Source organism: Microcystis sp. M169S2, from assembly GCF_020245865.1.
GTDB lineage: Bacteria > Cyanobacteriota > Cyanobacteriia > Cyanobacteriales > Microcystaceae > Microcystis > Microcystis ichthyoblabe_A.
This window is the reverse complement of the sequence record NZ_JADBUB010000141.1, coordinates 1-41,721: the sequence shown is the minus strand read 5'-3', so window position 1 is coordinate 41,721 and position 41,721 is coordinate 1. Positions and strand designations below refer to the sequence as shown.

The 41,721-nt window shown below is 44.7% G+C and carries 37 protein-coding genes, 1 other RNA gene and 3 pseudogenes; 18 read left to right on the top strand and 23 right to left on the bottom strand.

Features of this window, described 5'->3' with window-relative positions:
• Positions 1–176 precede the first annotated feature (176 nt).
• Genes IM485_RS14760 through IM485_RS14750 form a run of 3 tightly spaced genes read right to left on the bottom strand, consistent with a single transcriptional unit; the run spans position 177 to position 2,948 of the window.
• Positions 177–857, bottom strand: a complete 681-nt coding sequence (locus tag IM485_RS14760; protein ID WP_045359245.1) for a response regulator transcription factor — start codon at positions 855–857, stop codon at positions 177–179.
• Positions 854–2,308, bottom strand: a complete 1,455-nt coding sequence (locus tag IM485_RS14755) for a sensor histidine kinase (RefSeq protein ID WP_287744033.1) — start codon at positions 2,306–2,308, stop codon at positions 854–856. Before IM485_RS14755 ends, IM485_RS14760 begins: the two co-directional genes overlap by 4 nt.
• 28 nt (positions 2,309–2,336) lie before the next feature.
• Positions 2,337–2,948, bottom strand: coding sequence for a cysteine dioxygenase family protein (locus IM485_RS14750; RefSeq protein WP_104395777.1), 612 nt, complete (start codon positions 2,946–2,948; stop codon positions 2,337–2,339).
• 364 nt (positions 2,949–3,312) lie between these two features.
• Between IM485_RS14750 and IM485_RS14745 the strand changes: the two genes are divergently transcribed.
• Together IM485_RS14745 and IM485_RS14740 are read left to right on the top strand one after the other, a co-directional pair.
• Positions 3,313–3,894, top strand: a complete 582-nt coding sequence (locus IM485_RS14745; RefSeq protein ID WP_104395778.1) for a TlpA family protein disulfide reductase — start codon at positions 3,313–3,315, stop codon at positions 3,892–3,894.
• Between the two features lie 87 nt (positions 3,895–3,981).
• Positions 3,982–4,833, top strand: a complete 852-nt coding sequence (locus IM485_RS14740) for a cytochrome c biogenesis CcdA family protein (protein WP_287744029.1) — start codon at positions 3,982–3,984, stop codon at positions 4,831–4,833.
• A gap of 47 nt (positions 4,834–4,880) precedes the next feature.
• Here IM485_RS14740 and IM485_RS14735 read toward each other — a convergent pair whose 3' ends face one another.
• Complete coding sequence (locus IM485_RS14735) at positions 4,881–5,687, bottom strand: DUF8623 domain-containing protein (protein ID WP_104395780.1); 807 nt, start codon at positions 5,685–5,687, stop codon at positions 4,881–4,883.
• Between the two features lie 81 nt (positions 5,688–5,768).
• Here IM485_RS14735 and murG point away from each other — a divergent pair, with 81 nt between their 5' ends.
• Positions 5,769–6,842 (top strand): undecaprenyldiphospho-muramoylpentapeptide beta-N-acetylglucosaminyltransferase, encoded by a 1,074-nt coding sequence (murG, locus tag IM485_RS14730; protein ID WP_104395781.1) that lies wholly within the window; start codon positions 5,769–5,771, stop codon positions 6,840–6,842.
• Here murG and IM485_RS14725 read toward each other — a convergent pair.
• The 3 genes and pseudogenes from IM485_RS14725 to IM485_RS14715 all read right to left on the bottom strand — a co-directional run.
• Positions 6,824–7,024, bottom strand: a pseudogene (locus IM485_RS14725) (Uma2 family endonuclease); the annotation flags it as partial. The gene murG and the pseudogene IM485_RS14725 overlap by 19 nt on opposite strands.
• Before the next feature lie 21 nt (positions 7,025–7,045).
• Positions 7,046–7,906 carry a fructosamine kinase family protein gene (locus IM485_RS14720; RefSeq protein WP_104395782.1) on the bottom strand — a complete coding sequence of 287 codons (861 nt, stop codon included), beginning with the start codon at positions 7,904–7,906 and terminating at the stop codon, positions 7,046–7,048.
• A 278-nt stretch (positions 7,907–8,184) separates the two neighbouring features.
• Positions 8,185–9,474 carry a M16 family metallopeptidase gene (locus tag IM485_RS14715; RefSeq protein ID WP_287744023.1) on the bottom strand — a complete coding sequence of 430 codons (1,290 nt, stop codon included), beginning with the start codon at positions 9,472–9,474 and terminating at the stop codon, positions 8,185–8,187.
• A gap of 264 nt (positions 9,475–9,738) precedes the next feature.
• Here IM485_RS14715 and ssrS point away from each other — a divergent pair.
• The 3 genes from ssrS (at position 9,739) to IM485_RS14700 (ending at position 11,812) form a co-directional block, all read left to right on the top strand.
• Positions 9,739–9,926, top strand: a non-coding RNA gene (gene ssrS, locus IM485_RS14710) — 6S RNA.
• 199 nt (positions 9,927–10,125) lie between these two features.
• Entirely contained in the window at positions 10,126–11,505 is a 1,380-nt protein-coding gene (locus IM485_RS14705; RefSeq protein ID WP_287744020.1) for an NAD(P)/FAD-dependent oxidoreductase, read from the top strand.
• A gap of 52 nt (positions 11,506–11,557) precedes the next feature.
• Entirely contained in the window at positions 11,558–11,812 is a 255-nt protein-coding gene (locus IM485_RS14700; protein WP_079208353.1) for a hypothetical protein, read from the top strand.
• A 323-nt stretch (positions 11,813–12,135) separates the two neighbouring features.
• Here the strand turns inward: IM485_RS14700 and ccmP are convergent, their stop codons facing one another.
• The gene (gene ccmP, locus IM485_RS14695) at positions 12,136–12,777 is read right to left on the bottom strand and encodes a beta-carboxysome protein CcmP (protein WP_002802816.1); all 642 of its coding nucleotides are present in this window, start codon (positions 12,775–12,777) and stop codon (positions 12,136–12,138) included.
• Positions 12,778–12,967: 190 nt separating this feature from the next.
• On the opposite strand from ccmP, the gene IM485_RS14690 reads away from it, so the two are divergent.
• The gene (locus IM485_RS14690; protein ID WP_104395785.1) at positions 12,968–14,014 is read left to right on the top strand and encodes a glucokinase; all 1,047 of its coding nucleotides are present in this window, start codon (positions 12,968–12,970) and stop codon (positions 14,012–14,014) included.
• Positions 14,015–14,450: 436 nt separating this feature from the next.
• Here IM485_RS14690 and IM485_RS14685 read toward each other — a convergent pair whose 3' ends face one another.
• From IM485_RS14685 to IM485_RS14665, 5 genes are read right to left on the bottom strand one after another with little or no spacing between them, the layout of a single operon-like run.
• Positions 14,451–15,221, bottom strand: a complete 771-nt coding sequence (locus tag IM485_RS14685; RefSeq protein WP_104395787.1) for an ABC transporter permease — start codon at positions 15,219–15,221, stop codon at positions 14,451–14,453.
• 12 nt (positions 15,222–15,233) lie between these two features.
• Positions 15,234–16,442, bottom strand: coding sequence for an ABC transporter substrate-binding protein (locus IM485_RS14680; RefSeq protein ID WP_287744015.1), 1,209 nt, complete (start codon positions 16,440–16,442; stop codon positions 15,234–15,236).
• Between the two features lie 4 nt (positions 16,443–16,446).
• Entirely contained in the window at positions 16,447–17,229 is a 783-nt protein-coding gene (locus tag IM485_RS14675) for an ABC transporter ATP-binding protein (protein ID WP_287744013.1), read from the bottom strand.
• Entirely contained in the window at positions 17,226–18,341 is a 1,116-nt protein-coding gene (locus IM485_RS14670; RefSeq protein ID WP_287744011.1) for an acyl-CoA dehydrogenase family protein, read from the bottom strand. Before IM485_RS14670 ends, IM485_RS14675 begins: the two co-directional genes overlap by 4 nt.
• 12 nt (positions 18,342–18,353) lie before the next feature.
• Positions 18,354–18,884: a DUF4242 domain-containing protein gene (locus IM485_RS14665; protein ID WP_104395791.1), complete on the bottom strand. Its 531-nt coding sequence runs from the start codon at positions 18,882–18,884 to the stop codon at positions 18,354–18,356.
• Positions 18,885–19,472: 588 nt separating this feature from the next.
• On the opposite strand from IM485_RS14665, the gene IM485_RS14660 reads away from it, so the two are divergent.
• On the top strand, positions 19,473–19,658 hold the full coding sequence (locus tag IM485_RS14660) for a hypothetical protein (RefSeq protein ID WP_002731861.1): 186 nt from the start codon (positions 19,473–19,475) through the stop codon (positions 19,656–19,658).
• 399 nt (positions 19,659–20,057) lie between these two features.
• Here IM485_RS14660 and IM485_RS14655 read toward each other — a convergent pair.
• Positions 20,058–20,243 (bottom strand): annotated as a pseudogene (locus IM485_RS14655) (transposase); the annotation flags it as partial.
• A gap of 376 nt (positions 20,244–20,619) precedes the next feature.
• Here IM485_RS14655 and IM485_RS14650 point away from each other — a divergent pair.
• Positions 20,620–21,903, top strand: coding sequence for a protein kinase domain-containing protein (locus IM485_RS14650; protein ID WP_287744008.1), 1,284 nt, complete (start codon positions 20,620–20,622; stop codon positions 21,901–21,903).
• 43 nt (positions 21,904–21,946) lie between these two features.
• Here IM485_RS14650 and dps read toward each other — a convergent pair whose 3' ends face one another.
• Both dps and IM485_RS14640 read right to left on the bottom strand, forming a co-directional pair.
• Positions 21,947–22,480, bottom strand: coding sequence for a DNA starvation/stationary phase protection protein Dps (gene dps, locus IM485_RS14645; RefSeq protein WP_104395793.1), 534 nt, complete (start codon positions 22,478–22,480; stop codon positions 21,947–21,949).
• Between the two features lie 182 nt (positions 22,481–22,662).
• Positions 22,663–23,394, bottom strand: coding sequence for a glutathione peroxidase (locus tag IM485_RS14640; RefSeq protein WP_024970384.1), 732 nt, complete (start codon positions 23,392–23,394; stop codon positions 22,663–22,665).
• Between the two features lie 264 nt (positions 23,395–23,658).
• On the opposite strand from IM485_RS14640, the gene IM485_RS14635 reads away from it, so the two are divergent.
• Positions 23,659–24,609, top strand: a complete 951-nt coding sequence (locus tag IM485_RS14635; RefSeq protein WP_287744004.1) for an undecaprenyl-diphosphate phosphatase — start codon at positions 23,659–23,661, stop codon at positions 24,607–24,609.
• A gap of 12 nt (positions 24,610–24,621) precedes the next feature.
• On the opposite strand, the pseudogene IM485_RS14630 reads toward IM485_RS14635, so the two are convergent.
• A pseudogene (locus IM485_RS14630) lies at positions 24,622–24,987 on the bottom strand (alpha/beta fold hydrolase); the annotation flags it as partial.
• A gap of 442 nt (positions 24,988–25,429) precedes the next feature.
• On the opposite strand from IM485_RS14630, the gene IM485_RS14625 reads away from it, so the two are divergent.
• The 3 genes from IM485_RS14625 to IM485_RS14615 all read left to right on the top strand — a co-directional run bounded on the left by IM485_RS14625 (position 25,430) and on the right by IM485_RS14615 (position 28,275).
• Entirely contained in the window at positions 25,430–26,599 is a 1,170-nt protein-coding gene (locus IM485_RS14625; protein WP_287744002.1) for a phosphotransferase, read from the top strand.
• Positions 26,600–26,623: 24 nt separating this feature from the next.
• A complete protein-coding gene (locus IM485_RS14620; protein WP_104395796.1) occupies positions 26,624–27,727 on the top strand; it encodes a T3SS effector HopA1 family protein in 1,104 nt (367 codons plus the stop codon).
• Positions 27,728–28,104: 377 nt separating this feature from the next.
• Entirely contained in the window at positions 28,105–28,275 is a 171-nt protein-coding gene (locus IM485_RS14615) for a hypothetical protein (protein WP_287744000.1), read from the top strand.
• Positions 28,276–28,579: 304 nt separating this feature from the next.
• Here the strand turns inward: IM485_RS14615 and IM485_RS14610 are convergent, their stop codons facing one another.
• The 6 genes from IM485_RS14610 to tig form a co-directional block, all read right to left on the bottom strand.
• On the bottom strand, positions 28,580–28,768 hold the full coding sequence (locus IM485_RS14610) for a peptidylprolyl isomerase (RefSeq protein ID WP_104395797.1): 189 nt from the start codon (positions 28,766–28,768) through the stop codon (positions 28,580–28,582).
• 15 nt (positions 28,769–28,783) lie between these two features.
• On the bottom strand, positions 28,784–29,641 hold the full coding sequence (locus IM485_RS14605; protein WP_104395798.1) for an alpha/beta fold hydrolase: 858 nt from the start codon (positions 29,639–29,641) through the stop codon (positions 28,784–28,786).
• Entirely contained in the window at positions 29,619–29,828 is a 210-nt protein-coding gene (locus IM485_RS14600; protein ID WP_104395799.1) for a hypothetical protein, read from the bottom strand. Before IM485_RS14600 ends, IM485_RS14605 begins: the two co-directional genes overlap by 23 nt.
• A 21-nt stretch (positions 29,829–29,849) precedes the next feature.
• Positions 29,850–31,184 (bottom strand): ATP-dependent protease ATP-binding subunit ClpX, encoded by a 1,335-nt coding sequence (gene clpX / locus IM485_RS14595; RefSeq protein ID WP_002803685.1) that lies wholly within the window; start codon positions 31,182–31,184, stop codon positions 29,850–29,852.
• A 10-nt stretch (positions 31,185–31,194) separates the two neighbouring features.
• Entirely contained in the window at positions 31,195–31,896 is a 702-nt protein-coding gene (gene clpP / locus IM485_RS14590) for an ATP-dependent Clp endopeptidase proteolytic subunit ClpP (protein ID WP_002736918.1), read from the bottom strand.
• 461 nt (positions 31,897–32,357) lie between these two features.
• A complete protein-coding gene (gene tig / locus IM485_RS14585) occupies positions 32,358–33,755 on the bottom strand; it encodes a trigger factor (protein WP_287743998.1) in 1,398 nt (465 codons plus the stop codon).
• 321 nt (positions 33,756–34,076) lie between these two features.
• On the opposite strand from tig, the gene IM485_RS14580 reads away from it, so the two are divergent.
• From IM485_RS14580 to dxs, 5 genes are all read left to right on the top strand, one after another.
• Positions 34,077–35,114: an aspartate-semialdehyde dehydrogenase gene (locus tag IM485_RS14580; RefSeq protein WP_104395801.1), complete on the top strand. Its 1,038-nt coding sequence runs from the start codon at positions 34,077–34,079 to the stop codon at positions 35,112–35,114.
• A gap of 463 nt (positions 35,115–35,577) precedes the next feature.
• Positions 35,578–36,468, top strand: coding sequence for a 4-hydroxy-tetrahydrodipicolinate synthase (gene dapA, locus IM485_RS14575; protein WP_104395802.1), 891 nt, complete (start codon positions 35,578–35,580; stop codon positions 36,466–36,468).
• A 242-nt stretch (positions 36,469–36,710) separates the two neighbouring features.
• The gene (locus IM485_RS14570; RefSeq protein WP_287743994.1) at positions 36,711–38,459 is read left to right on the top strand and encodes a ribonuclease J; all 1,749 of its coding nucleotides are present in this window, start codon (positions 36,711–36,713) and stop codon (positions 38,457–38,459) included.
• Positions 38,460–38,737: 278 nt separating this feature from the next.
• Positions 38,738–39,508, top strand: coding sequence for a nickel pincer cofactor biosynthesis protein LarB (gene larB, locus IM485_RS14565; protein WP_287743992.1), 771 nt, complete (start codon positions 38,738–38,740; stop codon positions 39,506–39,508).
• 73 nt (positions 39,509–39,581) lie between these two features.
• Positions 39,582–41,492 (top strand): 1-deoxy-D-xylulose-5-phosphate synthase, encoded by a 1,911-nt coding sequence (dxs, locus tag IM485_RS14560; protein ID WP_287743991.1) that lies wholly within the window; start codon positions 39,582–39,584, stop codon positions 41,490–41,492.
• Positions 41,493–41,721: the final 229 nt, after the last annotated feature.

Here is a 41,721-nt window from a genome sequence, read left to right as displayed (position 1 = left end):
CTTCGCCCCTACAGGACACGGGCCGATGAAGACGCAAGGTTTTGAACGAAGATTCTCTCAAAATCTTGCACCTGTGAGAGCAAAACAGAACCCTAAAACCCTTACCTCGTCTATATTTCACATTTATTCAGCAAGCCCTAAATAATTCCTCCCTCGGTTCCTCTAATAAATCACAATTAAGCATAATCTCTTAAAACGTAGCCCACTCCTCGCACTGTATGGATCAAACGTTTAGGATTAGCGGACTCCAACTTAACCCGTAAGGCACGAATATACACCTCAATAATATTAGAATCACCCATAAAATCGTAACCCCAAACGGTTTCGAGAATTTGCTCGCGAGTGAGTACCTGCCGGGGATGACGTAAGATAAACTCTAATAAGTCAAACTCTTTAGCCGTTAATTCAATCAATTGACTATCTCGATACACTTCCCGGGCGAGACAATTCAAGGTCAAATCTTCAAAAGTAAATATATTTAAATCTTGGGCATGGGTGCGACGTAAACGAGCTTTAACCCTAGCTAAGAGTTCTTCCATGCTAAAAGGTTTAGTAACATAATCATCGGCTCCGGCATTTAAGCCCGTCACTCGATCGGGGATTTCATCTTTAGCTGTTAAAATAATAATCGGTGCTTCCATCCCGGTTTTTCGCAGTCGTAAACATAAATCTAATCCAGAAATAACCGGCAGCATCCAATCTAAAATTAACAAATCTGGTGAAGAATCCCTAGCGATTTTCAGTCCATCCATGCCATTAGAAGCAATAGTAACTTGATAGCCTTCCAAATGAAGTTCTGTGGCGATAAATTCGGCGAGTTTAGGATCATCTTCCACAAGAAGAATATGGTCGTTCATAACTGCGGTTGCCAGAGAGGTAGAATGATAGTAAAGGTACTGCCTTGACCGGGTTGAGAGCGGAGAGTGATGCGACCCTCCATTCCTTCAATTAGACTTTTAGCGATCGCCAAACCCAAACCCGTGCCGTCTCGCGAGCGAGTCATCGACTCATCAACCCGATAAAACCGTTCAAAAATGCGATTTTGATGGGAGAGAGAGATACCGATTCCCCGATCGCGTACATGGATGAGAGCGGAACTAGGCTGCTTTTCTAAGATCAGATCGACGGTTTGCCCGGGAGCAGAATACTTGATCGCATTATCGAGCAAATTGATTAAAACTTGCTGTAATCGATCTTGGTCGCCACAAATTACCACATCTTCATTGGTTAATAATAAAGTCATCTTGCGATCGCTAACTTTTTGACTCATCGCCGCCACTTCTGTCAGCAAAGTGTTGAGAATAATAGGGTGGGAGCGAAAATGGAGATGACCGCTATCGGCACGAGCGAGATCGAGCAAATCTTGTAACATCCGGATAATTCTCTCGGTTTCTGCCGTGGCTGTTTCCAGAGCTTGCTGTTGGTAGGGATTTAAATTAGTGCTGCGTCGCTGGAGACTTTGTAAGTAACCGATCACGACTGTTAAAGGGGTACGCAGTTCATGGGAAACATTGCCGACAAACTGACGTTGCTGTTCCCAAGCTCCCGATAATCGCCATAACATCTGATTAAAAGCGGTAGCTAGTCCTAAAATTTCATCTGGCGCTTGTTCGAGTTGCAATTTCGCCCCACTTAAATCATCGGCAGAAACGGCACTAGCAATTTGACTCATGCGAGTCAGCGGCAACATAGCCTGACGGATCCGTTGGGAAATTAAGACAATTAAGCTCAATAGGACGAGAATACTCAGCCAAAATAAGCCCCATAACCCCGCCTGATATTTCTGGTGATCGGCCGTGATATCTTGGGATAGATACAATTTCCCCGACAGTTGACCCTTGATAGTCAGAGGAGTGCCACATAAAACAATATCGCGTCCATCAAAGTGAATAATTTGGGGTGCATCGGGTACTCTGGTTAGGGATGCCGCCGCACGCATCTCGGTGACATTGCCATCGACTCCAGGAGACTGTCCCAACAGTTGTCCATCGGAGTTTTTAACCCAGATGACTAACCCCGCAGTGGAGACTCGATCAATGGTTTTTTCTAATCCCGTAGTCAGGGTTCCCATCTGAGCGTACATTTCCAACTGTTCAGGAAAACGCCTAGCGATGTATTCTAGAGTTTGTTTATGGGCGGCGACTAAATTCTGCTCCATTTGCCAAGCAGCCCAAATGGCTACGCTACCAAGTCCGATAATCGAGATGGTCAATAGTTCTAAGGTTAAACGAAACTGAAGCGAGCTAGTAGAAACGGGTTTACTGGGCAAAAATTGCCCAAAAATGCCGACAAGGCGAGGTAGCTTCATGGGTGTATGGTTAGTGATATAGGGAGATTTAAAAATTTTTCGCCGTACCTTGTCCTGGATCGAACTCGAAACGCTGACTATAGTTAGTTTCACCGTACAGGTTAAAGCTCAGGGTTGGCTCATCTCCGATCGCTTCTATATGGTGAATAGCAGCCGGCATTAAACAGAGAATATCACCTGGGACGAGTAGGCGATCGCCGACTTTTCTGATCTGATCGGGTAATCCGGGGGTGGGGAAACGTTGCCAGAAGCTGTTTTTTTCCTGTCCCTTTAACAAAGCTACTACCCCCCAACAACCATGATTATGAATCGGGGAAGTGCTACCCACAGACCAAGCGACCAGTTGTACTGTCAGGGGAAAAAATGGCTCATCGTAGAGGGTTAATACCTCCCAACCGGTTTCGGGATTGGGTTCTAGACTAAGAATATCTAACCAGGGTGAATTGTTTAAGAGTTGGCGAACTAGAATCCGAATTGCTTCTAATCGTGAGCGATCGTCGCTAATCTGGGTTAAGGTATCTTCTAGATCGGATAAAAAGCGATAGAGCCAGTAGGGATGGGATAATTCGGAGTTTGCGGGGGTTATTTCGTAGGCCGAGCATTGCCCATGATTATCCACCAACCAGTCTTTTCCTGTCATAGTTGCGAAATAATGGTTTAAATTAGCATATTAGGGCGAAAAGTTGTCTTTTAGCCGCAATTAATCGGGTTTCTTCTTGATTTTATCAGCAAGATTTCGGGAAAAGATGATCCCTTTGTGATCGGTAGATGAATTTTTGCTGAAAAGATGGAAGGACGATTCTCCTGGATGGATGAGGGCAATTGCCAGTTAAAGTCAGATTTTTTATCTATTATCTATCTGGTCTTCATCTGAGACTCAGGTTTCTAGAATTTAATCTTAACTGTCAGCTACACTGGTTTCCTCCGGTGGCAAGCTGGATTCTTCTGGGGTAATACCCTTGACTTACCAAAAAATCTCTAATCTTAATTGGGAAATTTAACTCATGCGTAAACCATCAGCGTTATTATGGCTCGGTCTTTGTCTTAGTAGTTTAGCGGTTACGGTTTCCCTTGTGGCTGGAACATCGGCGAAAACCTTGACTAATTCTGATTCAGTGGTCAGTAAAGGTACTTTTAGTATTGCCCAAGCTAATCCCTGTGCCTCGAAAAATCCCTGCGCTGGCACTGATCCCTGTGCCTCGAAAAATCCCTGCGCTGCTAAACAGGGTAATGTGGGCGGTCCCTTAGCGCGACAATTGCAAGGAAAACCCGTGGTTGTCGATATCTATGCTAGTTGGTGTCCTGCCTGTAAAAATGTTGCCCCCACTCTTTCCCAACTTAAAAAAGATTACGCGGGTAAAGCTAATTTTATCGTCTTCGATGTCAGCGATCGCTCGAAAGCGACCCAATCGGCCCGCAAAGCCCAAGAATTGGGTCTAGGTCGTTTTTTTGAGGCGAATAAGTCCCAAACTGGCATGATTGCGATTATCGATCCCGCTACGGGCAATATTTTGGCACAATACCGGAATAATGCCGATAAATCCGCCTATTCCTCCGTACTGAACTCGGCTATTAATAAAAAATAGTCGAAGATTGCCCAGCTTGGGGAGTACCAGCGATCGCCAAGGACTCCCAGGGCAATTTTATTTTTTGGATCATCTCAGGAGAATTTTATGCGACGAGTATCGGAATCAGTCAAGGGTTTGAAACCCGCCAAAAAAGCGAAAATATCAAAAAAATTATTATTTTATCTGGTTTTAGGGCTTCTAGCTCTTATTTTAGTCCTTACTATCGGACCAATTATCGGCCATCCTCTGGAAAAAGCGATCTCGATCGTCGAAAATAGCTATCAGCAATGGTTAGATCGACAAGATACAAACAATCCTCTAGTTTTACTGCCCCTAGCTTTTTTGGGTGGCGTAATTGCCAGCATATCTCCCTGTATTTTGGCACTATTACCAGTTAACCTCAGCTATATCGGCACCCTGAAAATAGAATCTCGTTGGGATGCCTTCAGCAAAGCAGGTTTATTTGTCCTAGGAGCGGTGACAATTTTAAGTCTTTTTGGTTTAGTTTCTTCCTTTGCCGGGACGGTAATGGTGGAGTACCGAGGTTATATTAATATTGTTGTCGGTTTGATTATGGCGGTCATGGGTCTGTGGTTATTGGGAGTAATTAAGCTACCTTTACCGCAAATGAACTTAAATCTCCCCCAAGCAGGCCCCTACGGAGTCGGATTAACTTTTGCTCTTGTTAGCTCTCCCTGTGCTAGTCCTGTCCTCTTTGCTGTTTTGGCCGCCGCTGCCGCTACTGGTTCTCAAGTCCTCGGCACCCTGACCATGGTTAGTTATGCTCTTGGTTATACGATTCTCATTTTCTTGGCCAGTTTATTTACTGGTCTAGCCAAACAAAGCCGGAATTTATTGCAACATTCCGAGACAATTATCCGTTTAGGTAGCGTGGCACTGATGGTGACGGGAGCCTATTATTTAGTTACTGGTACTCAGTGGTTTATGGGCAGCTAAGATGGTAACTCTAGAGGGGGAATGCCAAAAAAGCCGCCAGATAAAATTTATTTTTCTACCTTAACCCGTTGAGTAACGACAACAATCCCATCTCCTTGAATTAAAATCGCCGATAACCAACGATTTTCTGGTGTTGCCGGCGCTTTTACCCGCTTAAATAAACCGCCGGACTGTAATAATTCCAATTCTAGGGGATTTGTATTAATATAGCGCTCAATATCTACTTTCTCATCGATCGCCGCTCCAGCCAATAAATCATCCCCTAAAGGTTCGCGAACAATCACATCAAAATCAAATTCTTCACCCACTTTCACCCTTTCGGGAATTCTCACTTGAATACTGGGGGGATTTTTGCCAGTATTTAACTCAACTCTCTCGCTTAAAATCTCCTGATAAACCAGTTTATTACCCTGAAATTGTTGACGAGAACGAATCGTGGCATTCATTCCCACCACTCGTCCCTGCACCTTTCCCGTCCCGGTAATTTTAGTAATTGTATTGGCCGTTAACTTGTCCCCGGAACGACTCCAAGATTCGAGGGTTGTGGTGTATTCTAGATTGTTATAACGTTCCCAAAAATGAGTTAAAGCCTTTTTAGTTTTTTCGTAGGTCAAGCCATCGGAGTTGGTAAATTTCGGACTATAAAACTCCATTAATTGCTTGAGATCTCGCTCATTAGCCGCCGTTTCAATTTTGGAGATAAGGGTTTTTAAATTAGCCGGGGCAGTTTCCGGCTTTTCGGCCCGCAGACTGGTGGCAAGGGTGAAAGTTAACCCCAAACCTAACAGCAACGACAGGGAAAAATTGAGGGATTGACGAAAAAATTTATCGGGAATCGTGTTCAAGTTACGCATTAGTGATAGTTTGTGTAAGGATTGATCAATAACTATGGTAGATTATTTCATTCTAGGGCTGAATTTACCCTCTCTCGAATTATGGCACGCACTCCAACCCGTCTATTGATTGCCGCTAGTGGTACTGGTGGTCATTTATTTCCCGCCTTGGCCGTCGCCAAGCGCTTGCCAGATTATGAGATTGAATGGTTAGGAGTTCCAGACCGTCTGGAACAGTCCTTAGTTCCAAAAACCTATCCCCTGCACACTATTCCCATTGAGGGGTTTCAAACCCGTTTGGGGTTAAAAACTCTCAAGATTCTGCTGCGTCAACTGTGGGCCATTTGGCAAGTGCGTAGTTTAATCAAAAAACGTCAGATAGCGGCAGTTTTTACCACCGGGGGTTATATCGCAGGCCCGACCATTTTAGCGGCTCGTTTAGCCAATATTCCCGTCATCCTACACGAATCTAACTACATACCGGGCAAAGTCACGAAAGTTCTCGGTCGCTGGTGCGATACGGTTGCCCTCGGTTTTCAGGGAACCACCAGCTATTTACCCGGCACTCGCAGCACTTGGGTTAGTACACCAGTACGGGAGCAGTTTCTCATTCCCCAGTCCCTAGATTTACCGATTCCAGAGACTGCTTTTTTGATTGTCGTTGCTGGTGGTTCTCAAGGGGCCGTGGCTCTTAATCAACTTGTCCGACAAAGCGCTTCCCAATGGTTAGAAAAAGGCATTTATATCGTGCATCTAACGGGAGAAAACGACCCCGAAGCGGATAGTTTGCGCCATTCTAACTATTTTTCCCAGCCTTTTTACGACAATATGGCGGGATTATGGCAAAGAGCTAATCTGGCTATCAGTCGCTCCGGTTCCGGCACTTTAACAGAATTAGCGATCACTTGTACGCCTTCGATTTTAATTCCCTATCCTTTTGCTGCCGAAGACCATCAGTTCTACAATGCCAAAGTTTTCGCTGAAGCTCAAGCCGCTTATCTTTACCGTCAAAATGAGTTAACTGCTCAGTTTTTAAGCGAATTAGTCCTCGATTTATGGTCTAATCCCGAAAAATTGTCCGCCATGGCTCAACAAGCTTCTCATCTAGCTATTAGTGATAGTGCCGATTTATTAGCCGACTTGTTGAGAAGAAAGAGTCACAAAGATAGTTTTTGAAACAAATCAGCCATGGGAAAAGTGAACCCCGGAACCACCTCTTCCCCCTCCAAAAAATCTCCTGATGTTAATAATCCCTGCGGTTCGTACCCGGAACGATAAACTAAAACATAGTGTTGACCTGGATTGATAACCCAGAGCAAACGAGTACCATTGGCAAAATATTCGGCAATTTTGTCCTCAAAGATTCACAAGTAAAACCTTTAAAGAATTTCCTGTAACATCCGATTGGCCTGGGAAGCGTAACCACCACCAAATAAATTAAAGTGGTTGAGAATGTGGTAGAGATTGTAAAGAGTTTTGCGCTTTTGATAACCGGCATCGAGGGGGAAAACATCGTTATAACCCCGATAAAAAGCCGCCGGAAAACCGCCAAAAAGTTCCGTCATGGCTAAATCCACCTCCCGGTCTCCCCAATAGGTGGCAGGGTCTAAAATTACCGGTTCCCCATCGACGGTAATTGCCGCATTTCCCGACCACAAATCACCGTGGACGAGGGAGGGATGGGGTTGATGCTGACTCAAAATCTCGCTAATAGCGGGAATAACTTGATCCTCGTCGGGAAAATTGCCGCCGCGCTCCTTCGCAAGTCTTAATTGATAGCCAATACGCTGATGAGCGAAAAAATCCGCCCAATTGTTACTAATGGTATTAATCTGGGGAGTAGAACCAATGGTATTATTACACTGCCAACCAAAGCGATCGGATAAAGAAACTTGATGTAAATGAGCTAAATTTCGCCCCATTTTTTCCCAGCTTTGACTATCGCCACCGCCGAATTCTAGCCACTCTAGCACTAAATAACTAGATTTCTCGGCAATTCCCCAACAAATTGGCTCCGGGACCCTGATAGTCTTGGTAGCGTGAATTTGCTTTAATCCTAAAGCTTCGGCGGCAAACATGGCCTCTTGGTTCGCTTGGTTAATCTTAACGAAATAAATTAAACCATTGCCACTAACGGCATAACCCTGATTGATACAGCCACCACTAACGGGACGACTTTTCTCGATTTCAAAAGGTTTTTCCGTGGTTTGGGTAATATGTCGAGCAATTTGAGTCCACATAGGTTATCAGTTATCAGTTATCAGTTATCAGTTATCAGATGTAAGTTTTAAGTTAATTAGTTATTTAGTTATCAGATGTAAATTAATTAGTTATTTAGTTATTTATTTATAGCGTTTCCTAAGCTAGTGAGGTACACATATTTTTCTTCCCTTTTGACTTTTACCTCTTGCCTTTTGCCTAAAACCCATAACTTTTGTACCTCAGCAGACTGAAAAACGCTATATCTTCATCTTTATCCCTGATTACTGATTACTGTTCACTGATTACTGTTCACTGATTACTGAATTGGTCTCACCACCACCACACCGTAAGCGTGGGGATTTAAATACTCTTGACAGGCATTTTGAATATCCTCTAAAGTGAGGGCTTCAATGTGTTGGGGATAACAAAAAGCCGGTTGTAAATCACCGATCTGAGTATGATAATAACCGTAAAGGTTAGCCCGATCGCTCGGTCTTTCATTGCTAAAAATAAACCGATTGGCCACTTGGGTTTTAACTCGTTCCAGTTCAGAAACTGTCACAGCTTCCTGTTGAATTTGTCCAATCTGTGCTATAACCTCTCTCTCCACTTGCTCGATATTTTCCGAGGCTAATTGAGCCGACACGGAAAACACCCCTTGCACTGCTTGGGACATATTACTGGCAGTTATTTGGGAAACTAAGGCCTTTTCTTGACGCAGAGACTGAAATAATCGCGATACCTTGCCCTGACCCAGAATAGCCGCTAAAACATCGAGAGGATAGGTTTTTTCTAAGTCTCTTAACCCCGGCACTTTCCAAAATAGGATTAAGCGGGCCTGCTGCAAATTTTCATCCTCGTATTCTTGACGGATAATCTCGTTAAAGGGAGCTTCAGGCTGTAGATTGGCGATAGGATGGGAAATAGGATCAGAATTGCCCTTACTGCCTAAAGTATCTAAAGAATCGCTCACAATAGCCATTAAATCATCTACAGGCAAATTACCCACCACCGCCACCGTCATCCATTCGGGACGATACCAAGTCCGATGAAAATCTCGCATTTGTTGAGGAGTAAGATTTTCAATCACTGCCATCGGACCCAACACCGGACGACGATAGGGTAAAACCTGAAAACAAGTCTCCATGGTGCGATAAAAAGTGCGACGACGGGGATTATCCTGAGAACGACGAATTTCTTCTAAAATAACCTGTCTTTCCCGCTCAAAAGCTTCATCGGGGATTAAAGCGTCTAAAACCACTTCTAGCTGCAGCGGGGCCAGATGGGCGAAGTCCCGCGGGGCAGTGGTAATGTAATAATGGGTGTATTCTTGGCTAGTAGCGGCATTAGTCACCGCTCCCCTCGATTCGATCGCCCGTTCAAATTCACCACTGTCTAAGTTACGGGTTCCCTTAAAAACCATGTGTTCGAGAAAGTGAGCCATCCCATTGATCTGATCCGATTCTAAGGCCGAGCCGACCTGCAGCCAAACATTGAGATTAACCGCTTCTACCGGTTGACTTTCGGCAATAATCGTTAAACCATTGGCAAGACGGTGCAGAATCGGAGTGTTAAGCGTGGCAGGTTTCCCTAGGATAGCCGTCATTCTTTATTAGTCCTCGGTAATCACTCTGGCAAAAATTGTCACTTTTCTCTATTGTAGTCCCAGATTTTCACAGAGCAAACAAGATCAGGTGTTGGGTGTTAGGATTCAGGAGGCAATAGGCAATAGGCAATAGGCAATGGGCCGCTTTATCCTCCCCACACCCCACACCCCACACCCCACCCCCCACCTCCCCACCTCCCCACCTCCCCACTTCCCCACTTCCCCACTTGCCTCTGAGAAAAAAAAATGCTACGATAAAACTAAATCGGGCTTCTACGTTGGTGACTGCCTTTCAAGTTTTTTGATCTATGCTTGATTGTGATAAGGGAGCAAATAACCAATCCGTGTGGTAGTAAACCGAGCTTGTACTCGGAAACAGAAACGCGGAATATAAGTTCCCACCTGGTTAACCCAGGTCATAAACTTAGGTAAAACGGCGTAGCGGTCTTTTCAAGTTTTTCGAGCATATATAGATTAAATTTCGGGGAGATTCCCTATACTTCCTTAGTTTTGCCCTCTTGGTTGGTCAAAAAAGCCAGTATCTATATTTTTTTCTAGGTTAAAGACTGCTATTTTCGGTAACGCTTGTCACCGCTAAATTGTGACAATCCGGACTACACTAGGGAAAAATTTATGAATTATTGTTAAGCAATGACAGAAAAACAGCCAAGAGTTGTTATCATCGGCGGCGGATTTGCGGGTTTATACACGGCCAAAGCCCTAAAAAACGCCCCCGTTCATGTTACCCTCATCGATAAGCGAAATTTCCATCTTTTTCAGCCCCTCCTCTATCAAGTCGCTACTGGGGCGCTATCTCCAGCCGATATCTCCTCACCTTTGCGCTTAATCCTACGGGGTCATGACAATACAGATATTCTCCTCGATCATGCCATAGATATAGATCCGGTCAAGGGAGAAGTGATCTTGGAAGATCACCCACCGATCGCCTACGATCAATTAGTTATTGCCACGGGAGTCAGTCATCACTATTTTGGCAATGATCAATGGCAACCCTACGCTCCAGGGTTAAAAACCATTGAAGATGCGGTGGAAATGCGTCGTCGTATTTATCTCGCTTTCGAGAAGGCCGAGAAAGAAATCGATGCCGAAAAGCGGCAAGCTTTATTAACTTTTGTGATTGTCGGTGGCGGACCGACGGGGGTAGAATTAGCAGGAGCGATCGCTGAAATTGCCCACGGTGCGCTTAGGTCTGATTTTCACCAGATTAACCCCACAGAAGCGAAAATTTTGCTCTTAGAAGGGATGGATCGAGTATTACCCCCATATTCACCCGATTTATCCGCTAAAGCTGCCGCTTCTCTCATAAAATTAGGGGTGACAGTGCAAACTAACAGCATCGTTACCAATATTGTTGAAGGTTGTGTCAGCGTCCGTCAGGGAGAAAAGACGACAGAAATCGCTGCCGAGACAATTTTATGGGCAGCAGGGGTAAAAGCATCGAGAATGGGGCGAATTTTGGCCGAAAGAACCGGGGTAAATCTCGATCGCGTCGGCCGGGTAATCGTTGAACCCGATTTAAGTATCGCCGGTTATGCCAATATTTTTGTGATCGGGGATCTGGCTAATTTTGCCCATCAGGGAGATAAACCTTTACCCGGAATTGCCCCCGTGGCCATGCAGGAGGGCGAATATCTGGCGAATTTATTATTTTCTCGCCTAAAAGGGCAAACTATTCAACCTTTTCATTATATCGATCGAGGTAGTCTGGCAGTTATCGGCCAAAATGCGGCCGTGGTTGATTTGGGATTTGTCAAGTTTTCCGGGTTCATCGCTTGGTTAGTCTGGGTTTGGGCCCATATTTACTATCTGATCGAATTTGATAATAAATTAGTGGTGATGGTGCAATGGGGTTGGAATTATTTTACCCGCGGTCGTGGCGCTCGTTTGATTACGGGAGAGGGGCAGAATTTAGCCTCCGGACAATTGCCGCAAAATAACGGCCAAAATAATAATAATCTCGCCGTTTCTAACCAGACGGAAACTCTCTCTCCACCGATTGTGAAAGTGTGAAAAAATAGCCGTGATTATCTAGTTATCAGTTAGCAGGTAAAAACAATCGATCATGAAAATAGAACATCCTAACAGTCTAGAAATTACCCCAGAGGAAAGCCAAGAATTAGAATATTTACGAGTTACAATTGAACGAGCGATCAAAGATGGTGTGATCACAAGAATAGAATTTGAATCGATTAAAATGATCATGTTTTCTAATAAGAAAAACAATCCCGACCAAATCCTCCGGCAAGTGACACTCTATCGCCATTTAGTCGTTGAAAAAATGAATAATGGCGAACTAATTTTTGAATCTCCTCAATAGGGTGAAATGCTGTTGTAAGCTGCCCGCGCATTTAAATTACTTGTTGAGATAGGGTGCATCTCACATTTGCAGGAATACCGACAATCAGCAATTGTCAGTGACTCTTAGATGATGACAAATGTATCAGCAGCTGCGTGTAAGCATCCCACCGAAAAGCTAATGCGCGGGGGGTTTGGGGGGTTCTACCCCCCAAAAGCTTGGATTGAGTAATAAAATCGGAAGTAATGCCCAATTTTAGCCGAGAGTTTCCAAGTAAAAATCCCAATTGGTAGATTGACAAAAATGAGATGCACCCTTACCTCCTGCCTTTTGCCTTTGTTAGCCTATTCTTTTTTGTCGCTACCCGGAAAAGCTCGACCTTGAATATTTTCTAAAGCTGAAACTGCCGCTTGGGAACCGGCGATAATATCCCGTTCTTCTCCCCCTAAATATAAGCGGCCAAAACTGCCCACGGAGGTAACGTGTAGGATATTAATTAAAGCGGCTTTTTCGGCCTGATTAGCGGCAAGGGAAGCGTAGGCGGCCGGTTGTACTTCTAGAACATATAAAGTCTGTCCTGCCATTAACATCATACCCCTAGAACTACGGTTAATTAATTGGGCTTGGTAAGCGTCAATGTTGCGAATAATTTGGCTAGAGACAATTTGCGGTTTCAGACAATCGCGCTGACTAACGCCTAAATACTGCAAAATTGCCTGACCGGCCGCCCTGACCTCTCCCTGACTGCTAGAATGGAGTTCTAAGAGTCCATAGAGTCGTTCTACGAATAGAACCCCCGGACGAACCACGGCGGATTTGAGGGCAATATCGGTGATGCGATTAATCTCGATGCCGGGGGAAATTTCAATCCAGAGGGAAGCATCCCCGGGTAAGGGTAAAAATCCTTGGGCGACTGTACCGATGTAAGCGGCGTGTTGAAGCTGTAAATTGTCAAGATAAACGTAACTGCGAAGTTCTACACCCAAGCTGATTTCTCCCTCTTTCTGTCCTCTAGCCAATCCCCATTCCAACCCGGGAGCGATGATTAATCAATCCTTAATTAGGGCTTAGGCATTACCATCTTTCACTATAGTATAGAATTGGTGGCCTTTAAATTTGCCTGATAGAAAGGGTAAAAAACTATAATTATGGGGACAAACTCAGGGAAAAACCAGCATGACGATTCTTTTAGGGGGAGATATCGGGGGAACTAAAACAATCCTGCGTTTAGTGGATTGCCAAAACTCATCGGATAGTCCCCAACCCCTGCTAATTACTCTCGATCAAGAAATTTATCCTAGTGAACAATACCCCGATCTGGTCCCGATCGTCCAGCAGTTTTTGGCCCGACAAACCACTATTCCCTCGGTGACAAAAGCTTGTTTCGGTATTGCAGGTCCTGTGGTTAACAATAGTTCCGAATTGACTAATTTAAGTTGGTTCCTAACTGGCGATCGCCTAAGCCGCGAGCTGCAGATTGAGCGGGTAAAATTAATTAATGATTTTGCGGCGATCGGTTATGGGGTGTTAGGATTAGCCCCAGAGGAGCTGCACAATCTACAGTCGGCCCCGGCAGTACCAGAGGCCCCGATTGCGGTTATCGGTGCGGGAACTGGGTTAGGAGAGGGTTTTTTGATCCCTGTCTCGAAGGGTACATATCGGGTGTTTGGTAGTGAGGGTTCCCACGCCGATTTTGCCCCTCGATCGAGTTTAGAATATCAACTATTAAATTATCTCTTGGATCTCTATAATATCGAGCGCATTTCGGTGGAGCGAGTGGTTTCTGGCCCTGGAATCACTTCTATCTATCGATTTCTCCACGATAGTAACTATAGTCAGTCATCACCGGCCATGGCGGAAATTTACCGCACTTGGTTAGCAGAAATGGGTAAACCGCAAAAAACCGTCGATTTAGCGGCTAAAATTGCCAGTTTTGCCCAAGATAACTCGGATGATCTCTGTTATCAAACCATGAAAATCTTTGTCGAGGCCTACGGTGCGGAAGCGGGCAATTTAGCCCTCAAATTACTTCCCTACGGAGGATTATACATCGCGGGGGGGATTGCGGCCAAGAATCTTCCCCTAATGACCGAGGGGAGCTTTATGAAGGCTTTTCGCGCTAAAGGTCGCATGGCAGAGCTATTAAGCAATATTCCCGTCCATATCGTCCTTAATGCTCAAGTGGGACTGATGGGAGCGGTTTACTGCGCTAGTCAGCTATGAGGGGGGGGTTTACCGTAGATGGCTAGGGATTATTTTCAGAATATGGTCGCCCCGCAAGCGGGCCGGATTGCTCTTTATTGGCCTTACCTGTTGCCCATGAGTTCAGATCAAAAAGATTAAAAATTATGGCTCTCCTAGACTGATTAGGATCAATTAGTAGCAAAATGCCAATTTAAGAAAACTCGTCGCCTAAAGTTATCAAAGTTATTTAACCCAACAGGTTATGGCCTTTTGTCAACGGGGAAGTCCAGATATTCAGGGTAGAGGAAAGGGAGAAGATTTTGGGCGGTGTCTATCGGGTGCGGTTTGCGTAGCAGAACACTTGGCGATCGCTTTCAATGACAAACCAACCCTATCCAAGAGGCAGTGGATCGGGGAGGATGTCAACGGAATAGGATCATTAAAATAGGTTTAGGGAAATAGTCGAACCAATAGGCTAATCTTGATGCGTCCAAGAGCGATGAGCCAGACGCAAACCCCAATCGAGCAGATAACCGATCGCGCCAATAACGAGAATCACTGCCATCAACTCTGAATAGGCGAGTCGATCGCGTGTATCGAGAATATAATAACCCAAACCCGCACTAACCCCCAGCATTTCCGCCGGGACAAGAACGATCCAGATAATACCGATAGCCAAACGGAAACCAGTTAGGAGATGGGAGAGGATCGCAGGCAGAATAATCTGGAAAACCGTTTCTCCTCGGGTAGCACAGAGACTGCGGGCTAAAGTCAACCAAGAGCGATCAACCGCATTAACCCCAGCAGCCGTATTGAGAAGGATCGGCCAGATAGCCGCCACCGTCAGCAAAAAATACACGGGTAGATCACCAATTCCCAAAACCATCACCGCTAAAGGCATCCAAGAAAGGGGCGAGATCATGCGTAGAAATTGAAATACAGCCGACAAAGCCGATTCAAGGGAGCGATACAACCCGATTAATACCCCCAAAGGCACACCGATGGCACTAGCGAGAACCAAGCCCACAATAACCCGGCGGCAACTGGTGAGGATATGGGGCATAATCTCCCCCCCAACAAAAAGCTGTAATAAAGCGACAAAAGATCGCTCAGGGGAAAAATCATTTAAAATCGGGTTTGAGTGCCATAGAGGACTGGTAAATAGCCACCAGAGCAATAATCCAAAACCGATACCCCATAAGGGTAGTAAAGATATTGGCGGGGAGGTCAAAGATTGTGACTTCATGGGTTCAGACCTTTAAAATTTGATCGTCTCGATGCGGGAGAGATTATTCGGTAAGCCGAAAGCTTTCGGTCCGCCCACCTGTTGCAAGGCATTACGGACAAAAGAGTCATCCACGAGATCCCGCGCCACCTGTCGGGGTTGCAGTTTTTGGAGAAAATCCGTATTTCCTTCTACCTGAGTGATTTTTAGTAAGCGTACCAGTTCCTCGGTATAGGAAGGGAAAGGATAGGGCTGGAAATCGATCCGGTTGACTTGCCAGTCTGGATTCTCGATCGCCCCGTCTTTCTTATAGAAATTGCGATCATAGTAAGTAAGCGCCCGTTGCAATACCGGCAGCGGGTGAGGCGTATATTTTCCACCATCTTTAGAGAGAATCCGGGCCACTTCCGAGCGATTGCTCCGGGACCAGAGTTGGGCTTTAACGAGGGCGTTTACCACCTTCTGCGTCCATTGTTTCCGTTGCCTAATATCCTCCTCGTGAACAAAGACAACGCAACAGGCGTGATTCTTCCAGACATCGCCGGTGAAACGGAGAACCCTACCGGTTTTGAGATTTTCCGCCGCCGCGTTGAAAGGTTCAGCAACGATATAACCGCCGATGCTCTTATTGGCGAGGGCTGATACCATATCCGGGGGCGGGAGAACCACTAGATTAACCTCGTTAGAAGCGATCGGCGCGTCCTTGGCTTTGCGAACTATTTTCAGCCCGTTACGTTGTAAGAGTTGTTGCAAGACCAAATTATGAATCGAATACCAGAAAGGAACCGCGATCGTTTTACCTCCCAATTCCCTGGGATTTTCAATATCGGGTAGGACGGTGAGGGCTGAACCGTTGGTATGGTTCCAAGCGACGATTTTAGCGGGGAAATTGCGCCCGTAACGAATCCAGATCGAGGTGGGGAAAAGAACGTGAATAACGTTCACCTGCCGGGCGAGAAAGGCTTCAACAATCTGCGCCCAAGAGCGGAATAGGCGCGGTTGTTCGGCAGTTAAACCTTCCGCTTGATAAAGTTTTCGCGAGTGGGCCACCAATAGGGGGGCGGCATCCGTAATCGGTAGATAACCGATTTTCACAGGCTGATCGTTGGCATTGGCGTTAACGGGGAGATTCCAATTATCGGCGGTGATCGCTGCCCCGAAGGAACTGGTAAACAGTGCCGAAAGTTTCAGAAAATCTCGACGGCTCATGCCGCAACAAGCACAATTATGGTGTAGGTTCATGGATTTACAGTGTCATGACAAGGGCTAATTCTTGAAAAATTGACCGGCGTAGATCACTCAAAAGCTTGGCTGACTCGAAACGGGGTTTCGGCATCGAGATGATCCATTCTCGGCGGATGCCCACCGGATGACGGCCCATGAGAAGAACTCGATCGGCCACTAATAGGGCCTCGTCGATGTCGTGGGTAACGAGGAGAACCGTGCTGTTATAGAGAGCTATGACTTCTAGGAGGAGTTTTTGCATCTCGAAACGGGTGATCGCGTCGAGGGCGCTAAACGGCTCATCCAGGAGGAGGAGAGAGGGGCGGCGGGCGAGGACGCGGGCTAGAGAAACTCTCTGAGCCATACCGCCGGATAGTTGATGAGGATAGGCACGCTCGAAGCCCTCTAGTTTGACGCTTTTAACGGCGGTGTGAACCCTTTCGCGTAATTGCTGATGATCGAGGCGGGGCATCCGCTTTAATTTCAAACCAAAAGCCACGTTTTGCCAAACGGTTAACCAAGGTAAAAGGGCGGGGGATTGAAAGACGATCGAGCTGCGGATGTCTGGGGCTTGTAGGGGTCGTGAGTGCAATTGTATTTCTCCGCCATCGGCACTTTGCAAACCAGCGGCGGTAGCAAGGAGGGTAGATTTACCACAACCACTGGCTCCGAGCAAACAAACCACCTCACCGGAGCGCACCTGTAGGTTAATATCCTCAAAAACGGTACGATAGCCATGGCGGGTTTTATAGCGTTTATGGAGATTTTTTAGGCTGAGGACGGGGTAATCAGTGGCGATACTCATTGCCTCACCCCCGCTCGATCGAGTTCGCCAGTGAGAATTTTATCGGTAGAGGACTGACGTTGTAATTCTCTTTCTAGTTGAATCAGGCTCGGAGTTAACACAGGTAAAAAGGCGACCTCGCGCAGCCGTCGCGCCGTGTCGCTATTACGAAAATAGCCTTTTCCTCCCTTAATTTCCGCTTCTAACCATACGGATTCCACCGCTAACCGGGTAATGTCCACTCTGAGGGTGAATAGTTGGCGTGTTCGTGCGAGATCGAAGCTTTCTAGGGTGCTGAATTGCTCGATTGTCTTTTCTAGACGAGTCAGACGCTCCCGGGCGAAGAAATAACGATCGCTGGCTACCGCTGCCTTTCCCCCTAAACTTTTCTCTGTCTCCCCAAGGGATTTACGCGTAATGCCAAGGGCCAGTCCGCATTGTAACAGCAAGAAACAGGGGCGGACTGAGGGTAAAAATTTTGCTGCTTCCAAGCTGATAATCCAGTCGTGAGATAACTGAACTCGATCGAATTCAAGGGTACTGGTGCGGGAAGCTTGTAAACCCAATAATTGTAGGTCTTCACCCCGTTTTAACCCCTCTGCGAAGGAGGGAAGGGCGAGGATAAGAGTTTGTCCAGATGTGGTTTGAGCGGCAACGGCCACTATAAATTCTCCCTTAGAGTCGAGGTTAGAGGCCCAGGGCAGGAAGCCATTAACAGTGACGTTTTCTCCCTCGATCTTTGCCTGTAAACGCAGCTCCTCGATACCACCGAGGTACTTCATCGCGTTAGAGAGTCCTGTCGCTCCGGCTATCTCTCCCTTGAGGACAGCAGGTAGAATTTTGTTTTGTAGGTAAGTGTTATTACTGGCCGCCAGATATTGAATGAAGACGCGCTGACACCAGAAAACAAAACCGGTGGTCAGGCAGCATTGGGACACAGCGGAGATCGCCTCTACTGCCTGTAATAAGGAGCCACCCCGGCCTCCTAAGCTTTCAGGTATAGCATAGCCGAACCAGCCCGATTCTCCTAGCTTGGTTAGGGCCAAACCGACGTTGAGATTAGCTGTACCGTTGTTGAGGTCAGTGGCTCTTTCTTCCAGAAAAGAAAGGATTTCGGAGCCTCGATCGAGCATAATTGTTCTCTCCTAGGGGTGAATATTTTCAATCGAGGTCAAACTATCTATAGGTGCGCCGACCACTTCTCTGGCTCTTTTTACCGCCGCTTCATCGGGACTATCGTAGAAACAGAGACATTTACTCAAGTCTTCGCAAACATAGGTCCGCTCGAAACTGACTTCCGGCACTTGAGCATAAAGGGGGGTTTTCTCCGCTTTTCGTTGCAGGTAAGTTTCCATGGTTAGCCCCGGTGGTAAATTCCACTGTACTAGATAGTTGGCTTTGTCTTTGCGCTCTCGCACAGTGGCTAAGTCCTGCCCAATCAAGCGCATTTCCTTGATTAGTTGCCAACCTAGCCCAGCGTTTTCTAGTACTTGTTCGAGGGAGGCGCGATCAATCGCTTTGATAATCAGGAATAACCGCCCCTCTGTTCCACCGATTAGGGCCTCGATTAACTCTCCCTGGGATTTTGATGCGAGTGTGGCAATGCGCTCCAATATCTCGCTCACCTCTTCTTTTGTCCTTTCTTGTCGATCATCCTCTACTAGATATAGAGTCATAATTCATCTGAAATACATTTACGATACATTTGAGTTTACTGTTTTTGGGAAAAAAAAGCAATATTTTCAAGAGCCTCAAAACGAGGTGACGCGGGAGTGGATGGTTCAAGACCGTTTCGCTCAAGTTGCCGCTATAACCCTTGCCTTGGGTGATAAGCTGTTGACTATCTAAATTACTCGTTAAGATTGCAGGGCAGCAGGGAGCAGGGAGAAGCAGTTTGAGCATTTGTACTAAAATTTCCAATACGCAGTTTAAATTCAGTACAGCTTATGCGTGACCTGCTCAGGTGACTGAGACTCACAGTCTGTGTAAAGTGCCACTGATACTAAATCCGTTGAGCATAGGCTACTTATGAGGAGAGGCAAGAGGCAGAAGGCAAGGGGCAAAAGGGGGAATAAATAATCAGTTTTTAATAACCAGATTTAGTATGACTCGCTTCTGTCATTCTAGGCAGAAGAGAGATAAGTTGTGTTGAGAAATGTGTAGAGTTGGAGCCGACCCTTGACTGGAACCTAAGCTGTCGTGATAACTTGTATAGGAGTTATCGACAAGACCCCATCAGCTAGACATACCCTTCCAGTTTCTCTATGTTTCATCCTAACCAATCGGAAACCCGCGAAGATATCCGCGAGTATGTGGCTCAACTACAACTTCACATGGCTTTACAAGCTCGTAATCTCGTGCCTAGTCTGACTAATACTAGAGATAGTCGCGAGAAACTGCTGCAGGATACCCAGGCGACTATTGAAAAAATCGTTTCTCGTCATTTCTAGTTGACGGATTTTAGCATAGTCACTTGAGCCACAGGACAGGCGATACAAGTGCCAGAATTGTCACTGCGGAGACTGTCAATAATCTCGATGCCTCCGCTTCTGCAAGAGCAAGAATTGTCTCCTGTCCATCAGTAGGCATTTACCTTGTGGTGACAGCAAAGATAAGACCACCAGTTTTTTGGTTGTCTGTACTTTAGATGGTCATAATCTGAAATTTATTAGAACTTCTGAAATCGTAGGAGTTAGCAAGGATTCCAGTTCATTTTTAGGTTTCAAATAGTCATCATTCGGACATCCTTAACGAAGGCAGGGAGCAGGAGTCCGTTTTTGTAACGGGGATTTATGCACCGATCCGAAGACTTTTCGCCTTAAGGCGAGGTTTTAGACCCGATTTTTTCAATAAATAGCAGAAAAAAACTCGGAAAAGTTTTCATAATATTTGGCATATAAGCATTTATTTTTAACGAATTTACACAGCCTTTCAATTAAATTAAGATTAGGCTAATAAGGCGGGAAATAGAGAAACTATATTAACAAAGAAAGAGCCAATTCCTCAACAACTTTACATTTTTGATAACGGGCATTCTATTCCAGTTAATTGACAAATTTGCTTAGGAGTAATTTTTTAGCTTTTTAGCCATAGTATTTCCATTGAGGGGTACTCTGGGATGCGGATGATTAAACCTTTCATGATAAAACATTTTTCTTCCTTTTCACTAAATTCTATCTTAATCATCTTTTGTTTTTCCAGCCTAGCTTTCCCCTAAATGATTACTTTTGAAGGAAAAGTTTAAGTTGTGAACGTGCGAAGTATAACTTAAATAATACTACTGTAGCAATTATTTCTAGGCAAGACGAGAATTTTTAATCAATTGTTAAAATATTAAAAGGATGCTAAAGATGGCGGCTAGAGTTTCCAGAGTGAGCTATCCTAGAGATACTACTTACTCCATCCTCCCCCATGCTCGATCGAGTTCTCCATAGTCGTTATCAAGTCCAACAGTTACTAGGAAAAAAAACTATCTTAGCGAGGGACAGACACACCACCCAGTTAGTTATCATTAAACTTATTCCTGCTCCTAGGGGACAAGGGAGTCAGTTTATCGGAGAAATAAACGGTAAAATTGCCCTATTGCGACAACTCTCTCACCCATCTCTCCCCAAATACCTCGATAGCTTTGAGATAGATTCATCCCAGGAACAAATCATCGCTATTGTCCGACCTTATTTATCAGCACAGCCTTTAGAAAACTATCTTAACTCCAGTTATTTGTTAGCAGAACAAGATCTCAAACAAATTGCCAAATATCTTTTGGAGATTCTCTCCTATCTCCATCAGCAGGATGTCCCGATTAACCACGGCAATATTAAACTTAGTAATATCCTCTTTGATACCCAGTCCCATCGTTTTTATCTAGTTGATTTTGCCTTTGATTCCGATTCTCCCACCACCGACTTACAGGCTCTAGGCAAAACTTTAATCAGTTTAGCCACGGGGATTAAGCATAGTTACATACCCGAAAACTTTGAACAAAAAACTAATCTAAGCGCTTTTTTTATCTATTGGTTAAAAAGATTATCAAACTCCCCCCCAGACTCTCATTTTCGTTCGGTGACAGAAGCTTTAGCCAGCTTATATAGTTGTCAATTGATCTTAGTATCTATTGGCAATCTTACCAAACCCTACGGCAGCGAAGTTACTGTTTATAAAAAAGATAATCTCCTGCAAATCAAAATCGCTAGTAAAACCAAACAAAAGTTTTTCAATAATCTCAAAACCCAGTTAAGACAGTTTTTACCATCCCTATTCTTTGCGATTACCCTCTTAACCATAGTCGGTATTTATGATCTCAAACTGGTCGCTTTTTTAATCCCAATTATCCTAATTTTTCTGCTCAATTTAATCTCCTCTAGTTTATCTTGGCAGTTATGGAAATCTTTTTGGCAGGGAGAACTAGAGTTAAAAATTACCCCCCGAAAAGTTTCTCTCTACCAAAAACTCTGGGGACTGAAATTTAAACTAACTGCCGATGCCGCCAGTTCCGAAATTTATAGTCTCATTCGTCACAATGTCACTGTCACTATGGAGGGAGAAAATGTTAATATTATTCCTCCTTGTCTGGTTCTCGTTGCCAACCATCGAGAATATATTATCACTGCCAGTGAAGATGTTAGCGAAGCCGAATTAGATTGGTTGGCACAACAATTAAGCGATTGGCTACGTTTACCGATTACGAGAATTTAAGGTGTATTAAGCCACGTTAACACACCCCAAATTTATCTACAAATTAACCGATAACATCTTCCGATTTAATCAGATGCGCTTCTAGGAACCAGAGACGTTTATCGATGTCTCGGGAGATTTCCGTATAGAGATCTGCTGTGTCGGCATCCCCTTGATTGCCAGTGCTATCAATAGCAGAACGAAGATGGGAAGCGTATAAGGCATAACGTTCGGCTAAAGCAACGAGATGTTCGCTACCATCGACGATATCAGCCGGATATTCTGGCAGAATCGAGTTAGCGGCAGCGATGCGTGCTGTTCCCAAAGCGGTTCCACCTAAAGCGGTAATCCGTTCTGCTACCATGTCCCCATAGCCTTCTAATTCCGTGGCCATTTCGTCAAAGAGGCTGTGCAATTGGTAGAAATTTAAACCTTTTACATTCCAGTGGGCCTGTTTAACCTGAGTTTTTAGGTCTAAACTAGCGGCAAGGGTTTGGCTTAGAATTTCAACTACAGCTTTGCGGATATCTAATGCTAAATCGATGCGAGTGGCGTAGTATTGTCCCGTGGTTTTGGTTTTGACTGGAGTGGCTACCATAATCTTTCTCCTTGATCAGTTAACAGAATATTTGATAATTTTCTCACTTGTATCCGTGTAGAGGGGACTGATTTTGATCTTACAATTAAGCTCAAGTTATACACATCCCCTTTCAGAATTGATTAACATTGCCATCAATTGAAAAATCAGAGGCTGATAGCTGATAGCTGATAGCTGATTAATTATGCTCCTAAATAAGCCGCCAATTCTTCCGAACCGCCAATTAATTGGCCGTTAATGAAGACTTGCGGGGTGGTGGTATTGCCACTCATGGCCCGCAGAGAACGACTGGTGGCATCGCGTCCGAGGATAATTTCTTCGTATTGTAGGCCTTTTTCTTCTAACATTTTCTTAGCCCGGAGGCAGTAGGGACAGCCCACTTTCGAGAAAAGAGAGACTAAAGGCGGTTTTTTGGCTTCTGGGTTGATGTAGTGTAACATCGTTTCTGCATCGGAGACTTTGAAAGGATCTCCCGGTTCTTCTGGTTCGATGAACATTTTCTCGATAACACCATCTTTGACTAGCATCGAATAGCGCCAAGAACGTTTACCGAAACCTAAGTCAGCTTTATCGACTAACATCCCCATTCCTGCGCTAAATTCGCCGTTACCGTCGGGAATCAAGACGACATTATCACATTCTTGGTCTTTTGCCCACTCGTTCATGACAAAAGTATCATTCACCGACAAGCAAACAATAGCATCTACGCCATTTTCCCGAAAAACTGGGGCTAATTCGTTATATCCGGGTAAATGGGAGGTGGAACAGGTGGGAGTGAATGCCCCGGGTAAGGCAAAAAGAACAACAGTTTTTCCCTTGAATAATTCCTCGCTAGTGATGTTCACCCATTGATTATTTTGACGCACGGGAAAGGTGACATCGGGAACTCTCTGTCCTTCTCGGTTTGGTAGCATAATCGTCAACTCCTAAGGGCTAAGTCGTACTCATTTCGAGTTTGTCTAAGTTAAGTGTACTCATAACGACTACGAGTTGTCAACAAGTATTTATACTTAAATCAGGAGATAGAAGAATGGGAAATAGACAAAAGGCAGTAATATTGATTAGTTAATTTCCCCATCTCCCCCCGCAACGGCTCAACTGAGCTTCGCCGAACGTCGCGCACGAAGTGGTCTCCCCAACACCCAACACCCAACACCCAACCCTTTTTTTACTGAAAAATGATGTTTTCCTTACTGAAAAAAAGCTATAAATGGCTAGGACTAGCGATAATAACGGTGATTTTGGCGATTACACCCTCCGTCATTGCCCAATCAACCACTAGCACCATACCTCTGGCAAAAATTAACTGGTTACAGGCGATTTTTTTGGGATTTGTGCAGGGAGTGACGGAATTTTTGCCGATTAGCAGTACCGCTCATCTAAAAGCGATTCCCGTCTTTTTGGGTTGGGGAGATCCCGGTGTCACCTATACAGCAGTGATTCAATTGGGCAGTATTGCGGCGGTATTGTCCTATTTTTGGCAGGATTTAAGGCAAATATCCACGGGAATGGTGAAAGCGGTGGCTAGTTCCGATTATCGTTCCCAGGATTTTCGTTTGGCCGTGGGGATTATCCTAGGCACAATTCCGATCGTTTTCTTCGGTTTGTTAATGAAACTTTTCATTCCCGATTTAGATAACTCCCCCCTGAGAAGCATGACAGCGATCGCCTGTGCCTCTATAGTCATGTCTTTACTCTTAGGTACGGCCGAAAAAATCGGGAAACATAAACGCAGTTTCGAGACTTTGCGACAAAAAGACGGGGTTTTAATGGGATTAGCCCAAGCTTTAGCCCTAATACCGGGGGTATCTCGTTCTGGGTCCACTTTAACTGCCGGGTTATTCATGGGTTTAGAAAGGGCAGTAGCGGCGCGATTTTCCTTTCTGTTGGGGATTCCAGCGATAACTTTAGCCGGTTTAGTGGAATTTAAAGGCGTTCTCGACCAGATTAACACCAGTGAATTAATTCCCCTCGCTATTGGGGTAATTTCCTCGGCGATATTTTCCTATCTTTCGATCGCTTGGTTATTAGATTATCTCAAAAAACAGAGTACCTGGGTTTTTGTCTGGTATCGTCTCTTTTTCGGGGTTACTATCCTGATTGGTGTGGCCTGGGGGCGTTTTTCCTAACTTTTTGGCATTCTAATTAATTTCCAAAAAATCTCGCAATTTTTTTAGATAAGTAGGGGCATCTTCTAACATGGGAAAGTGAGCGGTATTAGCCATCTCCACATACTGGATATTATTATTCAAATCCGCCGCCATTTTGCCCATTTTGGCATTAATAGTAATGTCTTTTTCCCCTGATAATAAAAGAGTTGGCACCTTAATCTCAGCAAATTTACCCAGCATAATTTCCACTGCCTTTTCACACAAAGATGTATAAATTGTGGCTAGGGCTGCCTCCTAATCCGACGCTAAAAAATCTTCTAAAAAAGCAATTCTTTCTGATTTTGGGATCGATCAATGCAAAAATCTCGCCATAAATAATTGATCGGCAAAAGGTACTTGGCTCTTCTAGGTTCTGTGTGATAAGTTTAACTTACATAGGATCGATCTTTGTGTCCCCTGTGTCTGGAGTGGTTCCCTCCACTCCCTCGCCAGCAGGACTGTATCTCAGAATACATTTTACCCACCAAATCCAAAAGAGCCGGTACTTTTAAAAACCAATCATAACGAAACTGTACCATATACTTACCGAATTGATGGAAGGCAGCAAAAGCCGCCTTGTCCCTGTGGAGAAACCCAGTTTCTTTGTCTATGGAGCGATCGCAATTAGCCCTAAACCAATCTAACAGGTAGGTTGACTGGCGCGATTAGTTGAAGTTTAGACATAATTGTGTTAATTATGTTTTTTTAATGCAGATGAATAGCTTGGCAATAAGGCTATCATCAATTATAATTAAAATCAATAAAAACAGATCAGCGATATTTGAGAATAATTGTAATTATGAAATTTGTGTTAAGTTCTCAAAATGTTTATGACTATTTAATCGACCAAAAAATCTGCGATCGCTCACAAGAAAATCCGGGAGTAGAGCAGATTCAGGCTAAAAATTTTAACTTATTAGTGACTTTACCAGAGGGGCGAAAGTTACTGGTTAAACAAGAACAATTTATTAATTTAGAAAAGGAAACGGTGGGTGAGTTTTTTGGGGAATGGCGAATCCCCAAATTTCTAGAGAACTTTCCTGAAATTGACCATTGGCGTAGTTTTCTGCCAGAATTACTGCTCCACGATGCTGATAACTCAATTTTAGTTTCTACTTATCTGGATAATTATCAGGATTTAGCAGAGTTTTATTCTAAAGAGAATCTCTTTCCGGCTCAGGTTGCTACTCAAATCGGCAGTTGTTTGGCGACAATTCACCGTGATACCTGGAATCAGAGTATTTATCGGGAATTTTTTGTCAAAGAAGAGTTTGCTGGAAAACCGAAAGTATCTCCGCTATTATTAGAGAGTTTGGAAAGGATCGGTCCTGAAATTTTTGGCATGGCTCCGATGGATGGATTGAAATTTTTTGCACTTTATCAACGATATGATAGCTTAGGAGAAGCAGTTCATCGAGCCAGTGAAACTATTTCTCCTATTTGTCTGACTCACAATGACATCAAGCTGAATAATATTCTTCTGAATCGAAACTGGGAAGATATTAATGGAAATGCGATCCGGTTGATTGATTGGGAAAGGTCTGATTGGGGAGATCCAGCATTTGATTTGGGAATGGCAATCGCTAGTTATCTACAAATTTGGTTGGGTAGCTTGGTGATTAGTAATTCTCTCAGTATTGAAGAGTCTCTGCGACTAGCCACTACTCCCCTAGAATTGCTGCAGCCATCTATCGGTGGGTTAACTTTAGCTTATTTAGAAACTTTCCCAGAAATCTTAGAATATCGTCCTGATTTCTTAAAGCAAGTAGTCCAGTTGGCCGGTTTTTCTTTAATTATTGCAATTTTGGCAATGGTTCAGTATCAAAAAATCTTTAATAATACCGGAATTGCTATGCTTCAGGTAGCCAAGGCTTTGTTATGTCGTCCGGAATCATCAATGCCCACGATTTTTGGAGCTACTGCTACTCAGTTAAATCAGATGAATTCTTCTGTTGTTGGCCAAGTTTAATATCATTGAGTATCTTGAAAAATTATGTCATTACTTAATTCTCAATTTCATCATTTAGCCCCTGAGGTTAGAGGTCGGTTAAAGGAAGCTTTGTTAGATATTGTTGAAAATCTCGAAATTTCCGCTGATTTTTCGATTCGTCATCCTAACTATCAACCCTGGGAAATGCCTGCTGAGATGTTGTCTCGGATTCAGGCTTTACCGAAGGAAATACAGGATAAATATATGAGTTTACAGTTGAGGAGTTTTCTTTATGGCATTTATTATAATGGGTCGATGCAAGCATCGCAAGCATTAGGTTCTGAGAATAAGGGTCAGCAATTAGATTTGGAGAATAATAGTTTTGCTGGCGTAGCTATGGACTTTTTTTTACAGTTGGAAGCAGCGAACAAGGGGGAGGGATATTTTGATTCAGGTTGGTCAATTTTGAGAGAGGAAACCGATGGCAGTTTGGCTGTGACTAAGGGCGGTTTGCGACTGCATATCCAACGGGAAAAGCATCTTCAAGAGTCTGAGCAAGCGGCGGCAGTGGGTGCTGTTGTGTCAATTTTGATGCCTAAGAATTTTGTACAAAATGGCTTTTATATGGCGGTGGGTAATGCCGGTTTACAGAGAGAGGAAGCTATGGTGCGGCTCTATTTTAATGTTACTCCCGAAGGCGCAGTGGCTGTGATGACTGGGTTGACTGAAAGGTTAAATCAGAGGGGGATTCCTTTTAGTTTTAAGGCTTTATATAATCCAGTTGATTATCAACGATATGATGCTGGGGTGCTTTATTTTGGCAAAACAGATTATGAGTTGGTCAGGCAGGTTGTGGCTCATGTTTATCAAGAAAATCTGTCTGTTTTTAAGCCAGAGGTACCTTTGTTTACTCTGGAGTTAGCACCGGGTTTGGGGTTGGCGGAAGAACCAGACAAAAAGTTTGGCAGTGAGGAGAGTTTTGGGATGAATCGCTGTCAGATTATAGCCAATGGGTTATTGATGGCTTGGCAACAGGAGGACAATTCTACGGCGGGTCGGATTGCTGCTATTTCTGAGCAGTTTTCTGGGTTGGGGATTGATTGGCAGCGTCCTTATTTGAATGCTGATTCTGAGGATGTTTATCAGGGATTAGAGTTGGCAGGCTGATATTAGTCGCCTATCTGGGAATCAAAGAGTGATCGGCCCATCGGTAGATTTTAGCCTCATTAGGTCATGGGGCTATTTTTTTGCTCTGCCACCACCCGAACCCTGGGGAGAGATATAAAAAAGACATAATTGTGTTAGTTATGTCTTGAAAAACAAAGCTCGTTGATACGAGATTATGGGCATTTGCGGTCATAATCTAGATGAAATTACGGTGTTTAGTCGGTAAAATTGATACATAATTGTGTCATTTAGATTAATTTTAAAGTTGCTTAACCTATTGTCATTGTTGGAGGGTTAGGCAACAATGATATTCAAGAGAGAGGCAGATAATAAATCTGATTACCTTAAAGTAAAGCTGATTCAAATAGGAAACAAAAATGGCTAATATTACTATTTCTGAGTTACGCCCTGCTGGTGCAGATTTGTTCTCCGATTCTGAGAGTTACCTTACTGACTTGACTGGGTCGGAAACGCTTGGTACAGTCAATGGTGGGTCATTTTGGATTGGAGTTGCGGTAGGACTTGCTATTTCTCATGTTCTGCGGTAGGACTTCCTGCTTCTCATCTTCTGAGGAACTAGGTAGTAATTCATAGGTTGGATTTAGGCATTACGAAACCCAATACCAAAAATACCTACTTTTGTGGTGTTTCGTAACGCCTCAACCTACGTCTAAGTTTATCAAGACATTTTTGCCATTATTTTGAAGTTAACAACTTAAAGCTGCTTAATTACTTAGCTCAAAATTAGTTTGATCTTCTATACTCTCCAATTTGGTGTTTTAGCCATCCCGAAAACAAATCTGATAAAATTTGAAAACGCAGCTTATCGTCCAATTCCGGCTGTATAATTTCCTATACAAAAATCAAGCTTATCCCTTTAGCTTTCACAATAGCTTTAAGCAACTGAGGAGGTTTCGTAGCAAACACAGCAGCAGATATTTCTGGTTTTAAATCCTGGCGACGCTGTACCCCCAAATATCCACCCTGACGGCGTAACTCTTTATCCTCAATATACTTGTCAGTCACATCATTGAAACTCATTTCCCCTAGCAAACCCTAATTAATTTCTAAAAAATCTTGCAATTTTTGTAGATAAGTAGGGGCATCTTCTAACATGGGAAAGTGAGCAGTATTAGCCATCTCCACATACTGGATATTATTATTCAAATCCGCCGCCATTTTGCCCATTTTGGCAGGGATAATAATATCTTTTTCCCCCGATACTAAAAGAGTTGGTATCTTAATCTCAGCAAATTTACCCGGCATAATTTCCACTGCTTTTTTACTCACAGATGTATAAATTGTGCCTAGGGCGGCCTCGTAATCTGCCGCTAAAAAATCCTCTAAAAAAGCAATTCTTTCTGATTTTGGGATTGATCGATGCAAGAATCTCGCCATAAATAATCGATCGGCAAAAGGTACTTTTAAAAACCAATCATAACGAAACTGTACCACATACTTACCGAATTTATGAAAGGCAGCAAAAGCCGCTTTATTATACTCAAAAATGCCATTACAGGTTAAAACTGCTTTGACCACTCTTTCGGGGTACATAGTAATAAAAAAAGTCGCCACCGATGCCCCCATAGAGTGACTATTGAGATAGATTTTTTCCATTTCCAAACTATCTAAAAACAAGGCCAAATCAAGGGCATATTCTTCTAAATCGTAGGAAAGATCGGGGGATTTTTCCGGCAATTTAGACCGACCAAAACCCCGCATATCGTACAATAAACAATCAAAGCGATCGCAAATTGCCGCAGCCGTTGATCGCCAATAGCGTCCCGATCCTCCCCAACCATGAATAAACACCATCACCGGCTTTTTTTGGGCAGATTCCGACTGTCGAATCCACTCATAATAGTGGGGAACACCGCGGACAGTGATTGTTTTATCGATTATTTGAGTTTTCATGATAGATGTCGTCTTCCAGATTATCCCAAATCTTAGCGAGGGCAGTTTCGCTGACTTTTTGCCAGAAATCCGAGTTTGTCTCCTCCGGGATGAGGGTGACTAAAACCCTAGTACCCTCCGGAATCGGCACGTATTCGAGGAGTTCGATCCGGCCTTCTTTGACGATCGCGGGAACGGTATTCAGCATGGTTAACCTCGATTTTTCCCCTTAAGCGGATTCTTGACTGGGTAGAGAGGAAGGATGAACCAATAGCTCTGCCGTGGAACGTTTTTCCACCATTTCGCGGGTGATTAAACAGCGTTTCACGTCTTTGCGCGAGGGCAATTCGTACATGACATCGAGCATTAATTCCTCGACAATACCCCGTAGGGCCCGGGCCCCGGTTTTGCGACGATAGGCCTCTTGGGCGATCGCTAGGACGGCATCAGATTTAAACTCTAACTGTACATTGTCCATCTTCAACAGTTTTTGATACTGTTTCACCAAAGCGTTGCGGGGTTGCGTCAGGATAGCGATTAAAGCTTCCTCATCCAGGGGTGAAAGCGCCGCTAGGACGGGAATCCGACCGACAAACTCTGGAATCATGCCAAATTTGACTAAATCATCGGGAGTCATTTGTTTTAATAACCCTGCCGCTACCTTATCCTTACTAGCTTGGCCATCTCCCGGTTGAATAAAGCCCATGGATTTTTTACCGAGACGCTGATCGATCACCTTATCTAAACCGACAAACGCCCCACCGCAGATAAACAGGATATTGCTGGTGTCAATCTGAATACAATCCTGATAGGGGTGTTTGCGGCCGCCTTGGGGGGGAACATTGGCGATCGTTCCCTCTAACATTTTCAGTAAAGCTTGCTGTACCCCTTCTCCGGACACATCCCGGGTAATCGAGGTATTTTCGCTCTTGCGGGCAATTTTATCGATTTCATCGATGTAGATAATGCCTCGCTGCGCTTCTTCCACGTCTAAATCTGCCACTTGTAACAGACGCAAGAGAATATTTTCCACATCTTCCCCCACATAACCGGCCTCGGTTAAAGTGGTGGCATCGGCGACGGCAAAAGGTACATCGAGGATTTTAGCCAGAGTTTGAGCTAGAAGGGTTTTTCCCGATCCTGTGGGACCGATTAACAGAATATTAGATTTTTGCAGTTCGATGCTATCTTCTGGACTACCGCCACTGGCTTTTTGGGTTTGGATATCTTTGAGGCGTTTGTAATGGTTATAAACGGCCACAGAAAGCACTTTTTTCGCCTCATTTTGACCAATAACGTAGTCATCGAGGTATTTTTTAATCTCTCTTGGTTTGGGAATTTGTTCCCAAGTGGTTTTATTTTGGCCCGATCGCCGTTTGTTGGGACGTTCCTCCACTGGGGCGACCGGACTAGGCGGTTCCATCAATTCCTCATCGAGAATTTCGTTACACAGTTCCACACACTCGTCACAAATATAGACCCCCGGCCCGGCGATTAATTTTCGCACTTGTTCCTGGGATTTGCCGCAAAATGAACACTTGAGGTGGGAGTCGTATTTAGACATAGTTTATTATTTACAGGGAAGTAACGGGAACGGTAGGATCGGGCAGTTCGGGACGGGAAATCACCAGATCGATTAACCCATATTCTTTGGCTTCGACGGCCGACATGAAAAAGTCCCGTTCGGTGTCATTGGCGATGCGATCGTAGGGTTGACCAGTGTGGTGAGCCAGCATGGTATTGAGTCTCTGTTTAATATAGAGGATCTCTTTGGCCTGGATGGCGATATCACTAGCTTGACCTTGGGCTCCGCCGAGGGGTTGGTGAATCATGATCCGGCTACTGGGTAGGGACATCCGTTTACCTGCCGCGCCACCACAAAGCAGGAATGCTCCCATACTAGCGGCTAAACCGAAACAAATTGTCGCCACGTCGGGGCGAATTTGTTGCATGGTGTCGTAGATAGCTAGTCCGGCATAAACGGAACCACCGGGGGAGTTGATATAGAGTTGGATATCTTTTTCGGGATCTTCTGCCTCCAAGTAGAGGAGTTGGGCGACGATCGAATCAGCGACCTGATCATCGACGGGAGTTCCCAGAAAGACAATTCTCTCGCGCAGGAGTCGAGAATAGATATCAAAAGCCCGTTCACCCATGCCAGACTGTTCGATTACCACGGGTAAAACGTTAGCTAGGGAGTTTCTCCCCGTGTTGGCGTAGATAGCAGGGCGACAATTACTGGTAATTGGGTAGTCAGGTGATCTCGATTCGAGCATAATTTTTTCGGTTCCGCTATCACAATCTTAGGGTTTTTGCTTGGCTGTGGAGCTTTTACTGGCAAATGTTAAGCATCTTTAGCACTTCTGTCCATCTATTATGCCCTAAGTTTCCCCCGGTTGGCAGGAATCAGTCATCAGTTATCAGTTATCAGTTATCAGTTATCAGTTATCAGTTTTAGACACAGCAAGCCTTTTAGGGATTTAAAGAACATTTAAAAGGGGGTTTTTGGGGCAATTCTGAGTGTACTATCATGCCTAAAAGCCTGAAGACTCGTAAAATGAACTTGTTAATCCCGTTGAATTTTACCCCGTATTACGTGAACTAAAACCTGAAACCCTTGCTACAGCGCAAATTTAGAATTGCTGAGTTATCAGGGAATGGGGGGATGGGGGAATGGGGGAATTCAACTAATACCCCAACACCCCAACACCCCAACACGACTGCTAACTCCTTACGGTTATTCTTCCTCAGCCTCAGCTGCCAACACTTCCACTTCGGTGAATGCGAAGGTTTCTTCCGTTTCCTCCTCCTCGCTTGTTTCTTCCTCTAGGGAACCTTTGGGGACGAGGGTGATAGTAGCTTTTCCTTTCAGCCATGCCAGGGTGTTTTCCGCCAGGATTTCTTCGGTGATCACCTGTTCCAGACGCTGCCTATCTATGTCGCGATCGGACAATTGGGCCATGATATTAGCGATTTTTTCCGTTACCGCTTCGGGACTGACTTCAATGCCGGCGACTTTAGCCAATTCCTGCACCACCAGAGTCTGTTTCAGACTTTCGATCGCATCGGGACGGGTGCTTTCCCGCATTTTGGGAATATTATCTTTTGTAAACAACTGGTTGACATCTAGCCCCATTTGTTGAAATTCCATGAAGCTTTGGGTCAAAATATGCGTCACTTCCTTTTCGATCAGCGTCTCCGGTAAATCTAAAGTGGCACCCTTAACTAATTCCTTGGTTAAAGCGTCATAAATGCTTTCTTTGGTTTCCTTCTCCGCTTGTTCTTGGAAGCGTTTCTCTAAACTTGCTCTTAATTCGGCGATTGTCTCCTGATCGCTGACTTCTTGGGCAAAATCGTCGTCAAGCTCTGGTAATTCCTTTGCCTTTAACTCTTTCATCGTAATTGTAAAGATTACCGCTTTTGCTGCCACATCTTCTTTGGGATAATCTTCCGGGAAAGTCAAAGTCATCTCTTTGACTTCTTCCGGTTTCATGCCGACAATTCCTTCCACCATCCCCTCGATAAAGCGTCCTGCTTCCATATCCACCCGCAGATCTTCGCCGTCAATATCCGGGATATCCTCGCCAGTTTCGACGGATTTTCCCCGATAATCAACGATCGCCACATCTCCCAGCTGCGCCCCGCGATCTTCCACGGGAACCAATGTCGCTAACTGTTCTTGACGCTCTTTAAACCAATTTTCCACGGATTCGGGATCATAAACGGTTTCTTCGGCAGTAACGCTCAGATTTTCGTAATCTCCGAGAATAATTGTCGGGGCCACATCCACGGAAACTGAAAAAGTCAAAGCTTTACCCGGTTCATAGGCAGCGATCAAATCCTCAAACTGAGACAATAGCTGGGGATTACCCAGGGACTCGATCCCCTCCTGTTTTAGGGCAGATTCGAGGCAATTTTCGATTAATTCCTCAATTACTGCCGCTTTTACCGCTTTAGTTCCCAATCTTTGCAGAAGAATCTGACGGGGAACCTTACCGGGGCGAAAACCGGGTATATTGGCCGACTTCGCTAAATTATTTACCACTTTCTCGTGGGTGTTTTTCGTGGTTTCGGCGGGAATTTCAATTTCTAAACCTATCTGACTGGCAGGAAGCTTTTCCTGAATAACTTTCATTGATTTTTCTAGCTCTTACGACAAGGAACGTTTATAATAGGGTGAGCGGTGTTTACGCCTGCGGTGAATCCGTCCCGCTCATGATATTCTAGGGGAATAGCTGCAGTTGTTCCCCAAGCTGTCACAATCTTTTTATTTTAGCGGTCAATGGGGTATATTTAATTTATTCCGTCCTTGGGGCAGTTAAGCCCAATCAGAAAATTTTGCTGATCAAAAGCCGATCAATCCAAGCTTGAGAATAACTCGGTGGACAAAAAAGATTTTTTACTTTAACGATTTCTTCGGATCATCATCACCCAACTCGTCAGGAGGTCACACAATTTGAGTCAAAAAGTACGGGTCGCTATTTTAGGGGCCACCGGGGCCGTGGGAACGGAATTACTAGAGTTATTAGCTAGTCGTCATTTCCCTCTCGCTAGTCTAAAATTACTGGCTTCTGAGCGTTCTGCTGGAAAAACCCTCGATTTTCGGGGCGAAAGTCTCCTCATCGAAGCGGTAAACGAGCGATCTTTTCAGGACGTGGATATAGTTCTCGCTTCTGCGGGGGGGTCCACCTCGAAAGCTTGGGCGAAAACTATTGTCGAGTCGGGTGCGACGATTATCGATAACTCCAGTGCTTTTCGCATGAATCCCGAAGTGCCTCTGGTTGTCCCGGAAATCAATCCCGACAGTGTGGACAATCACCGGGGCATTATCGCTAATCCCAACTGTACGACAATTCTTTTAGGAGTGGCGATCTGGCCTCTCCACCAAGTACAGGCGATCGAGCGAGTAGTAGTTTCTACTTATCAGTCCGCCAGTGGTGCTGGAGCGCGAGCCATGGAGGAGGTAAAACAGCAAGCGCAAGCAATTCTTGATAATCGGCAACCTCCCACTAATTCCTTCCCCTATCCCCTCGCTTTTAATCTTTTTCCCCACAATACCCCGATTAATGGTCAAGGGTACTGCGAGGAAGAAATGAAAATGGTCAACGAAACCCGCAAGATTTTTGCTTGTCCAGGACTGCGGGTTAGCGCCACCTGTGTGAGGGTTCCCGTGCTGCGGGCCCATTCGGAATCGGTTAACCTAGAATTTAGTCGGCCTTTTTCTGTGGTGAAGGCTAGAGAAATTCTTCAATCCGCTCCGGGGGTAAAATTAGTGGAAGATTGGGACGCTAATTATTTTCCCATGCCAATTGATGCCACCGGTCGCGATGAAGTATTAGTGGGACGCATTCGTCAAGATATATCCCATCCTAACGGTCTAGAATTGTGGCTATGCGGCGATCAAATTCGCAAGGGTGCGGCTTTAAATGCCGTACAAATTGCCGAACTTTTAGTCAAGAAAAATCTCGTCGGTTCAAGATTAGCAACAGTTTGATAATTAAGCGATCAGCCATCAGCTAGATCGAGGCGATAATAACTAGACCTCTGGTAAAAATCAAAAATTGTTGTTAGGGTTAGGCTTCGGCCGTGAGCTCAGCCGAACGGAGCCAGTAGTCAGTAGTCAGGAGGATTAAGAATGAATAATAATCAATTAAATGGTCTATTTACAGATTTTAGGCAATTTAATCCTTATTTTTGCAGTTTTTGAACCCTCAAAAATTAATTATGGAAGAGGTTAACTAGAAAAATAGCTAATTAATCGGATAAATAAAGTCTGATTGTTGATCGCTCAAAAACCGATAACAAAGACCGAATCTAAAACCTAATTTGTTAAGCTGAAAGCATCGACGTACTTAGTTTCTAACCTTCTTTTTAGGTAGGGGGATTGCCAGATTCTTTCTTTTGCCTCTTGCCTTCAGAAACTGATAACTGATAACTGATAACTGATAACTGAATCAATGAGTGAAACATATTTTGGACGAGTAATTACGGCGATGGTGACTCCCTTCACTGTCGAGGGCCAAGTTAATTATGCTATGGTGGAAAAATTGGCCGATTATCTAGTTACCCACGGTAGCGATGGTATAGTGGTCTGTGGGACGACGGGAGAATCACCCACCCTAAGTTGGCAGGAAGAATACGAACTATTTAGTATTGTCAAAAAAGCGGTTAATGGTCGGGGAAAAGTGATTGCGGGGACGGGTTCTAATTCCACTTCCGAAGCGATCGAAGCGACCCAACAGGCTGCTAAACTGGGTTTAGATGGTTCTTTACAAGTGGTTCCCTACTACAATAAACCTCCCCAAGAGGGTTTATATGAGCATTTTTGTGCCATTGCCAAAGCTTGTCCCGATCTGCCAGTGATGCTTTATAATATCCCTGGTCGTACTGGTCAAAATATGACCCCAGAAACGATTATTAAACTGGCAGCAGTTGATAATATTGTGGCGGTAAAAGAAGCTAGTGGTAATTTAGAACAAACCTGTAAGATTTACTGTCATACTCCTGAAAATTTCGCTATTTATTCCGGCGATGATTTTCTCACCTTACCCCTAATGACCTGTGGTGCGGTGGGAGTGGTCAGTGTTGCCAGTCATCTGGTGGGAGAAGAAATTCAAGGAATGATTCAAGCTTTCTTAACTGGAGACGCGGCCAAAGCGATCGAGATTAATTTGAAATTATTTCCCCTGTTTAAAGGTTTATTCTGTGCCACTAATCCAATTCCAATTAAAGCGGCCTTAAATCTAGTCGGTTGGGAAGTGGGGGGTCTAAGACTTCCTTTATGTTCCTTAAGTCCCGAACTAGAAGAAGGATTAGCAAAAATTATGCAAGAATTGGCTTTAATCTAGAAAAATACTAGAAAATTTGGCTAACTAAACTAGGATTTTTTCGAGAAATAGGTTATAATGTTAATAGCTTCACTAGAATAAAAGAAATATAGTTTAGAACTGCTAGAAAGTATTGATACTAAGTGACTTTAACTAGGTGTTATTTACCTAGTTAGACTTATTCTAACTATTCATTTTTTGAGATTTCCCGTCCACAAAAACCACCTGAAAAATCAACATAACTTACCATCAAAGGATACCTAATGAGTCAAGATAAAACCCAAGCAAAACTAAAGATCATTCCCCTAGGAGGATTACACGAAATCGGCAAAAACACCTGTGTTTTTGAGTACGATGATGAGATTATTCTCTTAGATGCTGGTCTAGCTTTTCCCTCCGACGATATGCACGGGGTCAATGTAGTGCTTCCCGATATGACTTATCTAAGAGAAAATCGCCATAAAATTAAGGGTATGATCGTCACCCACGGTCACGAAGATCATATCGGTGGCATTCCCTACCATCTCAAACAATTTGATGTACCAATTATCTACGGTCCGCGTCTAGCCATGGCTTTATTGCGGGATAAATTGGAAGAAGCAGGATTAGCAAATCGTACCAAATTAGAAACCGTTGCTCCTCGGCAAATGGTGCGTTTAGGTAAATCTTTCATGGTGGAATATATCCGCAATACCCACTCGATCGCCGACAGTTTTTGTGTAGCAATTCACACTCCTTTAGGGATAATTATTCACACAGGAGATTTTAAAATTGACCATACTCCCGTCGATGGCGAATTCTTTGATCTGCAAAAAATTGCCGAACATGGCGAGAAAGGGGTGCTATGTTTATTGAGTGATTCCACTAACGCAGAAGTACCCGGTTATACTCCCTCGGAAGCTTCCGTTTATCCCGGTTTAGAGCGGGTTTTTAACCAAGCAACGGGACGGATTATGATTACTACCTTTGCTTCCTCGGTGCATCGGATTAATCTGGTGTTGAAATTGGCCCAGAAATTTAACCGGAAAGTGGTGGTAGTGGGTCGATCGATGTTAAATGTTATCGCTCATGCGCGCAATTTGGGGTATATAAAATGTCCCGACGATCTATTTGAACCCTTGAAAGCGACCCGCAATTTAGCCGATGAGAAAATCGTCATTTTAACCACAGGGTCCCAGGGGGAACCTTTAGCGGCCATGACGCGGATTTCTAAGGGTGAACATCCTCATATTCGTGCGCGTCAGGGGGATACGATTGTCTTTTCCGCTAATCCGATTCCGGGTAATACCATCGCCGTGGTCAATACAATTGATCGCCTGATGATGCAGGGTGCTAACGTAGTTTACGGACGCGATAAGGGAATTCACGTTTCCGGCCATGGTTCCCAAGAAGACCATAAATTGATGCTATCTTTGACCCGGCCGAAGTTTTTTGTGCCAGTGCATGGAGAACACCGAATGTTGGTCAAACACGCTCAGATGGCCCAAAGTATGGGTATTCCCGCCGAAAATATGGTGATTGTCAAAAATGGTGACACGATCGAGTTAACTAGCGATCGCATTGGCCTCGGCGCACCAGTGCCATCAGGAATCGAGTTAGTTGATCAAGCGGGTGTAGTCCACGAACACATTATGCAGGAAAGACAACAGTTAGCCGAAGATGGTGTGATTACGATCGCCGCCTTCGTTAACGCTGAGGGACAATTAAGCGCACCTCCAGAGATTAATTTGCGCGGTGTGGTGACAAAAGTGGAAATCCCGCTGCTGAATCAGTTAATTATTCGGGCGATCGAACGCTGTTTAAGCGATCGCATCGGTGAATTTAAAACTGCGACGGGGGACCCAGATTGGGCCGGTTTGCGGGCCGAAATCGAGACGACTTTGCAACGTTTAATCAAACGGGAGTTAAAGAGTCAACCTCTAGTGATTTTCCTCCTGCAAGCGGCGGTAACGGAACCAGCGAACAATCGTACTTATCGCCGCCGTCGTCCGGCAGCTACCATGGCCTCCTAATATCAGTGAGCAGTAATCAGTGATCAGTAAACAGTGAAAAGATGGCAAGAAACTGCTATTTAATACTGGTCACTTAACACATAAGTAGTCGTGCAAAATTAATTTCCTAGTGAAGATAGGCAAGAGGCAAGAGGTGGTTAGATATGTGTAATTAATTTTGCTTAGGTACTTACTGCTCACTTAAAACTCAAATCTGATAACTGTTAACTTACCCACTGATAACTGATAACTGATAACTGATAACTGTTAACTTACCCACTGATAACTGATAACTGACCATGTTCCATGCTGCCGATTTGCGATCGCTGCTGACCGCCGTTGCCAGGGGAGAAATTAACCCGGAGACAGCCTTAGATAAACTTAAACATCTGGCCTTTGAACCGGTGGAAGACTTTGCTAAAATTGACCATCATCGTCAATTAAGAACGGGATTTCCGGAGGTTATCTGGGGACCGGGTAAAACCACCGCTCAAATCGCCCAAATTATCGGTGTTTTGCGTCAAAATAGTCCCGTGGTTATGACCACCCGGATTGAAGCAGAGATAGCAGCCCAGCTACAGGAACAGGTAACAGACTTAGTTTATTATCCCTTAGCCCGCATCTGTGCCATTGCCGCAGCCGCTCCAGAAAATCCCCCAAAAGGGATAATTTCCATCCTAACGGCGGGAACTGCCGATATTCCCGTAGCGGAGGAGGCGGCGGTTACTGCTCAATTATGCGGTTTTTCCGTGCAGCGTCTCTGGGATGTGGGAGTAGCGGGAATTCATCGCCTCTTGAATCATCGCCATCTACTGGATGCCGCCGATGTGTTAATTGTTGTTGCGGGAATGGAAGGAGCCTTACCAAGTGTGGTAGCGGGATTAGTTGATCGCCCGGTGATCGCCGTTCCCACCAGTATCGGTTACGGAACCAGTTTCGGCGGTATTGCTCCTTTGTTAACTATGCTCAATTCCTGCGCGGTCGGCATCGGTGTGGTTAATATAGATAATGGTTTTGGGGCTGCCATGTTAGCCGGCCAAATTTTACGCACGGCGGCCAGATTAGCTTAGATTTTTACTCATCTCCGACTGGAAATCCTATACAGTTGGTATAGGGATAAACTACTTTGAAAAAGAAGCCGATATGCACCTAAGTGAAATTACTCATCCCAACCAGTTACATGGTTTATCACTCCGTCAATTAGAAGATATTGCCCGTCAGATTCGCGAAAAACACCTCCAGACGATCGCCGCTACTGGTGGACATTTAGGACCGGGGTTAGGAGTCGTAGAACTAACGATCGCCCTTTACCAAACCCTCGATCTCGATCGCGATAAAGTCCTTTGGGACGTGGGACACCAAGCTTATCCGCACAAACTCCTCACCGGCCGCTATAACGATTTTCACACCCTGCGCCAAAAAAACGGCGTTGCGGGCTATCTAAAACGTTGCGAGAGCAAATTTGACCATTTTGGAGCTGGACACGCCTCCACGAGCATTTCTGCGGGGTTAGGAATGGCTTTAGCTCGGGATGCCAAGGGGGAAGATTTCAAGGTGGTATCGATCATCGGGGACGGCGCTTTAACTGGAGGTATGGCCCTAGAAGCGATTAACCATGCTGGACATTTACCAAATACCAACATCATGGTTATCCTCAACGATAACGAGATGTCCATTTCCCCCAACGTCGGGGCAATTTCCCGCTATCTCAATAAAGTTCGTTTGAGCGAACCCGTCCAGTTTATCGCCGATAATCTCGAAGAACAATTTAAAAATCTACCCTTCTTCGGTGACTCCCTCACTCCCGAAATGGAACGAGTCAAAGAAGGAATGAAACGGTTAGCAGTTCCCAAAGTTGGCGCAGTGATTGAGGAATTGGGCTTTAAATATTTTGGCCCGATTGATGGTCATAATATTCCCGAATTAATCGCCACTTTTAAACAGGCCCATAAGGTCCACGGACCAGTTTTCGTCCACGTTGCCACCGTGAAAGGCAAAGGCTACGAATGGGCCGAAAAAGATCAAGTGGGTTATCATGCCCAAAATCCCTTTAATTTAGCCACGGGTAAACCGATTCCCTCCAGTAAGCCGAAACCTCCCGCTTATTCCAAAGTTTTCGGGCATACTCTCACTAAATTGGCGGAAAATGACCCGCGCATTATCGGTATCACCGCCGCTATGGCCACCGGGACGGGATTAGATAAATTTCAGGCAAAACTACCGAAACAGTATATCGATGTGGGAATTGCCGAACAACACGCGGTTACTCTCGCTGGTGGTCTTGCTTGCGAAGGAATGCGCCCGGTTGTCACTATTTACTCTACTTTCCTGCAGCGGGCTTTTGATCAGATTATTCACGATATCTGCATTCAAAATCTACCGGTTTTCTTCTGCATGGACCGGGCCGGTATTGTCGGGGCCGATGGACCGACTCACCAAGGGATGTACGATATCGCCTACCTGCGTTGTATCCCCAATATGACCATTATGGCCCCCAAAGATGAGGCGGAACTGCAAAGAATGGTGGTGACGGGGATTAATCATACCAGCGGCCCCATTGCCATGCGTTACCCCCGGGGCAACGGTTTAGGGGTTCCCCTGATGGAAGAGGGTTGGGAAGCTTTACCCATCGGTAAGGGCGAAATTCTCCGCAGTGGCGATGATATTCTCCTGTTAGGATACGGCACTATGGTCAACACTTCCCTACAGGTGGCCGAAATCCTCAGCGAACACGGCATCGAAGCCACAGTGGTTAATGCTCGTTTTGTCAAGCCCCTTGATACAGAACTTATCTTTCCCCTTGCCCAACGTCTTGGTAAAGTGGTGACTTTGGAAGAAGGTTGTTTGATGGGTGGTTTTGGGTCTGCGGTTTTGGAAGCTTTACAGGATGCTAATATTCTAGTTCCAGTCAAGCGTTTCGGGGTTCCCGATAAATTAGTCGACCACGCAACACCAGAGCAATCCTTCGCTGATTTGGGTTTAACCAGTCCCCAGATTGCCCAACAGGTTTTGGCGGCATTTTTTAGCCAAAAACAAACCGCTAACGTCGGTTAAAATCTCAAGATTAGCTTGGCCAGTTTTCCTGAAAAATTAGGGAAGACTGGTTTTTTTTGCTCTAGATAGTCAATGAAGACTGCCAGCAATATAGCAAAGAGCGGGATAGTTAGGACATAATAGAGAAAAAGAAATGAGGAGAAGCTTTCATGGCAGCACCCTATAGTGATGATTTAAGACAGAAAGCAGTGAGTGCCGTAGAGCGAGGGGAGAAAAAAAGCCATGTCTG

What these genes read in the sequence shown, in the direction of transcription:
- IM485_RS14755 (WP_287744033.1), bottom strand. Translation starts at nt 2,308, where the DNA reads ATGAAGCTACCTCGCCTTGTCGGCATTTTTGGGCAATTTTTGCCCAGT.
- dapA (WP_104395802.1), top strand. Translation starts at nt 35,578, where the DNA reads ATGAGTGAAACATATTTTGGACGAGTAATTACGGCGATGGTGACTCCC.
- IM485_RS14760 (WP_045359245.1), bottom strand. Translation starts at nt 857, where the DNA reads ATGAACGACCATATTCTTCTTGTGGAAGATGATCCTAAACTCGCCGAA.
- IM485_RS14670 (WP_287744011.1), bottom strand. Translation starts at nt 18,341, where the DNA reads ATGCTCGATCGAGGCTCCGAAATCCTTTCTTTTCTGGAAGAAAGAGCC.
- IM485_RS14705 (WP_287744020.1), top strand. Translation starts at nt 10,126, where the DNA reads ATGACAGAAAAACAGCCAAGAGTTGTTATCATCGGCGGCGGATTTGCG.
- IM485_RS14685 (WP_104395787.1), bottom strand. Translation starts at nt 15,221, where the DNA reads ATGAAGTCACAATCTTTGACCTCCCCGCCAATATCTTTACTACCCTTA.
- IM485_RS14635 (WP_287744004.1), top strand. Translation starts at nt 23,659, where the DNA reads ATGATGTTTTCCTTACTGAAAAAAAGCTATAAATGGCTAGGACTAGCG.
- dps (WP_104395793.1), bottom strand. Translation starts at nt 22,480, where the DNA reads ATGGTAGCCACTCCAGTCAAAACCAAAACCACGGGACAATACTACGCC.
- IM485_RS14735 (WP_104395780.1), bottom strand. Translation starts at nt 5,687, where the DNA reads ATGCGTAACTTGAACACGATTCCCGATAAATTTTTTCGTCAATCCCTC.
- IM485_RS14665 (WP_104395791.1), bottom strand. Translation starts at nt 18,884, where the DNA reads ATGACTCTATATCTAGTAGAGGATGATCGACAAGAAAGGACAAAAGAA.
- IM485_RS14640 (WP_024970384.1), bottom strand. Translation starts at nt 23,394, where the DNA reads ATGCTACCAAACCGAGAAGGACAGAGAGTTCCCGATGTCACCTTTCCC.
- IM485_RS14750 (WP_104395777.1), bottom strand. Translation starts at nt 2,948, where the DNA reads ATGACAGGAAAAGACTGGTTGGTGGATAATCATGGGCAATGCTCGGCC.
- IM485_RS14605 (WP_104395798.1), bottom strand. Translation starts at nt 29,641, where the DNA reads ATGAAAACTCAAATAATCGATAAAACAATCACTGTCCGCGGTGTTCCC.
- clpX (WP_002803685.1), bottom strand. Translation starts at nt 31,184, where the DNA reads ATGTCTAAATACGACTCCCACCTCAAGTGTTCATTTTGCGGCAAATCC.
- IM485_RS14675 (WP_287744013.1), bottom strand. Translation starts at nt 17,229, where the DNA reads ATGAGTATCGCCACTGATTACCCCGTCCTCAGCCTAAAAAATCTCCAT.
- IM485_RS14740 (WP_287744029.1), top strand. Translation starts at nt 3,982, where the DNA reads ATGCGACGAGTATCGGAATCAGTCAAGGGTTTGAAACCCGCCAAAAAA.
- larB (WP_287743992.1), top strand. Translation starts at nt 38,738, where the DNA reads ATGTTCCATGCTGCCGATTTGCGATCGCTGCTGACCGCCGTTGCCAGG.
- IM485_RS14700 (WP_079208353.1), top strand. Translation starts at nt 11,558, where the DNA reads ATGAAAATAGAACATCCTAACAGTCTAGAAATTACCCCAGAGGAAAGC.
- IM485_RS14610 (WP_104395797.1), bottom strand. Translation starts at nt 28,768, where the DNA reads ATGAGTTTCAATGATGTGACTGACAAGTATATTGAGGATAAAGAGTTA.
- IM485_RS14715 (WP_287744023.1), bottom strand. Translation starts at nt 9,474, where the DNA reads ATGACGGCTATCCTAGGGAAACCTGCCACGCTTAACACTCCGATTCTG.
- IM485_RS14650 (WP_287744008.1), top strand. Translation starts at nt 20,620, where the DNA reads ATGCTCGATCGAGTTCTCCATAGTCGTTATCAAGTCCAACAGTTACTA.
- IM485_RS14690 (WP_104395785.1), top strand. Translation starts at nt 12,968, where the DNA reads ATGACGATTCTTTTAGGGGGAGATATCGGGGGAACTAAAACAATCCTG.
- IM485_RS14570 (WP_287743994.1), top strand. Translation starts at nt 36,711, where the DNA reads ATGAGTCAAGATAAAACCCAAGCAAAACTAAAGATCATTCCCCTAGGA.
- clpP (WP_002736918.1), bottom strand. Translation starts at nt 31,896, where the DNA reads ATGCTCGAATCGAGATCACCTGACTACCCAATTACCAGTAATTGTCGC.
- IM485_RS14615 (WP_287744000.1), top strand. Translation starts at nt 28,105, where the DNA reads ATGGCTAATATTACTATTTCTGAGTTACGCCCTGCTGGTGCAGATTTG.
- murG (WP_104395781.1), top strand. Translation starts at nt 5,769, where the DNA reads ATGGCACGCACTCCAACCCGTCTATTGATTGCCGCTAGTGGTACTGGT.
- IM485_RS14600 (WP_104395799.1), bottom strand. Translation starts at nt 29,828, where the DNA reads ATGCTGAATACCGTTCCCGCGATCGTCAAAGAAGGCCGGATCGAACTC.
- IM485_RS14720 (WP_104395782.1), bottom strand. Translation starts at nt 7,906, where the DNA reads ATGTGGACTCAAATTGCTCGACATATTACCCAAACCACGGAAAAACCT.
- IM485_RS14745 (WP_104395778.1), top strand. Translation starts at nt 3,313, where the DNA reads ATGCGTAAACCATCAGCGTTATTATGGCTCGGTCTTTGTCTTAGTAGT.
- IM485_RS14680 (WP_287744015.1), bottom strand. Translation starts at nt 16,442, where the DNA reads ATGAACCTACACCATAATTGTGCTTGTTGCGGCATGAGCCGTCGAGAT.
- tig (WP_287743998.1), bottom strand. Translation starts at nt 33,755, where the DNA reads ATGAAAGTTATTCAGGAAAAGCTTCCTGCCAGTCAGATAGGTTTAGAA.
- IM485_RS14660 (WP_002731861.1), top strand. Translation starts at nt 19,473, where the DNA reads ATGTTTCATCCTAACCAATCGGAAACCCGCGAAGATATCCGCGAGTAT.
- IM485_RS14620 (WP_104395796.1), top strand. Translation starts at nt 26,624, where the DNA reads ATGTCATTACTTAATTCTCAATTTCATCATTTAGCCCCTGAGGTTAGA.
- dxs (WP_287743991.1), top strand. Translation starts at nt 39,582, where the DNA reads ATGCACCTAAGTGAAATTACTCATCCCAACCAGTTACATGGTTTATCA.
- IM485_RS14625 (WP_287744002.1), top strand. Translation starts at nt 25,430, where the DNA reads ATGAAATTTGTGTTAAGTTCTCAAAATGTTTATGACTATTTAATCGAC.